Source organism: Rhizobacter sp. P5_A1, from assembly GCF_056400745.1.
In genome coordinates, this window is sequence record NZ_JBFUKR010000001.1 from 279,364 (window position 1) to 334,511 (window position 55,148).

53 protein-coding genes and 1 pseudogene (1 of these 54 running past the window's edge) are annotated in these 55,148 nt (G+C 69.9%); 13 read left to right on the plus strand and 41 right to left on the minus strand.

Features of this window, described 5'->3' with window-relative positions; all coding sequences use genetic code 11:
- Positions 1 to 520, minus strand: the 5' portion of a protein-coding gene (locus AC1DTW_RS01345; RefSeq protein ID WP_477978320.1) for a PhoH family protein. It extends 443 nt beyond the left edge of the window; only the first 520 of its 963 coding nucleotides appear in the window; the start codon lies at positions 518 to 520; its stop codon lies off the left edge, out of view.
- 138 nt (positions 521 to 658) lie between these two features.
- Between AC1DTW_RS01345 and AC1DTW_RS01350 the strand changes: the two genes are divergently transcribed.
- The 3 genes from AC1DTW_RS01350 (at position 659) to ruvA (ending at position 3,937) form a co-directional block, all read left to right on the plus strand.
- Positions 659 to 2,542, plus strand: a complete 1,884-nt coding sequence (locus tag AC1DTW_RS01350; RefSeq protein ID WP_477978322.1) for a sensor histidine kinase — start codon at positions 659 to 661, stop codon at positions 2,540 to 2,542.
- 96 nt (positions 2,543 to 2,638) lie between these two features.
- Positions 2,639 to 3,295, plus strand: a complete 657-nt coding sequence (locus AC1DTW_RS01355; protein ID WP_477978324.1) for a response regulator — start codon at positions 2,639 to 2,641, stop codon at positions 3,293 to 3,295.
- 69 nt (positions 3,296 to 3,364) lie between these two features.
- Positions 3,365 to 3,937 (plus strand): Holliday junction branch migration protein RuvA, encoded by a 573-nt coding sequence (gene ruvA / locus AC1DTW_RS01360; protein WP_477978326.1) that lies wholly within the window; start codon positions 3,365 to 3,367, stop codon positions 3,935 to 3,937.
- A 23-nt stretch (positions 3,938 to 3,960) separates the two neighbouring features.
- Here ruvA and AC1DTW_RS01365 read toward each other — a convergent pair whose 3' ends face one another.
- The 3 genes from AC1DTW_RS01365 to AC1DTW_RS01375 all read right to left on the minus strand — a co-directional run bounded on the left by AC1DTW_RS01365 (position 3,961) and on the right by AC1DTW_RS01375 (position 7,376).
- Positions 3,961 to 4,464 carry a copper chaperone PCu(A)C gene (locus AC1DTW_RS01365; RefSeq protein ID WP_477978328.1) on the minus strand — a complete coding sequence of 168 codons (504 nt, stop codon included), beginning with the start codon at positions 4,462 to 4,464 and terminating at the stop codon, positions 3,961 to 3,963.
- Between the two features lie 38 nt (positions 4,465 to 4,502).
- Positions 4,503 to 6,869 carry a TonB-dependent receptor gene (locus AC1DTW_RS01370; protein WP_477978330.1) on the minus strand — a complete coding sequence of 789 codons (2,367 nt, stop codon included), beginning with the start codon at positions 6,867 to 6,869 and terminating at the stop codon, positions 4,503 to 4,505.
- Positions 6,870 to 6,983: 114 nt separating this feature from the next.
- A complete protein-coding gene (locus tag AC1DTW_RS01375) occupies positions 6,984 to 7,376 on the minus strand; it encodes a hypothetical protein (protein WP_477978332.1) in 393 nt (130 codons plus the stop codon).
- Positions 7,377 to 7,483: 107 nt separating this feature from the next.
- On the opposite strand from AC1DTW_RS01375, the gene ruvB reads away from it, so the two are divergent.
- Positions 7,484 to 8,542 carry a Holliday junction branch migration DNA helicase RuvB gene (ruvB, locus tag AC1DTW_RS01380; protein ID WP_477978334.1) on the plus strand — a complete coding sequence of 353 codons (1,059 nt, stop codon included), beginning with the start codon at positions 7,484 to 7,486 and terminating at the stop codon, positions 8,540 to 8,542.
- Between the two features lie 19 nt (positions 8,543 to 8,561).
- Here the strand turns inward: ruvB and AC1DTW_RS01385 are convergent, their stop codons facing one another.
- From AC1DTW_RS01385 to AC1DTW_RS01465, 17 genes and pseudogenes are all read right to left on the minus strand, one after another.
- The gene (locus tag AC1DTW_RS01385; protein ID WP_477978336.1) at positions 8,562 to 9,533 is read right to left on the minus strand and encodes a branched-chain amino acid ABC transporter permease; all 972 of its coding nucleotides are present in this window, start codon (positions 9,531 to 9,533) and stop codon (positions 8,562 to 8,564) included.
- Entirely contained in the window at positions 9,533 to 10,417 is an 885-nt protein-coding gene (locus AC1DTW_RS01390; protein WP_477978338.1) for a branched-chain amino acid ABC transporter permease, read from the minus strand. Before AC1DTW_RS01390 ends, AC1DTW_RS01385 begins: the two co-directional genes overlap by 1 nt.
- A gap of 139 nt (positions 10,418 to 10,556) precedes the next feature.
- The gene (locus AC1DTW_RS01395; RefSeq protein ID WP_477978340.1) at positions 10,557 to 11,771 is read right to left on the minus strand and encodes an ABC transporter substrate-binding protein; all 1,215 of its coding nucleotides are present in this window, start codon (positions 11,769 to 11,771) and stop codon (positions 10,557 to 10,559) included.
- A gap of 48 nt (positions 11,772 to 11,819) precedes the next feature.
- Positions 11,820 to 12,521, minus strand: a complete 702-nt coding sequence (locus AC1DTW_RS01400; RefSeq protein WP_477978342.1) for an ABC transporter ATP-binding protein — start codon at positions 12,519 to 12,521, stop codon at positions 11,820 to 11,822.
- A gap of 88 nt (positions 12,522 to 12,609) precedes the next feature.
- Positions 12,610 to 13,386: an ABC transporter ATP-binding protein gene (locus AC1DTW_RS01405; RefSeq protein WP_477978344.1), complete on the minus strand. Its 777-nt coding sequence runs from the start codon at positions 13,384 to 13,386 to the stop codon at positions 12,610 to 12,612.
- Positions 13,383 to 14,171, minus strand: coding sequence for an IclR family transcriptional regulator (locus AC1DTW_RS01410; protein ID WP_477978347.1), 789 nt, complete (start codon positions 14,169 to 14,171; stop codon positions 13,383 to 13,385). The genes AC1DTW_RS01405 and AC1DTW_RS01410 overlap by 4 nt, the downstream gene beginning before the upstream one ends.
- Before the next feature lie 201 nt (positions 14,172 to 14,372).
- A pseudogene (locus AC1DTW_RS01415) lies at positions 14,373 to 15,440 on the minus strand (sterol desaturase family protein); the annotation flags it as partial.
- Positions 15,441 to 15,464: 24 nt separating this feature from the next.
- The gene (locus tag AC1DTW_RS01420) at positions 15,465 to 16,592 is read right to left on the minus strand and encodes a DSD1 family PLP-dependent enzyme (protein WP_477978348.1); all 1,128 of its coding nucleotides are present in this window, start codon (positions 16,590 to 16,592) and stop codon (positions 15,465 to 15,467) included.
- Positions 16,589 to 17,284, minus strand: coding sequence for a histidine phosphatase family protein (locus AC1DTW_RS01425; protein ID WP_477978350.1), 696 nt, complete (start codon positions 17,282 to 17,284; stop codon positions 16,589 to 16,591). Before AC1DTW_RS01425 ends, AC1DTW_RS01420 begins: the two co-directional genes overlap by 4 nt.
- A gap of 106 nt (positions 17,285 to 17,390) precedes the next feature.
- A complete protein-coding gene (locus AC1DTW_RS01430; protein ID WP_477978352.1) occupies positions 17,391 to 18,023 on the minus strand; it encodes a YbhB/YbcL family Raf kinase inhibitor-like protein in 633 nt (210 codons plus the stop codon).
- A gap of 25 nt (positions 18,024 to 18,048) precedes the next feature.
- Positions 18,049 to 18,372 (minus strand): DUF1840 domain-containing protein, encoded by a 324-nt coding sequence (locus AC1DTW_RS01435; RefSeq protein WP_477978354.1) that lies wholly within the window; start codon positions 18,370 to 18,372, stop codon positions 18,049 to 18,051.
- A gap of 22 nt (positions 18,373 to 18,394) precedes the next feature.
- A complete protein-coding gene (locus tag AC1DTW_RS01440; protein ID WP_477978356.1) occupies positions 18,395 to 19,666 on the minus strand; it encodes a class I SAM-dependent methyltransferase in 1,272 nt (423 codons plus the stop codon).
- Positions 19,667 to 19,725: 59 nt separating this feature from the next.
- Positions 19,726 to 21,831 (minus strand): putative bifunctional diguanylate cyclase/phosphodiesterase, encoded by a 2,106-nt coding sequence (locus AC1DTW_RS01445; RefSeq protein ID WP_477978358.1) that lies wholly within the window; start codon positions 21,829 to 21,831, stop codon positions 19,726 to 19,728.
- Between the two features lie 8 nt (positions 21,832 to 21,839).
- Positions 21,840 to 23,210, minus strand: coding sequence for a cyclic di-GMP phosphodiesterase (locus AC1DTW_RS01450; RefSeq protein WP_477978360.1), 1,371 nt, complete (start codon positions 23,208 to 23,210; stop codon positions 21,840 to 21,842).
- Positions 23,211 to 23,311: 101 nt separating this feature from the next.
- Positions 23,312 to 23,731, minus strand: a complete 420-nt coding sequence (locus AC1DTW_RS01455) for a DsrE family protein (protein ID WP_477978361.1) — start codon at positions 23,729 to 23,731, stop codon at positions 23,312 to 23,314.
- A gap of 48 nt (positions 23,732 to 23,779) precedes the next feature.
- On the minus strand, positions 23,780 to 24,421 hold the full coding sequence (locus AC1DTW_RS01460; protein ID WP_477978363.1) for a dioxygenase family protein: 642 nt from the start codon (positions 24,419 to 24,421) through the stop codon (positions 23,780 to 23,782).
- A gap of 35 nt (positions 24,422 to 24,456) precedes the next feature.
- The gene (locus AC1DTW_RS01465) at positions 24,457 to 24,897 is read right to left on the minus strand and encodes an Lrp/AsnC family transcriptional regulator (RefSeq protein ID WP_477978365.1); all 441 of its coding nucleotides are present in this window, start codon (positions 24,895 to 24,897) and stop codon (positions 24,457 to 24,459) included.
- A gap of 122 nt (positions 24,898 to 25,019) precedes the next feature.
- Here AC1DTW_RS01465 and AC1DTW_RS01470 point away from each other — a divergent pair, with 122 nt between their 5' ends.
- Positions 25,020 to 26,138 (plus strand): saccharopine dehydrogenase family protein, encoded by a 1,119-nt coding sequence (locus AC1DTW_RS01470; RefSeq protein WP_477978367.1) that lies wholly within the window; start codon positions 25,020 to 25,022, stop codon positions 26,136 to 26,138.
- 23 nt (positions 26,139 to 26,161) lie between these two features.
- On the opposite strand, the gene AC1DTW_RS01475 is transcribed toward AC1DTW_RS01470, so the two are convergent.
- On the minus strand, positions 26,162 to 27,322 hold the full coding sequence (locus AC1DTW_RS01475; protein ID WP_477978369.1) for an ABC transporter substrate-binding protein: 1,161 nt from the start codon (positions 27,320 to 27,322) through the stop codon (positions 26,162 to 26,164).
- Between the two features lie 44 nt (positions 27,323 to 27,366).
- Positions 27,367 to 28,197: a phytanoyl-CoA dioxygenase family protein gene (locus tag AC1DTW_RS01480; RefSeq protein ID WP_477978371.1), complete on the minus strand. Its 831-nt coding sequence runs from the start codon at positions 28,195 to 28,197 to the stop codon at positions 27,367 to 27,369.
- A gap of 151 nt (positions 28,198 to 28,348) precedes the next feature.
- Here AC1DTW_RS01480 and AC1DTW_RS01485 point away from each other — a divergent pair, with 151 nt between their 5' ends.
- The 3 genes from AC1DTW_RS01485 to AC1DTW_RS01495 all read left to right on the plus strand — a co-directional run bounded on the left by AC1DTW_RS01485 (position 28,349) and on the right by AC1DTW_RS01495 (position 33,934).
- The gene (locus tag AC1DTW_RS01485) at positions 28,349 to 29,149 is read left to right on the plus strand and encodes a helix-turn-helix transcriptional regulator (RefSeq protein ID WP_477978373.1); all 801 of its coding nucleotides are present in this window, start codon (positions 28,349 to 28,351) and stop codon (positions 29,147 to 29,149) included.
- A 62-nt stretch (positions 29,150 to 29,211) separates the two neighbouring features.
- On the plus strand, positions 29,212 to 31,005 hold the full coding sequence (locus AC1DTW_RS01490) for a zinc ribbon domain-containing protein (protein WP_477978375.1): 1,794 nt from the start codon (positions 29,212 to 29,214) through the stop codon (positions 31,003 to 31,005).
- A 28-nt stretch (positions 31,006 to 31,033) separates the two neighbouring features.
- On the plus strand, positions 31,034 to 33,934 hold the full coding sequence (locus tag AC1DTW_RS01495) for an ATP-binding protein (RefSeq protein WP_477978377.1): 2,901 nt from the start codon (positions 31,034 to 31,036) through the stop codon (positions 33,932 to 33,934).
- A 15-nt stretch (positions 33,935 to 33,949) separates the two neighbouring features.
- Here the strand turns inward: AC1DTW_RS01495 and AC1DTW_RS01500 are convergent, their stop codons facing one another.
- From AC1DTW_RS01500 to gnd, 4 genes are all read right to left on the minus strand, one after another.
- Positions 33,950 to 34,483, minus strand: a complete 534-nt coding sequence (locus AC1DTW_RS01500) for a hypothetical protein (RefSeq protein WP_477978379.1) — start codon at positions 34,481 to 34,483, stop codon at positions 33,950 to 33,952.
- A gap of 156 nt (positions 34,484 to 34,639) precedes the next feature.
- Entirely contained in the window at positions 34,640 to 35,098 is a 459-nt protein-coding gene (locus AC1DTW_RS01505) for a TA system VapC family ribonuclease toxin (protein ID WP_477978381.1), read from the minus strand.
- A 2-nt stretch (positions 35,099 to 35,100) separates the two neighbouring features.
- Complete coding sequence (locus AC1DTW_RS01510) at positions 35,101 to 35,265, minus strand: hypothetical protein (protein WP_477978383.1); 165 nt, start codon at positions 35,263 to 35,265, stop codon at positions 35,101 to 35,103.
- Between the two features lie 6 nt (positions 35,266 to 35,271).
- On the minus strand, positions 35,272 to 36,288 hold the full coding sequence (gene gnd / locus AC1DTW_RS01515; RefSeq protein WP_477978385.1) for a phosphogluconate dehydrogenase (NAD(+)-dependent, decarboxylating): 1,017 nt from the start codon (positions 36,286 to 36,288) through the stop codon (positions 35,272 to 35,274).
- Between the two features lie 92 nt (positions 36,289 to 36,380).
- Between gnd and AC1DTW_RS01520 the strand changes: the two genes are divergently transcribed.
- From AC1DTW_RS01520 to AC1DTW_RS01530, 3 genes are read left to right on the plus strand one after another with little or no spacing between them, the layout of a single operon-like run.
- A complete protein-coding gene (locus AC1DTW_RS01520; RefSeq protein WP_477978387.1) occupies positions 36,381 to 37,346 on the plus strand; it encodes a threonine/serine dehydratase in 966 nt (321 codons plus the stop codon).
- A 19-nt stretch (positions 37,347 to 37,365) separates the two neighbouring features.
- Positions 37,366 to 38,409 carry an NAD-dependent epimerase/dehydratase family protein gene (locus AC1DTW_RS01525; protein ID WP_477978389.1) on the plus strand — a complete coding sequence of 348 codons (1,044 nt, stop codon included), beginning with the start codon at positions 37,366 to 37,368 and terminating at the stop codon, positions 38,407 to 38,409.
- Entirely contained in the window at positions 38,406 to 38,666 is a 261-nt protein-coding gene (locus tag AC1DTW_RS01530) for a DUF2164 domain-containing protein (RefSeq protein WP_477978391.1), read from the plus strand. The genes AC1DTW_RS01525 and AC1DTW_RS01530 overlap by 4 nt, the downstream gene beginning before the upstream one ends.
- Before the next feature lie 25 nt (positions 38,667 to 38,691).
- Here the strand turns inward: AC1DTW_RS01530 and AC1DTW_RS01535 are convergent, their stop codons facing one another.
- Complete coding sequence (locus AC1DTW_RS01535) at positions 38,692 to 39,312, minus strand: hypothetical protein (protein ID WP_477978393.1); 621 nt, start codon at positions 39,310 to 39,312, stop codon at positions 38,692 to 38,694.
- Positions 39,313 to 39,355: 43 nt separating this feature from the next.
- Positions 39,356 to 41,617 carry a glycosyltransferase gene (locus AC1DTW_RS01540; protein ID WP_477978394.1) on the minus strand — a complete coding sequence of 754 codons (2,262 nt, stop codon included), beginning with the start codon at positions 41,615 to 41,617 and terminating at the stop codon, positions 39,356 to 39,358.
- Positions 41,618 to 41,817: 200 nt separating this feature from the next.
- On the opposite strand from AC1DTW_RS01540, the gene AC1DTW_RS01545 reads away from it, so the two are divergent.
- The gene (locus AC1DTW_RS01545; protein ID WP_477978395.1) at positions 41,818 to 42,021 is read left to right on the plus strand and encodes a hypothetical protein; all 204 of its coding nucleotides are present in this window, start codon (positions 41,818 to 41,820) and stop codon (positions 42,019 to 42,021) included.
- Positions 42,022 to 42,066: 45 nt separating this feature from the next.
- Here AC1DTW_RS01545 and AC1DTW_RS01550 read toward each other — a convergent pair whose 3' ends face one another.
- The 9 genes from AC1DTW_RS01550 to AC1DTW_RS01590 all read right to left on the minus strand — a co-directional run bounded on the left by AC1DTW_RS01550 (position 42,067) and on the right by AC1DTW_RS01590 (position 51,327).
- Complete coding sequence (locus AC1DTW_RS01550; protein ID WP_477978397.1) at positions 42,067 to 43,842, minus strand: hypothetical protein; 1,776 nt, start codon at positions 43,840 to 43,842, stop codon at positions 42,067 to 42,069.
- An 82-nt stretch (positions 43,843 to 43,924) separates the two neighbouring features.
- Positions 43,925 to 44,632: an ABC transporter ATP-binding protein gene (locus AC1DTW_RS01555; RefSeq protein ID WP_477978399.1), complete on the minus strand. Its 708-nt coding sequence runs from the start codon at positions 44,630 to 44,632 to the stop codon at positions 43,925 to 43,927.
- Complete coding sequence (locus AC1DTW_RS01560; protein ID WP_477978401.1) at positions 44,625 to 45,395, minus strand: ABC transporter ATP-binding protein; 771 nt, start codon at positions 45,393 to 45,395, stop codon at positions 44,625 to 44,627. The genes AC1DTW_RS01555 and AC1DTW_RS01560 overlap by 8 nt, the downstream gene beginning before the upstream one ends.
- On the minus strand, positions 45,392 to 46,357 hold the full coding sequence (locus tag AC1DTW_RS01565; protein WP_477978403.1) for a branched-chain amino acid ABC transporter permease: 966 nt from the start codon (positions 46,355 to 46,357) through the stop codon (positions 45,392 to 45,394). Before AC1DTW_RS01565 ends, AC1DTW_RS01560 begins: the two co-directional genes overlap by 4 nt.
- Positions 46,354 to 47,217, minus strand: a complete 864-nt coding sequence (locus AC1DTW_RS01570; RefSeq protein ID WP_477978405.1) for a branched-chain amino acid ABC transporter permease — start codon at positions 47,215 to 47,217, stop codon at positions 46,354 to 46,356. Before AC1DTW_RS01570 ends, AC1DTW_RS01565 begins: the two co-directional genes overlap by 4 nt.
- Before the next feature lie 14 nt (positions 47,218 to 47,231).
- Complete coding sequence (locus AC1DTW_RS01575) at positions 47,232 to 48,422, minus strand: ABC transporter substrate-binding protein (RefSeq protein WP_477978407.1); 1,191 nt, start codon at positions 48,420 to 48,422, stop codon at positions 47,232 to 47,234.
- A 59-nt stretch (positions 48,423 to 48,481) separates the two neighbouring features.
- On the minus strand, positions 48,482 to 49,468 hold the full coding sequence (locus AC1DTW_RS01580; RefSeq protein ID WP_477978409.1) for a PDR/VanB family oxidoreductase: 987 nt from the start codon (positions 49,466 to 49,468) through the stop codon (positions 48,482 to 48,484).
- Positions 49,469 to 49,471: 3 nt separating this feature from the next.
- Positions 49,472 to 50,248, minus strand: coding sequence for a GntR family transcriptional regulator (locus AC1DTW_RS01585; RefSeq protein WP_477978411.1), 777 nt, complete (start codon positions 50,246 to 50,248; stop codon positions 49,472 to 49,474).
- A complete protein-coding gene (locus tag AC1DTW_RS01590; RefSeq protein WP_477978413.1) occupies positions 50,245 to 51,327 on the minus strand; it encodes an aromatic ring-hydroxylating dioxygenase subunit alpha in 1,083 nt (360 codons plus the stop codon). The genes AC1DTW_RS01585 and AC1DTW_RS01590 overlap by 4 nt, the downstream gene beginning before the upstream one ends.
- A gap of 151 nt (positions 51,328 to 51,478) precedes the next feature.
- Between AC1DTW_RS01590 and AC1DTW_RS01595 the strand changes: the two genes are divergently transcribed.
- Positions 51,479 to 52,606, plus strand: a complete 1,128-nt coding sequence (locus AC1DTW_RS01595) for a 5-methyltetrahydropteroyltriglutamate--homocysteine S-methyltransferase (protein WP_477978415.1) — start codon at positions 51,479 to 51,481, stop codon at positions 52,604 to 52,606.
- 8 nt (positions 52,607 to 52,614) lie between these two features.
- On the opposite strand, the gene AC1DTW_RS01600 is transcribed toward AC1DTW_RS01595, so the two are convergent.
- The 3 genes from AC1DTW_RS01600 to AC1DTW_RS01610 form a co-directional block, all read right to left on the minus strand.
- Positions 52,615 to 53,661: a hypothetical protein gene (locus AC1DTW_RS01600; protein ID WP_477978417.1), complete on the minus strand. Its 1,047-nt coding sequence runs from the start codon at positions 53,659 to 53,661 to the stop codon at positions 52,615 to 52,617.
- Positions 53,662 to 53,676: 15 nt separating this feature from the next.
- On the minus strand, positions 53,677 to 54,048 hold the full coding sequence (locus AC1DTW_RS01605) for a hypothetical protein (protein ID WP_477978419.1): 372 nt from the start codon (positions 54,046 to 54,048) through the stop codon (positions 53,677 to 53,679).
- Positions 54,049 to 54,408: 360 nt separating this feature from the next.
- The gene (locus tag AC1DTW_RS01610; RefSeq protein ID WP_477978421.1) at positions 54,409 to 55,026 is read right to left on the minus strand and encodes a Crp/Fnr family transcriptional regulator; all 618 of its coding nucleotides are present in this window, start codon (positions 55,024 to 55,026) and stop codon (positions 54,409 to 54,411) included.
- Positions 55,027 to 55,148: the final 122 nt, after the last annotated feature.

The window sequence follows — 55,148 nt, forward strand, 5'->3', positions numbered from 1 at the left end:
CGAGCCGCTCGCCGGCCTCGACCGCGGGCCGCGTCAAGATGACGCGCTGCACCGCGCTGCGCTCGAGCGCGTCGACCGCGCAGGCGACCGCGAGGAAGGTCTTGCCGGTGCCGGCCGGGCCGATGCCGAAGGTGATGTCGTGCGCGAGGATGTTGCGCAGGTAGGTGAGCTGGTTCGGCGTGCGCCCGGTCAGGTCGGCGCGCCGGGTGCGCAGCGTCGGCGCGCCGGCGCCATCGTCGTGGTCCGCCTTGGGCGCGGCGTCGCGGGCGCCGACCTGCACCAGCGCGAGCTGCAGCGCCTCGGCGCTGATCGGCCGCTGCGACTGCTCGTACAGCGCCAGCAGCAGGTTCATCGCGTGCTCGGCGTTCGCCTTGCGGCCTTCGATGCGGAAGAACTCGTTGCGCCGCGAGACGCTCACGTCGAGCAGGCGCTCGATGCTGCGCAGGTGCTCGTCGACGCTGCCGCACAGGTGAGCGAGCCGGGTGTTGTCGCGCGGTTCGAAAGAGTGGCGAAGGATCAAGGCGAGCGGGGCGTCGGGTCGGAGCTCCGGATTGTCGCCGCAGCGGGGCCGGCCAGCGTGGCGTTGTCGGCATCGCGGGCCGATTCGGCGTTGCCGGCGGTGCTGCGGCGCGGGGCCCATCCGTCACAATCCGCCTCGATGTTCAAGCCCCTCGATCTCCACGCCGCGGCCGGGTCCATCGCCCGATGCACTGTCGTCGTGGGGTTCGCGTGGCTCGTCGGGCTGGCGCTCGCCGGGGCGGCTCGCGCCGCCGACGAGCCGGGCGTGCTGCGCGTCGACAAGGCGCTGGCAGTGCAGTCGGTCACGCGGCCGGGTGGGGTCGCGCAGATCGCGCAGCCGGTACGGCTGCCCGACGACTGGGCCGTCACGCGGCCGCGCTTCGAGGGCAGCGTCTGGTACCGCACCGGCTTCGACCGGCCGGCCGGTGTCGACTCGCACGAACTGATGGCGCTGTACATCGAGCGCGTCTGCAGCAACCTCGAGCTGTACCTGAACGGCCAGCGCATCTTCAGCGGCGGCCGCATGGGCGAGCCGGTGACGCGCAACTGCCACTATCCGCAGCTGGTCGCGCTGCCGGCGGCTCTGCTGCAAGAGCGCGGCAACACGCTCGACGTGCAGGTGCAGGGCCACGCGCTGCAACGCGTGGCGTCGCGCCAGCGCGCCGGCGGGCTGTCGGCGATCCTGGTCGGGCCGCAGGCGGTGCTCGCACGCGCCTACGACGAGCGGATGTTCTGGAACGTCACCTCGGTCCAGATCGCGAACCTCGCGCTCGCGGTGCTCGGCTGCGTGATGATCGGCCTGGGCTGGATGAACCGGCGCGAGGCCTACCTCGGCTACTTCGGGTGGCTGTGTCTTGCGTGGGGGCTGCTGTCGGCGCGCGTCTGGTGGCGCGAGATGCCGTGGGACACCGGCGTGATGGAGTTCCTGTTCTGCACCGGCTTCGCACCGGTGGTCGCGCTGGCGGTGCAGTTCCTGCTCAGCTACGCCGGACTGCGCTCGCGCTGGATCGAAAACGCGCTGGCCGCACAGTGGGTGCTGCTGCCGGCGACGCTGTTGCTGGCCGGCCCGGGCCGGCTCTTCATGCTGGCCAGCGTCTGGTACGGCGTGCTCGCCTCCGAGCTCGCGGCCGCGGTCACGCTGTACCTGTTCCTGACCTGGCGCGGCAAGCGCCACGAGTTCTGGTCGATGACCGCGCTGCTCGGCGGGATCACGGTGCTGCTCGGCGTGCAGCTCGCGAGCGAGTACGGGCTGCTGCCGCAGCCGGCCGTACCGCTGCTGCAGTTCGCGGTGCCGGTGCTGTTCGTCGCGTTGGCGGTGCGGCTGCTGCAGGTCTTCGCGCGCGCGCTGCGCGCCGCCGAGGACGGCCGCGACAACCTCGAAAGCCGCGTCCAGGAGATCACCGCCGAGATCGAGCGCAACTTCGCGCAGCTCGCCGAACTGCGCGTCGAGCAGGTCACCGAGAAGGAGCGCAAGCGCATCGCCGGCGACCTGCACGACGACCTCGGCGCGAAGCTGCTGACGATCGTGCACACCAGTGAATCCGAACGCATCTCGACGCTCGCACGCGAGGCGCTCGAGGAGATGCGGCTCTCGGTGCGCGGCCTGACCGGCAAGCCGATGCGCCTGGCCGATGCGCTCGCCGACTGGCGCGCCGAGACCGTCTCGCGCCTCGGGCAGGCCAACATCGAGGCCGATTGGCGCGGCCCGACCGAAGAGATCGAGGAGCTGCTGCCGGCACGCGGCTTCGTGCAGACCACGCGCATCCTGCGCGAGGCGGTCAGCAACATCATCAAGCACAGCGGCGCGTCGCACTGCAAGGTGCGCTGCGCGATCAGCGACCGCCAGTTCGGGCTGACGGTGCAGGACAACGGCAAGGGCATCCCGATGGAGCTCGACGGCAAGCTCGACCGCGGCCATGGCATGTCCAGCATGAAGAACCGCGCGAAGCAGATGCAGGGGCAGTGTCTGGTCGAGTCCGGCCCCGGCTATGGCACTGTGATAAGGCTCACGGTTCCGCTGTGAGCGAGGCGGCCCGGCGGCACCGCCGGCTGGTAGCATGAAAACAGGCCCCGTCCGCCTGCCCGCCGTCGGGCCCCGACGACCCACCGAGGCGCCACCATGACCAACATCCTGCTGCTCGAAGACCTGCCCGAGATCCGCTCCTGGCTCAAGGTGCTGGTCAAGGGCGTGTTCCCCGATGCGCAGATCCACGAGTCCGCACGCGTGCACGACGCGCTCGGCCTCGTCAGCGCGGTCAAATTCAACCTTGCGCTGTGCGACCTCGGCTTGCCCGACGGCTCGGGCGTCGACGTGGTCGCGGCGCTGCGCGAGGCGCAGCCCGAGTGCCAGTCGGTCGTCGTGACGATCCACGACGACGACGACCACCTGTTTCCTGCGCTGCAGGCGGGCGCGTTCGGCTACCTGCTGAAGGAGCAGGCCCGCGAGCTGATCGCCGAGCAGCTGAAGCGCATGAGCCAGGGCGAGCCGCCGCTGTCACCGTCGATCGCGCGCCGCGTGATCTCGCACTTCGCGGCGCAGACGCGCCCGCAGGAGCGGCCGCAGAACATGCCGCATGTCGCGCTGACCGATCGCGAGAACGAAGTGCTGCTGCGCGTCGCAAAGGGCTACACGCTGCCCGAGATCGGCGTGCAACTGAACCTGTCGCGCCACACGATCGCCGACTACGTGAAGCAGATCTACCGCAAGCTGAACGTCAGCTCGCGTGCCGAAGCGGCGCTCGAAGCGCAACGCCTCGGGCTGTTCCGCCGGGCCTGATGTCATGGCGCCCCCCACGGGGGCCCGGGCCGGCTTGGGGCGGCCCGGCGCGCCGCCCATAATCGGGCGATGATCGGAAGACTCACCGGCACGCTCGCGGAAAAATCGCCCCCGCAACTGCTCATCGATGTGAACGGCGTCGGCTACGAGGTCGATGTGCCGATGAGCAGCTTCTACAACCTGCCCGGCCTCGGCGAGCGCGTCACGCTGCTGACCCACTTCGTCGTGCGCGAAGACGCGCAGGTGCTGTTCGGTTTCCTGACCCACGACGAGCGCGCGACCTTCCGGCTGCTCGTCAAGATCTCCGGCGTCGGCCCGCGCACCGCGCTGTCGATCCTGTCGGGCCTGAGCGTCAACGAACTGGCGCAGGCCGTCAGCCTGCAGGAAAGCGCGCGCCTCGTGAAGGTGCCCGGCATCGGCAAGAAGACCGCCGAACGGCTGCTGCTCGAGCTGAAGGGCAAGCTCGGCGACGCGATCGCCGCGCCGACGAGCGTCGCGAGCCACGCGCAGGGCGACATCCTGCAGGCGCTGCTCGCGCTCGGCTACAGCGATCGCGAGGCCGCCGCGGCGCTGAAGGCGCTGCCGGCGGACGTGGGCGTCAGCGACGGCATCAAGCTCGCGCTGCGCGCGCTCGCCAAATAGACCTCGGGCCCAGGGGTTGTCATTCAGTGCTTGTGCTCGGTCGCCATGCCGGCACCGGCCTTCGGCACCTGCACAACGACCTTCACCTCGGTCTTGCCGCCACGCTCGAACTCCAGCGTCAGCGGGAAGCTGTCGCCGGCCTTCAGCGGCTGCTTCAGCCCGATCAGCATGAAGTGCAGGCCCTCGCCGGGGCGCATCTTGATCGACGCGCCGGGCGCCAGCGGCATCTCGGGGAGCTCGCGCATGCGCATCACGCCGCCGGCATCGACCGTCATCGAGTGCAGTTCGGCGCGCTGCGCGATCGGCGTGTCGACGCGCAGCAGCTTGTCCGCCTGCTGGCCGGTGTTCGTCAGCGTCGCGATGTAGGCGGCGCCGTTGACGGCACCGGGCGGGGTCGGCACCGCGTACGGGTGCGTGATCTCGATGTCGCCGGCGCGGCCGCCATGGGCTTGCGCGGCGGACAGCGCGGCCAGCGTGAACAGCGCGGCGCAGGCCGCGCGCTTGATGATCGTTTGCAGGGGGGTCATGTCGGATCTCCGGGTTGCGGTGTGGATGAGGCTCGTGCTCACAGATCGAACTTCAGCTCGGCGTTGTAGCTGCGTTGCGGGTACGGATGGAAGTTCCAGTAGCGGTCGTTGTTCAGGTTGTCGATACCCAGCGCCGCCGACCACTGGCGGGTGATCTGCCAACGCAGCCGCAGGTCGGTCGTGAAGTAGCGGCTGACGCCCATGTAGGTGAAGCCGTTGACGTCGGCGTTGTTCAGCGTGCGGTACTGCGTTCCGCTGTAGCGCGCGCCGAGTGCAGCGCTCCATCGTGCGTCGAATCGGTAGCCGGCGAGCGCGGTCGCGCGCCACTTCGGAATGTTCGGCTGGCGCTTGCCAAGCGTATCGCCGGGCGTCGCGACGAAGCCCGCGTTCTCCTCGATCACCGACTCGGCATAGGTCACGCTGCCGCTCAGGTCCAGGCCCTTCATCAGCACGTCGCTGCCGTTGTAAACGAACTCCAGGCCCCGGGTACGGATGCGCCCGACGTTCTGCACCCGGCTGATGTTCTTGTCGGCGAGCGCATCGAAGGTCGTCTGCGCGTACAGCGCGTCGTGCGTGCGCTCGGTGAAAGCGGTCAGGCGCAGCAGCGCGTTGCTCAGCTCCTTCTCCACCGTCAGCTCGCTCGTCCACGAGCGTTCCGGCTTCAGGTTCGGGTCGTTGATGTATTGCGCGTTCGTGGTCGAGGTCGCGCCGTACAACTCGCCGACCGTGGGCATGCGCACGGCCCGGCCGGCAGAAGCCTTCAGCACCAGGTCGGGCAGCGCCTGGAACGACAGCGCGGCCTTCGGCGACAGGTGGCGCTCATGGCGCACCCCGTAGGGAGGCAGGTTCGCGCCGGCGATCTGGGTGATGCCGTCGTGGGCATGCCAGTCTTCGGCGCGCAGGCCGAGCACGGTCTTCCAGCGCGGCGCGAAGGTCCAGGCATCCTGCCCAAACACGCTGCGCAGCTGCGTCTTGCCGGCAACGTTGCTGGCGAGCGTGCCGGCGCCGTCGGCGAGCCAGCTGCCGGCGAGGTTCGTCGTCAGGTAGTGCAGCACGTAGCGGTCGTGCTGCACGCCGAAGTCGACGATGTGCTCGCTCGGGGTGCCGCCGGGGCGCCAGGTGGCCTTCAGCGCGAGGTTGCTCCAGCCGGTGCCGCCGCCATCGGCGAGCGTGCCGGCGCCGCCCGAGAGCGCGCCCGGCAGCGGGTTCGACGCGGCGTTCTGGCGCTTGTCGTCACGGCGATAGTCGTAGCGGCTCGCGGCCGCTTCCCAGTCCCAGAGGCCCTGCGTGTCGCTCTTGAGCACCAGGCCGTGCATCACGTGGGTCAGGCGCTCCCGCGTCGTCGCGAAGTCGGCGCCGGTCAGCGCGGCGAACGACCGGCCGTCGATGTTGATGGTGCCGCCGTAGACCGGCTGGCCGGCCCCATCGCGCAGGTACGACACCGGCACGCTGCCGGCCGTGTTCTGCCAGACGCCGAGCACGTAGTTCGCGCGGATCGTCGGCGTGATGTCGTAGGCCAGCCGGGCCCTGAAGTGATCCTGCTTCGTGCGGTACTCGGTGCCGCTGCCGAGCAGGTACCAGGGCTGATTCGCGTTGTTCGCATCGAGCACGGCCCCGGTCACCGCGGTGCCCGCGGTGCCGCGGGTGCCGCTGCTCGACAGCCGTGTCGCGAAGGTCAGCGGCTGGCCGTGGCTGTCGGCGTGGCTGAAGTTCAGCAGCCACGAGAACGCCCCGTCGGCGTTGCCGACCGACGCGTTCGCCTCCCAGGTGCGCAGGCTCGTGTCGGTCCCGTACAGGCTGAACGGCTGCAGCGTATAGCCCGCCTTCGCGTGCACTTCGAGGGCCTTCGGCATGCGCGTCGTGAACACCACGACCGCGCCGACCGAGTTGCCCGGGTACGCGGCCGAGAACGGCCCGTACATCACGTCGACCCGCTCGATCTCTTCGGGCGTGACCATGCCCCAGCGCGGCGGGAAGCTCAAGCCCCCGACGCCGTTGCCGAGGTAGTTCGACAGCAGCAGGCCGTCGGCATACACGGCCGAACGCGCGCTGTTGCCGGTGCCCGACGCGCGGCTCGACAGGATCGCGTGGTTGTAGTCGCCGGCGTAGCGCTTGCGCACCAGCAGGCTGGGCAGGTACTTCAGCGCGTCTTCGCTGTCGCTGGCGTTGATGGTGCGCGCGATCTGTTCGCGCGTGACGCTTTCCATCGTCGCCGGAATCTGGGTCGGCAGCGAGGTCGGCTGGCCACCGGTGACGGTGACGACGCCGAGCGACTTGACCGGCGCAGCGTCGGGCGCGGGGGCCTCTTGCGCGCGCGCGCCGAACGACGCGAGCAGCGCGGCCGCCGGAATCAGCGCGCGGCTGGCCCGGACGCGGCCAGGCGCAGCGGTGAAAGGTTTGAACATGAGGACGATCGATCCTGAACGGGCTGCGCGGCAGACCTCGCAAGCCATCACACAGGCCGGCAGCGCGTACGCCCGATCAGCGGGGCATCCGCGACGTGCGGCGGCGGGGGCAGTTCAGGCGAGCGCCGGAGGCCCGTGCTGGAGACGCGCGACCCAGCTTGCACAGGCATCGGGCGCCTGCAGCGCCGGTCGCACGCGCGCGGCGACCCGATCGCGCAGCGGCACCGGCATGACCGCGAGCGCAGGCGGCCCCGCGTTCGCCAGCGCCGTCAACGCGCTCAGCGCGCAATGCTCGCTGCCGTGCGCCGGCGCATGATCCGGCGCCGGCTCGTGATGCGCACCGCCGGCCGGCAGCAGCGACACGCCGTAGACCGTGCAGACTTCGACCAGCGCCTTGCCCTGCCTCTGTGCCGAGGCGCTCGCAAGCCAGGGCATCGCCGACTTCAGCAGCAACGCGGCGGCGAAGGCCCACAGGGCCCAGCGCGACGACGGCTTGCGGAAGATCATGGGCGCGATTGTCTCAGACGCGTCGCGGCGCGCACCGCCCGATCAGCCGGCGTTTCACGCGCATCTCGCCGCCTGCCGAGAACGGCAGGCGCGGCCGATAATCAGGCATGGCGATCCAGACCGATGATTTCGAGCCCGCGCGCAGCCGCGTCGTCAGCGCGGCGGCCACGTCCCCGAACGAAGAGGCGATCGAGCGCGCACTGCGGCCGAAAGGCCTGGCCGAGTACGTCGGCCAGGCCAAGGCGCGCGAGCAGCTCGAGATCTTCATCGGCGCCGCGAAGATGCGCAGCGAGGCGATGGACCACGTGCTGCTGTTCGGCCCGCCGGGCCTGGGCAAGACGACGCTGTCGCACATCATCGCCAACGAGCTCGGCGTGAACCTGCGCCAGACCTCCGGCCCGGTGCTCGAGAAACCGAAGGACCTGGCGGCGATCCTGACCAACCTCGAGCGCAACGACGTTCTCTTCATCGACGAGATCCACCGCCTGAGCCCGGTCGTCGAGGAGATCCTGTACCCCGCGCTCGAGGATTACCAGATCGACATCATGATCGGCGAAGGCCCCGCCGCGCGCTCGATCAAGCTCGATCTCCAGCCGTTCACGCTGATCGGCGCGACCACGCGCGCCGGCATGCTGACGAACCCGCTGCGCGACCGCTTCGGCATCGTGGCCCGGCTCGAGTTCTACACGCCCGAGGAACTCGCGCGCATCGTGCGCCGCTCGGCCGGGCTGCTGAACGTGCCGACCGACGACGAAGGCGCCTTCGAGATTGCGCGCCGCTCGCGCGGCACGCCGCGGATCGCGAACCGGCTGCTGCGCCGCGTGCGCGACTATGCCGACGTGAAGTCCGACGGCCGCATCGTCAAGGCGCTCGCCGACAAGGCGCTGAAGATGCTCGATGTCGACGCGCACGGCCTGGACGTGATGGACCGCAAGCTGCTCGAGGCCGTCGTGCATCGCTTCGACGGCGGCCCGGTCGGCCTGGACAACGTCGCCGCGGCGATCGGCGAGGAGCGCGACACGATCGAGGACGTGATCGAGCCCTACCTGATCCAGCAAGGCTACCTGCAGCGCACGCCGCGCGGGCGGGTCGCGACGCCGGCGGCGTACCGGCACCTGGGCGTCACGCCGCCGCGCGTTTCGGGCGGCGACCTGTTCGAGGCTTGAATGCCGCGCGGCCGCTCGCCTACCTGAGTTTGCGTCGCTGCTGCCACGCCAGCAACTCGCCGACGAAGCCCTTGCGGAACGCGACCACGCAGACGACGAAGATCGCGCCGATGATCACGTTGATCCACGAGCCGACCTGATCGGCAAGAAAATTCTGCAGGCCGATGATCGTGAACGCCCCGATCACCGGGCCGGCGAAGGTGCCCATGCCGCCGAGCAGCGTCATCAGCACGACCTCGCCGGACAGCGACCAGTGCGCATCGGTCAGCGTCGCGAAGCCCAGCACCATCGTCTTCATCGAGCCGGCCAGCCCGGCGATCGCGGTCGAGAGCACGAACGCGAGCAGCTTGTAGCGGTCGACGTCGTAGCCGAGCGAGATCGCGCGCGGCTCGTTCTCGCGGATCGCCTTGAGCACCTGGCCGTACGGCGAGTGCACGATGCGGATGATGAGCAGGAACACGGCGACGAACACCGCCAGCACGACGTAGTACAGCACCCGGTCGTCCGCCAGCGACAGCAGGCCGAAGAGCTTGCCGCGCGGCACGCCCTGCAGGCCGTCTTCGCCGCCGGTGAATGGCGCCTGCAGGAACACGAAGTAGATCATCTGCGCCATCGCCAGCGTGACCATCGCGAAGTAGATGCCCTGGCGGCGGATCGCGATCAGCCCGACCACCAGCCCGCACAGGCCGGCGATCACCGTGCCCGCCAGCACGCCGAGCTCCGGCGACCAGCCCGCAGAGCGCACCAGCCAGCCGGTGGCGTAGGCCGCCGCGCCCAGGTACGCGGCGTGGCCGAACGAGAGCAGCCCGGTGTAGCCGAGCAGCAGGTTGAAGGCGCACGCGAAGATCGCGTAGCACAGCGCCTTCATCATGAAGACCGGGTACAGGCCGATGAACGGCGCCGCAGCGAGGACCGCGAGGCCGACCCACAGCCCGATGCGGCTGAGCCTCGAAGCGTCCGTACCGCGATCGGAGGCAAGCACTGCGCTCATCACTTCTCCTTACCGAACAGCCCGGCCGGGCGGATCATCAGCACGATCGCCATGATCACGAACACGACGATGCTCGAGGCTTCGGGGTAGAACACCTTGGTCAGGCCCTCGATCAACCCGAGCGCCAGGCCGGTCAGGATCGAGCCGAGGATCGAGCCCATGCCGCCGATCACGACGACCGCGAAGACGACGATGATCAGGTTGCTGCCCATCAGCGGCGTGATCTGGATCACCGGTGCCGCGAGCACCCCGGCCAGCGCCGCCAGGCCGGCGCCGGCGCCGTAGGTCAGCATCACCATCACCGGCACGTTGATGCCGAAGGCCTGCACCAGCGCCGGGTTCTCGGTGCCGGCGCGCAGGTAGGCACCGAGCCGCGTGCGTTCGATCGTGAACCAGGTGCCCAGGCAGATCGCGAGCGACGCGAACACGACCCAGGCGCGGTAGTTCGGCAGCACCATGAAACCCAGGTTGGTTGCGCCCTGCAGCAGTTCGGGCACCGGGTACTGCTGGCCCGAGACACCGAAGCGATCACGGAACACGCCTTCGGCGATCAGCGCCAGGCCGAAGGTCAGCAGCAAGCCGTAGATCGGGTCGATCTTGTACAGGTGCTTGAGCAAGCTGCGCTCGATCGCGACGCCGACGGCCCCGACGACCAGCGGCGCGACGATCAGCGCATACCAGTAACCCAGCCCGAAGCTGTCGAGCAGCACGAACGCGACGTACGCGCCGATCATGTACAGCGCGCCGTGCGCGAAGTTCACGATGCCGAGCAGGCCGAAGATCACCGCCAGACCGAGGCTCAGCATCGCGTAGAACGAGCCGTTCACGAGGCCGAGCAGCAGCTGGCCGAGGAAGGCCTGGATCGGGATGCCGAAGATGTCCATCTGTTTCTACCGTGATTGGCGAGACGAGCCCGGCGCCGGGCCGCCAAGGGTCACGAAGAGGCCCCTCGTGGCCCAAGGCGGGCGAGACCCCCTCGGGGGGTCAGGTGTGGTACGCCGCGCCTGGGGGGCTGTCATCAGATCACTTCCAGAGGGCGCACTTCGATTCGGCCTTGGTCGTCCAGGCCGCTTCGCCCTTGAAGGTCTCGGCGACCTTGTAGTAGTCCCAGGGTTCGGTCGATTCGGCCGGCGTCTTGACCTGCATCAGGTACATGTCGTGCACCATGCGGCCGTCTTCGCGCACATAGCCGCCCTTCGCGAAAATGTCGTTGACCTTCGACTTGTGCAGCTGCGCCAGCACCTTGTCGGCGTCGTCGGTGCCGGTGGCCTTGACGGCGTTCAGGTAGTTCAGCACGGCCGAGTAGTCGCCCGCCTGGATCGACGACGGCATGCGCTTGATCTTCTCGAAGAAGCTGCGGCTCCAGGCACGCGAGTCGGGGTCGCGGTTCCAGTACCAGCTGTCGGTCAGGTACATGCCCTGCGTCGCCTTCAGGCCGAGCGAGTGGATGTCGTTGATGAACATCAGCAGGCCGGCCAGCTTCATCGTCTTCGTGATGCCGAACTCGTTCGCTGCCTTGATCGCGTTGATCGTGTCGCCACCGGCGTTCGCCAGGCCGAGGATCTGCGCCTTGCTCGACTGCGCCTGCAGCAGGAAGGACGAAAAATCGCTCGCCGACAGCGGGTGCTTCACCGACCCGACGATCGTCCCGCCGGCCGCCTTGACGACCGCCGAGGTGTCGTTCTGCAGCTGCGCGCCGAACGCGTAGTCGGCCGTCAGGAAGTACCAGCTCTTGCCGCCGGCCTTCACGACCGCGTTGCCGGTGCCCTTGGCGAGCGCGACGGTGTCGTAGGCCCAATGCACGGTGTACGGCGAGCACTGCTCGTTGGTCAGTGCCGAGCTCGCGGCGCCGACCGAGATGAAGACCTTCTTCTTCTCGGCCGCGATCTTCGCCATCGCCAGACTGGTTCCCGAGCTGGTGCCGCCGACGAGCATGTCCAGGCCCTGCGTGTCGAACCACTCGCGCGCCTTCGCGGCGGCGACGTCGGGCTTGTTCTGGTGATCGGCGACCAGCAGTTCGATCTTCTTGCCGGCGACGGCGCCGCCCATCGCGGCCATCGCCATGCGGATCGCCTCGGCGCCGGCCGGGCCGTCGATGTCGGCATACAGACCGGAGAGATCGGTGATGAAGCCGATCTTGATCACGTCGCCGGAGATCTGCGCCTGGGCCGAGGTGGTGCACAAGGTGGCGGCGGCGATCGCACAGGCCGCAGACAGCTTCTTCAGTTTCAGTTTCATCTTCGGTCTCCTAATGAGGGGAAAGGTGTGTGGCAACGGCTCGGCGCGTCAGACGCCGAGGTACTCGTGCAGCCGCTCCATGCGCGACGGCAACTCGGCCTGCGTGAACTCCTGGATCACCTGGCCGTGCTCCATCACCATGAAGCGGTCGGCCAGCGGCGCTGCGAACATGAAGTTCTGCTCGACCATCAGGATCGTGTAGCCCTGCGCACGCAGCGCGACGACCATCTCGGCGAGCTTTTGCACGATCACCGGCGCGAGGCCTTCGGATATCTCGTCGAGCAGCAGGAACTTCGCGCCGGTGCGCAGGATGCGCCCGACCGCGAGCATCTGCTGCTCGCCGCCCGAGAGCCGCGTGCCCTGGCTGCTGGCGCGCTCCTTCAGGTTCGGGAACATCGCGTAGATCTGCTCGACACTCATCCCGCCCGCGGCGAGCCGCGGCGGCAGCATCAGATTCTCTTCGGCCGACAGGCTCGAGAAGATGCCGCGCTCCTCGGGGCAGTAGCCCAGGCCGAGGCGCGCGATCCGGTGTGTCGCGAGGCTCAGCGTCTCGGCGCCGCGCACCTTGATCGAGCCCTGACGCCGACCGATCAGGCCCATGATCGCGCGCATCGTGCTCGTGCGCCCGGCGCCGTTGCGCCCGAGCAGGGTCACGACCTCGCCTTCGTTGACGTGGAAGTTCACGCCGTGCAGCACGTGCGATTCGCCGTACCAGCCGTGCAGATTCTTGACCTCGAGAAACGCAGTCATGACAGCCCCTCGCCCGACGAGTACGTCGATCGATCCCCCGAGGGGATGCTCGCTTGCTTGGGGCGGCCCGGCGCGGCGCTCGCTCTCATCAGTGGGCCCCCTTCAGCTCGACCTTCGCGCTGCCCATGTAGGCCTCGACGACGAGTGGATTCTTCGAGACCTCGGCATACGGGCCCTCGGCCAGCGTGGCGCCGCGGGCCAGCACCGTGATCATGTCGGCAATGCTCGAGACGACGCTCATGTTGTGCTCGACCATCAGCACGGTGCGGCTCGCCGCGACCTTCTTGATCAGCTGGCGGATGCGGTCGACGTCTTCGAGGCCCATGCCCTGCGTCGGCTCGTCGAGCAGCATCAGCTTCGGCTCCATCGCCAGCGTCGTCGCGATCTCGAGCGCGCGTTTGCGCCCGTAGCTGAGCTCGACCGCCGGGATACGCGCGTAGCTCTCGAGATCGACCTCGCGCAGCAGTTCGAGCGCGCGCGCATCGAGCGAGTGCAGCGTGCGCTCGGGCTTCCAGAAATGGAACGAGGTGCCGAGCTTGCGCTGCAGCGCCACGCGCACGTTCTCGAGCACGCTCAGGTGCGGGAACACCGCCGAAATCTGGAACGAGCGGATCACGCCGCGGCGCGCGATCGCGGCCGGGTGCTCGGGCGTGATGTCGGTGCCGTCGAACAGGATCTGGCCGGTGGTCGGCGTCAGGAACTTGGTCAGCAGGTTGAAGCAGGTCGTCTTGCCGGCGCCGTTCGGGCCGATCAGCGCATGGATGCTGCCGCGCCGGACCCGCAGATTGACCTTGCTGACCGCCACGAAGCCCTTGAACTCCTTGGTCAGTTCGCGGGTCTCGAGGATGAACTCACCACCACTCATGACTGGCCTCCGGGCTTGCGTTGCCGCGTCGCGGCCTGCGTCGACTTCTTGACCTCGCCGCCGAGCCGTTGCGACAGCGTGCGCGCGACCCTGAGCGCCGCGTCGCGATGGCGCTCGCCGCGGTCGGCGCCGAGCAGCGCCTTGTTGATGCAGACCGCCACGCCGGCCACGACACGCCCGGTCGCATCGAACACCGGTGCGCCGAACGAGTAGACGCCCTCGCGCACGCTTTCGTCGTCGACGCTGTAGCCGCGCTTGCGGTTCAGCGCGAGCTCCTTCAGCAGCGCCTCGATGTCGCGCGGGCCCTTGCGGGTCAGGTGTGTGGTCAGGCCGCCCGCGAACAGCTTGCGCACGTCGTCGGGCTCGCGGTAGGCCAGCATCGCGCGGCCGCTGCCCGACAGGTAGGCCGGCAGCCGCATGCCGACGTTGAACGCCAGCCCGAGCGGGCGCGCGCTGTTGCGCACCGCAACGTACAGCGCATCGGTGCCGCTGAGCACCGACAGCACGACGGTCTCCTCCGGCGCCGAGCCGGCATCGGCCCACAGCGCGTTGAACTCCTGTGCGACATCGGTACCCGAGACGAAGGCCTCGGCCAGGCTCATCACGCGCGGTCCGATCAGGAAGGCGCCGTCGGGCTGGCGGCGCAGGTAGCCGAACGACATCAGCGTGTTGCACAGGCCATGCACGCTGCTCTTCGGCAGCGCGAGCTCGTTCGTCAGCTGCGCCAGGCTCATCGGCTCGCGCTGCCGGGCCAGGCGGTCGAGCAGCGTCAGCGCGCGTGTCACGGCCGGCACCAGCGGTGCGGAGGAAGCGGTCGCGGGAGGCATCGGAGGCGGGCGCGGCATCGGGATGGGGTTTCGGCTTCACCTCGGCGTTCAACAGGCTGAACGGGGTTCAGTGGAGCAGGCGCGCAGTCTCTTGCAGTCCGGCCGCCGCTGCAAGCCCCCAACGACCCTTTACCGGGAAAACACCGAGACGTCGACGTGGCTCGCTCGTGGCTCGCTCAGCCAGCCCACCGCCCACAGCAGCGCGAGCAAGCCTGCGACCGCCGCGAGCTGCTGCAACCCGGTCAGCCGATGCGCGTTCCACAGGAACAGCGTCGTCGCGGCCAGCAGCAGCCCGAAGATCGCGACCGCGGCGACCCGCGCGGCGCGCGTCATCGGTGGGTCGTAGCGTTGCACCTCGCGAATGTCGAACGCGGGCTTCGGCCACTTCGCCGCGACATCGGCCGGGCGCCAGCCCGGCGGCATGAACCACACGCGCAGCTTGTCGGCCCAGCGGGCGGCGCGCCACGAATCGCGGGCCAGTTCGGCGTAGACCTGCAGGTTGGCCCAGACCGGGTTCCAGCTGCGCAGCGGCCCCCGCGTGCCGTAGACGATCGACTCGGCATCGTCCTCCTCGGTGAAGCTGCCGAACAGGCGATCCCAGACGATCAGGATGCCGCCGTAGTTCCGGTCCAGATAGCGGTCGTTGACGGCGTGGTGCACGCGGTGGTTGCTCGGCGCGCAGAACCAGCGATCGAACCCGCCGAGCTTCCCGATCTGCTGCGTGTGGACCCAGTACTGGTAGAGCAGATCGATCAGCGCAACGACGCCGAACACCAGCGGCGGAAAGCCGAGCAGCGCCATCGGCAGGTAGAACAGCCAGCCGGCGACCCAGCCGCTGCTCGTCTGGCGCAGTGCAGTCGAGAGGTTGTAGTCCTCGCTCTGGTGGTGCACGACGTGTGCGGCCCAGAACAGCGCGACGGTGTGGCCGAAGCGGTGATGCCAGTAGTAGCACAGGTCGTAGAACACGAGCCCGACGATCCAGACCCACGCGGCATCCGCCGGCAGGCGCCACGGCGCGGTGCTCTCGAACGCCAGCGTGTACAAGCCCAGCGTGACCAGCGCGCCGAACACGCCGGTGAGCTGGCTCATCACGCCCAGGCCGATGCTGTTCAACGCGTCGTTCAGCCGATAGGTGTTGCGCCCGCGCCGGCGGCCGACCGCGCATTCGATGCCGATCAGCAGGAAGAACAGCGGCGTCGCCAGGACGATGATCTGCGGGCCCGTCATGGCGCGGATTCTGCCGCGGCGAAGTCAGCTCAGACAGCCGCGCGCGTCAATCGGCCACACCGCCTCGACCACGCCGTGCGCGAGGCCGCCGCGCAGCGCGATGTAGTGATCGTGCAGGTTCACGGTCGGGTCGCAGTGGCCGGGCACGAGCCACACCGTTTCGCCGAGCGCCGGCAGCGTGGCGTGCGGGCCGGTGGCGTGCGGCATCAGGATGCCGTGCTCGTCGCCGCCGTTGCTGAACGCCAGATCGCGCTGCCAGACCTGCGGCAGGCCCGAGTCGACCGCGTGCGACTTGTGCCCGGCATCGACGACCGCGTGCGAGGCGCCGCGGCTCATCACCTGCGACTTGACGAACAGCGCGTGCTCGAAGTGCGGCGCACCGGGGGTGGCCTGGTTCTCGGCGTAGTCGCGGTCCATGAACAGGTAGCTGCCGCACTGCAGCTCGCCGTAGACGCGGCTCGCGGCCTCGAACATGAAGCTGCCGGTGCCGGCACCGGTCACGAGCGGACACTGCATGCCGGCCGACGTGATGCTCGCCTGGGCACTGCGCACCGCCGTCACCGCGTGGCGGATCGCCGCGTCGCGCTCGGCGAACGCGCGCAGGTGCTGCGCGCGGCCGTGGTAGGCCTGCAAGCCGGCGAAGCGCAGCCCGTGCGCGACGACCTGGTGCGCGAGCGCGCCGGCCGCCGTCGGCGCGACGCCGCAGCGGCCCTGGCCGACATCGATCTCGACGAAGACGTCCAGGCTCGTTGCAGCTCGCTTCAGCGCGGCCGCGAGGCGTTCGATGCCGAGCGCCGAATCGACCGCGACGGCGAGCTTCACGCGGCCCGCGAGCGCCGCGAGGCGTACCAGCTTCGCGGCATCGACGATCTCGTTGCTGACATAGAGGTCGGTGACGCCGGCAGCGGCCAGCGCCTCGGCCTCGCCGACCTTCTGCACGCACACGCCGACGGCGCCGGCGCGCATCTGCAGCTGCGCGATCTGCGCGCTCTTGTGCATCTTCGCGTGCGGCCGCAGCCGCAGCTGGCGCTCGCGTGCGAACGCGGCCATCGTCGCGAGGTTGCGCTCCATCGCGTCCAGGTCGATGACCAGCGCCGGCGTGTCGATGGCATCGACCGGATCGCCGACCTTCGCGGCCGGCAACCTGATCATGCGACCGCCTTCGTCGCCGTCGGCGGCTTCACCGGTGCATCGACATCGGCACACTCGCCCTGCGCGTCGTCGTCGAGGTGGTAGGTGTCGCTCCAGCCGACCAGCGTGAACCCTTGCGGCGTGTACAGCAGCCGGTTGATCGCGGCATTGCCGAGCTGCCACGAGCGTGGCGCGTCGAGCGCGATGCGCGATGCGGCGCGGTACAGGCAGTCCATCACGCCGCCGTGCGAGACCAGCGCGATCGTCTGGCCCGGGTGGCGCGCCGCGAGACGTGTCGCGGTCGCGACGCTGCGCTCGTAGAACTGGTTCAGCGTCTCGCCGCCCGGCGCGCCGAATTCCGGGTCGCGCTTGCGCCAGCGCTCGCCCATCTCGGGCCAGCGCGCGTTGATCTCGGCGTAGCTCAGCCCCTCGAAGACACCGAAGCCACGTTCGCGCAGGCCGGTGTCGGTGACGATCGGGTCACCGCTGCCGCGCCCGACCGCTTGCGCGGTCTGGTAGGCGCGCAGCAGGTCGCTCGAGTAGACCGCGGCGATGTCCTCGTCGGCCACCGCCAGCGCGAGCCGGTGCACCTGCCAGCGGCCCATCTCGTTGAGCGGCACGTCGAGCTGACCCTGGATGCGCCCGTCGACGTTCCACGCCGTCTCGCCGTGGCGGATCGCGAGGACCCGCGTCAGCTGCTGGTCGCCGGACATCAGACTCGGCCCAGCGCCGGGCCGCGCCAAGCAGGGCCGGCGCCCCAGGGGCCACGAGGGGGCCCTGCGTGGCCCGCGGGGGCAGGAGCGCAGCGACGTGGGGGCATCAAATCAACCGGCGATTCAATGTGTAGGTTCCCGAGTGCGTGGCCTCGGCGAGGATGTGCGGGTAGATCGCCTCGCGCACCTGCGGCCCGGTGAAGTTGCCCTCGACCGGCGCGCGCGCGATCGACAGCGCGTAGACGGTGAACACGTAGTGATGGATCAGCGAATCGTTGAACGGCGGGAACGGGCCGTCGTAGCCGAAGTAGTCGCCGCCCATCTCTGCATTCCCGGCGAACCACCCGGTGTAATCGTTCAGGCCGTGCCGCGCGACGGGGAGCGCGGCGACCGCGGGGCCGGGCTTGCCATGCGTCGTGAAGCCGCGGCTGAACTGGCCTTCGGTGATCTCGAACAAGGTCGCCGGCAGGTCGACCATGACCCAGTGGAAGAAGTCGACCCGCGGCAGATCGGCCGGGATCTCGCGGTCGGTCTTGTTGACATCGTCGCCCTTGCTCGGCACATCGAAGTCGTGGCAGATCAGCGCGAACGAGCGCGTGCCGGCCGGCACCTCGCCCCACGCGAGGTGCGGGCTGATGTTGTCGGAGAAGGTCGCGGCACCGGCCCCGTCGGGCTTGCCCGCGGCGTACTTCGTCGGGATGCGCTCCCCGTTGATCCAGCTGTCGCTCCACAGTTTCATGGCCCCGCCCCTCCTTCTCAGGCTCTCAGACACCCCAGACGATGTCGGCACGCTCGGCGATCGAGCGCTTCATCATCTCGACCAGCGGCCACGCGCGCTGGCGCAGGTTCACGCCGTCGCGCGGCGCCAGTTTCGTGCCCTCGGCCACGGCCTCGCGCTCGGCCTGCGCGCGCGCCGCTTCGTCGGCCGCCACGGCTTGCTCGAGTGCGGCGATCGCCGCGCGCATCGCGTCGACCTCGATGATGCCTTTCGCCGCGGGCACCTTGCCGATCAGGCGCAGCACGTCGTCACCGACGGGCCCAGTCATGATGACGTCGCCGGCGGCCTTGGATTTGAACTTGTAGATCATCGTGATCGGGCTCGAGGGAAGCTCAATGGCTGCGGCCGTGTGCCCCGTACATGTAGCCGCGGTTGAACGGGAACTGCGATTGTGCCCCCGGCATCGGTCCGCCCTCGACCCGCCCGCTCGGCCGCGCCGCGAGCATCTGGAACAGCGACAGCCAGCCCTGCTCGAAGCCCATCGCACTGCCCGCGAGGTACAGCCGGTACGCACGCACGACGCTGTCGCGCGTCAGTGCGCGCGCCTGCTCGAGCCGCGTTTCGAGCGCATCGCTCCAGGCCCACAGGGTGCGCGCGTAATGCGGGCGCAGGTTCTCGAGATCGAGCGGCTCGAGCTGCGCCTCGCTCATCAGCTCGGCGACTTTCGAGACGTGCAGCAGCTCGCCGCCGGGGAAGATGTAGCGCTCGATGAACTCGCCCATGCCGGCGCCGAGCTGGTGGTTGCGCGTGCCGCCCGCGGTGATGCCGTGGTTCATCAGCAGGCCGCCGGGCTTGAGCAGGCGATGGATCTTCGCGAAGTAGGCCGGCATCAGCGCACGGCCGACATGCTCGAACATCCCGACCGACGCGATCTTGTCGTAGGGCTCGCCTTCGGGCAGCTCGCGGTAGTCGAGCAACTCCATCGTCACCCGGCCCTGCAGCCCGCGCGCCGCGATCAGCTGGTTCACGTGCGCGTGCTGATTGCGCGACAGCGTGATGCCGTGGCCGCGCACGCCGTAGTGCTCGGCGGCCCACATCAGCAGCCCGCCCCAGCCGGCGCCGATATCGAGAAAGCGCTCGCCGGGACGCAGCATCAGCTTGCGGCAGATGTGGTCGAGCTTGGCCTGCTGGGCCTGCGCGAGCGTGATGCCGGGCGCGTTGAAATAGGCGCACGAGTACAGCCGCATCGGGTCGAGCCAGAGGTCGTAGAAGTCGTCCGAGACGTCGTAATGGAACTGGACCTGCTGCGCATCGGTGTGCACCTGGTGGCGGGCTCGCGAGCGCGCATTCAGGCGGATCTCGCGCCACCAGTTCAGCGTCGCGTTGGCGCCGTGGTCGCGCGTCGGGTCGGTGCCGACCATCTGCGCGGCGATCACCATCAGGTCGCGCACGCTGCCGTCGAAATCGAGCTTGCCCTCGACGTAGTCCTGTGCGACCTTGCCTACCTCGCCCGCCGCGACGTGCGCCAGCGGCGACAACTGCCTGAGCCGGATCGTCACCGCCGCATCCGACGCACCGATGCGATGCCCGTCGGGCAACACCAGCGCGAGTGGCAGGGTCAGGGCTTCAAGCTTGCGCTCCAGCAACGAATCCATCACCTTCATCGTCGAACCTCCTGTCGCATTCGACTGTACGAAAAATGAGCGATGGTTGCTTGACTCCCTCAGAGGCTGCCGGTTCCACCGACGCGGGCCTCGAACGCCGCGGCATCGAGCGCCGGCGCGTACAGGTAGCCCTGGAACAGGTCGCAGCCGGCCGCTTGCAGGAACTGCCGCTGCGCGTCGGTCTCGACACCCTCGGCCACGATCTGCAGCCGCAGCGCGCGCCCCATCTGGATGATCGCCTGCACGATCGCGACGTCGCTTTCTTCCGCCGGCAGCCCGCTGACGAAGCTGCGGTCGATCTTCAGCCGCCCGACCGGCACGCGCTTCAGGTACGCGAGGCTCGAATAGCCGGTGCCGAAGTCGTCGATCGCGAGGCTGACGCCGAGCTGCGCCAGCGCGTTCAGGCGCAGCATCGCGTCCTGCGCGTCCTGGATCAGGATCGATTCGGTCAGTTCGAGCTCGAGCCATTGGGGCGCGAGCTGCGCCTCGTGCAGCACCGCGGCAACGCCGTCGACGAAGCCCGGCTGCTGGAACTGCAGTGCCGAGACGTTCACCGACACCGTCACGCCGAGGCCCCGCGCGACCCAATCCGCCGCCTGCGCGACCGCGCGCTTCAGCACCCAGTCGCCGATCTCGACGATGAAGCCGCTCTCCTCGGCGACCGGGATGAATTCGCCCGGCGCGATCTCGCCGAGCTCCGGGTCGCGCCAGCGGATCAGCGCCTCGGCGCCCGTCACCGCGCCGCTGCGCAGATCGACCTGCGGCTGATAGTGCAGCCGGAACCGCTCCTGCGCGAGCGCGAGGCGCATCGCGTGGTCGAGCTTCATGCGCGAGCGCGAGTGGTCGTCGTCGCTCTCGGGGCGCGGCCGGTGGAAGCGAAAGCCGGCACGCCCGGCGAGCTTGACATCGCGCATCGCCGCATCGGCGCGGCGCACGAGTTCGTCGATGCCGGTGCCGTCGTTCGGGTACAGCGAGATGCCAATGCTGGCGGTCACCGTGAAGCTCATGCCGCCTTGCGTGAACGGCTGCTTCAGCGCGTCGATCACGCGCCATGCGGCCGTCTCGGCGCCGTGATCGTCGGCCTGGTTCGCCAACACGACGAACTCGTCGCCGCCGAGCCGCGCGACGGTGTCGACCTGGCGCACGCAGCCCTTGATGCGGTCGGCCACGTCGAGCAGCACCCGATCGCCGAAGATGCGGCCGAGGGTCTCGTTGATGTGGTTGAAGCGATCCAGGTTCAGGAACAGCAGCGCGAACGGCGTGCCGTCGCGCTTGGCCTGCGCGAGCGCGACCTCGATCCGGTCGGTCAGCAGGCGCCGGTTCGGCAGGCCGGTCAGCGCGTCGGTGTACGAGAGCGTCTCGATGCGCCGACTCGCCTCGAGCTTCTCGGTGATGTCGCGGAACGAGTAGACACGCCCGATCGGCCGGCCGCGCATGCACTGCGGCATCGTCACGCGCTCGATCACGGTGCCCGAGTGCAGGCGCAGCACATCGCTCGCCTGCAGCATCGTCGCGTCGTCGATCGCGGCGAGGCGTCGCATGTAGGCCGAGGGGTCGGTGACGCTGCGGCGCATCCACTCGAGCACCGCGTCGTCTTCGTGCCGGCCGAGCAGTTCGGGCGGGATCTGCCACAGGCCCGCGAAGCGCTGGTTGAAGTTGCGGATGCGGCCGGAGAGATCGGTGACGAGGATGCCGTCCTGCGTCGATTCGAGCGTCGCGCGCAGGTCGGCAACCGCGGCTTCGAGCTCGCGCTCGGTGCGCACCTGTGCGCTGCGATCATGCAACACGACGACGAAGAACGCGGCCTTGCCTGCGCCCGCCCCGTGGTCGATGCGGCTGACGCGGCGCGTCACCGCGCGCGTCACGCCGGCGGCGCTCGTCACCAGCGTGTCGGATTCGATCTGGTCGACCAGTCCTTGCGAGACCTCGCCCCAGAAGCACAGGTCTTCCGGCGTCGCGGCGAGCTCGAGCACGTCCTTGCCGATCAACTCGGCCGGCGTCATCGCCATCAGCTCACCGGCCGCGTGATTCGCGGCGACGACGCGCAGCTCGCGCGCATCGACGAGCCAGACCGCGTCGAGCATCGCCTCGATCAGGCGCGCCCAGGTCGCGAGCGCCTCGCTCGCAGGCGCAGGCGGCGCGCTCAGCAACGGATCGCGGTTCACGTCGCTGCTCAGGCCGCCAGCGCCGCATCGCGTGCGGGTTCCAGCGACTCGAAGAAGTAGGCCACGCGCGGGCGTGGCGCGAGGTATTCGAGCGAAGTCACCGGCAGTTGTGCCGGCTTGATGCTGCGCCGGATGCCGATGCCCTGCGTCGCCTCGAGGTCGACGATCAGCGCTTCGTCGCGCGGCACCTTCGGCTCGTGCACCAGCACGCGCGGCTTCAGCGGCCGACTCGAGTTGACGGCGACGACCATCGCATAGCGGTCGTCGGTCAGCTGCACCGTCGAGCCGGCCGGGTACACGCCCATCATGCGGATGAAGGCGCCGAGGATCGCGGTGTCGAACTTGGTCTTGCCCTGCGCGAACAGCAGCGAGAGCGATTCGTGCGGCGTCAGCGCCCGGGCCGCGATGTTCGGATTGCACAGGTTGTCGTAGCGGTTCACCAGCGAGACGATGCGCGCCGCCGCGGTCATGCGGTCGGTGTTCAGGCGCAGCGGAAAGCCGCTGCCGTCGGCATGCTCGTGGTGCTGCGCGATCACCAGCGTCGCGCCGGCCGCGAGGCCCATCTTGCGCGCGTGGCTGACGCCGTGCGCAACGTGCTCCTCGTAGAAGCGCATCTCGGAGCCGCTGAAATGATCTTCGCGGTGGCGCACGCGATCGGGCAGGTCGAGCTTGCCGATGTCGTGCAGCATCGCGCCGACGCCGAGGTCGAGCATGTCGGCCTCCGACAGGTTGAACGTGCGGCCCATCAGCAGCGAGATGATCGTCACGTTCAGCGCGTGCATCGAGGCCTTGTCGCCGGCGGCATCCGACAGCAGCCGGATGCACAGCTCCTGCTCGCCGAGCATCTTGCCGACCAGCGCGCGCGACAGCTGCTCGGCCTGCAGGCGCGCCTCGACCGGCTTGTTCGGCACCAGGTCGGTCAGCTGCTTGCAATCGTGCGCGGCCTCGGCGAACTGCCGCTCGCACAGCTGCAGCGCGGCGCGTTGGCCGGCGAGTGCGCGCTTGTGGGCGTGGCGCGCCGCCGCCTCGGGCGATTCGTGCAGCGCGCCGGGGAAGGTCTCGGTCGGCGTGATCGTGCTGGCGGGCGCGTCGGCGCCGGCCGCGGCAGCGACCTCGGCCGCATCGGCCGGATCGGGGTCGAGCGCGCCGGGCCGGGTCCAGCCGGTCGGCTCGACCGGCGGCAGCGCGTCGCTTTGCGTCGGGCTCCAGCGCACGCGCTGCACGCCGAGCGAGCGGATCGTCGCGACCTGCTCGTCGCTGGCGATCTTGAAGCTGCCGAGCGGGAACGGATGCGACATCCAGCCCATGTCGAGGTGCACGAACATGCCGACGCGCAGGTCGTCGACTTCGATCAGTTCCTTCGCAGTGACTGTTTTCATCGGAAAGGCGCGTGCGCAATGGGCACACGGGGCCTGCCGGGATATCGGCGGGGCGCGGGCCGACTTGAGTTCGGCGGGCCGGGCGGCTGCCGCCGGCGTCGTCAGGGCCGCAGGTAGGCCCAGCCTTCCTGCTGGCGCCTGACGATCTGCACGACGCCGGCGGGCACGTAGCCGATGCCCGGGTGCATGTCGGCACGCACCAGCTTCTGGTTGCGCATCGTGTTCTCGCAGGCATCGATCGTCACGCCGGCCTGGATCGCCTCGGAGATGCGCGAATTCGTCGGCGCATCGAACTTCAGCATGCCGATGCCGGGGCCATAGGCGACGATCTCGACGCTGACCTTGCCGGCGCCCAGGTCCTCCTGCAGGTTCTTGACGTTGTTCAGCGCCAGGTTCCAGCGCGCCGGGTCGGCCTCGCTGACCTGCACGACGACGCGCATCGGCTTCGCCGCGTCCTGCGCGGTCGCGCACAGCGGCCAGATCGAAACGGCGACGGCAAGGGCGAGGAACGAGCGGCGCATGGCGGGCCTTTCGGTGGCGGTCGGTGAAGCGATGAGTCTCGCGCCCGCTCAGGCCGCGACGACGATCTCGAACTGCGCCCGCAGCCCATCGGCCGAGGGCTCGAACGGCAGTGTCAGCGCGGCCTGATCGAGCGGGTCGCGCAGGCTGCGCCAGAGGGCATCGCGCGCGTTGCCGGGATCGCCCGCGACGTAGACCTGCGTCGTCAGCAGCGTGCGCTGCGCCAACCTGACCTTCAGGTGGATGTGCGGCGTGCGGCCGCTGTAGGCCACCGGACGGATCGTGTGGAAGCGATAGCGCCCCTGCGCATCGACCGCGACGCGCCCGAAGGACTGGAACGCCGGGTCGGAGTGCCCGCCGTCGCGCGGATGGCGATAGTGCCCGTCGGCATCGCACTGCCAGATCTCGACGCTCGCACCGGCGACCGGCCGGCCGTCGGGATCGACGACCGTCCCTTCGAGCCAGCTCGCCTGGCCGCGCGCGTAGCGCAAGTCGCCCTGGCGCAGCAGGTCGAAATCGGTGTCCGCCGGCAGGTCGACCGGGTAGAACGGGCCTTCGGTCTGCGCCGGCGTCAACCGCCGGGCTTCGGCCGCGCGCGCCGCCCTGCCGGTCAGCAGCGCCGGCAGCGCGACCAGCGCGATGCAGCCCAGGGCTTCGCGGCGGGTCGCAGCCAGTGACGAAAGCGCCTTCATCCTCGGAGGATTCTGCGCCGATCGCCCCCCGACGGCTACCGCTGGATCCGCGTCGACAGCACGATCGCCGAGGTCGTGCGCTCGACGCCGTCGAGCCCGCCGATGCGGTCGATCAGCCCATCGAGTTCACCGATCGACGCGGCCGCGACGATCGCGATCAGGTCGAACGGGCCGCTGACCGAATGCAGCACGCGCACCTCCGGGATCTTGCGCAGCGCGACCTCGATCGCGCCGCTGCGCTTCGGTGCGAGCGTGATCAGCACATGGGCGCGCACGAGGCCGGCTTCGAGCGCGTCGGGCACGACGACCGTGTAGCCGGCGATCACGAGCCGGCGCTCGAGCCGCTCGATGCGGCTTTGCACGGTCGTGCGCGAGAGCTGCAGCTTGCGCGCGAGCTCGGCGACCGGCGTGCGGGCGTCGTCGCGCAGCAGCGCGAGCAGCGCGACGTCGGTGGCATCGAGCGCGTCGTTCGTCATTTAGCCCAGTATAAGTCGTCGAATCGCCGATCTATGCACGCTCTATCGTCGCGTTGGTCGATGCAATCTGCAATCTCGGGGCCGAAAATTCATCCATTCGCGGATCCAGCCAAGGAACAGCCATGCACAACATCCTCGTCATCGGTGGCGGCAAGATCGGTTCGGTGGTCGCCGACCTGCTCGTCGACACGCCCGAAGAGCGCGGCTACCGCGTCACGATCGCCGACCGCTCGGCCGCGCTGCTCGCGCAGATCGAGGCCGACCCGCACAAGTCGGCGCGCCTGTCGACGCTGGTGCTCGACGTCAACGACCCCGCGCAGTTGCGCGCGGCACTGGCCGGCCGCTTCGCAGTGCTCAGCGCGGCGCCCTTCCACCTGACCCTGCAGGTCGCCCGCGCCGCGCGCGAGGCCGGCGTGCACTACCTCGACCTGACCGAGGACGTGGCCAGCACCCACGCGATCCGCGCGCTGGCGCAGGGCGCCGGCACCACGTTCATCCCGCAGTGCGGGCTGGCGCCGGGCTTCATCTCGATCGTTGCCGCCGACCTGGCACGCCAGTTCGACGCACTCGATTCGGTGCGCATGCGCGTCGGCGCGCTGCCCGCCTACCCGAGCAACGCGCTGAACTACAACCTGACCTGGAGCACCGAGGGCGTCATCAACGAGTACTGCGAGCCCTGCGAGGCGATCGTCGACGGCCGCCCCTGCGCGGTGCCCGCGCTCGAGGAGCGCGAGGAGTTCTCGCTCGACGGCGTGCTGTACGAGGCCTTCAACACCAGCGGCGGCCTCGGCACGCTGTGCGAGACGCTGGCCGGCAAGGTGCGCACGCTGAACTACCGCACGATCCGCTACCCCGGCCACGCCGCGATCATGAAGGCGCTGCTGCACGACCTGCGCTTGAAGGACCGGCGCGACGTGCTGAAAGACATCCTCGAGCGGGCCCTGCCCACCACGATGCAGGACGTCGTGATCGTCTTCGTCACGGTCGCCGGCCAGCGCGAGGGCCGGCTGCAGCAGGAGACCTACGCGCGCAAGATCTACAGCCACGTGCTCGCCGGCAAGATGCGCAGTGCGATCCAGATCACGACCGCGTCGAGCCTGTGCGCGATGCTCGACATGCTGGTGGCCGGTGCGCTGCCGCAGGCCGGCTTCGTGCGCCAGGAGGACGTGTCCCTGGCGGCCTTCCTCGGCAACCGCTTCGGTCGCGTCTACGCGATGGACGAGCTCGCGCACGCGGCCTGAAGCCGCGCTTCAGCGGCCGGTGCTCAGCGCACCAGCTTCCACTGGCCGCCCTCGACCTTCACCATCACCTGGCTGCGCGCGTCGACGCCGTTGTGGTCGGTGGCGCTGAGGTTGAACACGCCCTGCGCGCCGACGAACTCCTTCAGGCCCTCGAGCGCGTCGCGCAACGCCAGGCGAAACTCCGCGCTGCCCGGCGCGCCCTTCTTCAGCGCGACCGGGATCGCCGCGCCGAGCCAGAGTTGCGCGTCCCACGCGGTCGCGCCGAACAGCGAGCGTGAACCGGCGCCGTACTTGGCCTCGTAGCGCTTCACGTAGTCGACGCCGGGCGCCTTCACCGGATTGACGTCGGGCAGCTGGTCTGCCACGAGCACCGGCGCGACCGTCATGAAGCTGCCATCCAGCTCCTTGCCGCCGATGCGCAGGAAGTCGGCGTTCGCGACACCCTGGGTTTGGTAGACCAGCCCCTTGTAGCCGCGCCGGGCCAGCTCGACCTGCGGCAGCGCGCCCGGCGTACCGGACGCGAAGATGTAGACCGCGTCGGGGTTCGCGGCCATCAGCTTGAGCACCTGAGAGGTTGCGCTGGTGTCGGTCTGCGCGTACTTCTCGCTCGCGACGATCTTCACGCCGCGGGCCGGCGCGAGGCGCTCGATCGCCTTCAGGAACCCTTCGCCGTAGCTCGTCGCGAAGCCGATCGTCGCCAGGCTGGTGGCCTTGTGGCGCGCCATGTGATCGAGCACCGCGTTGATCGAGATCGTCTCGGTCGGCGCCATCTTGAAGGCCCAGCGGCGCGGCCCGTCCTGCGGTTCGACGATCGCGCCGCCGCCGGCGAGCGAGATCACCGGCACACCGGAGCGCGCCGCGACGTCGATCACCGCCAGCGAGGTCGGCGTGATCGACGGCCCGACGATGACATCGACCTTCTCCTCGGTGATCAGCTTGGTCGCGTTCTTCGTGGCGATCGTCGTGTCGGTCGCGTCGTTCAGCACGAACAGGTTGATCTTCTGCCCGCCGAGCTCGGTGGGCCAGAGCTTGATCGTGTTCTCCGCCGGGATGCCGAGCGAGGCGCCCGGGCCGGTCAGCGAGAGGATCACGCCGATGTTGACGTCGGCCTGCGCGGCGGCGGCCAGGCCCAGGCCGGCCGCGAGCGCCAGCACACGCCGGGCGAGTGGGTTGATGCGGGTCATCGGTTGTCTCCGGGTCGTTGTGTTGGCGTCGTTCGAAGGCCGCGTCAGCGCGGCCAGAGGCGCGGAAACACCGCGCAGTCGATCGGCTCTCCGGGCTGGATCGTCGGCGGCTCGATCGTGATCGCGGCCTGCCCGTCGCGCGGCGCGTAGACCACGTCGTCGCCGGTCCAGCGCGTCGCGTAGGCGCGGCGGCGGCGCGTCGAGCTCGCGTTGCCCGGCGCCCCGTGCACCGTCATGCTGTGGTGCAGCAGGCAGTCGCCGGCCCGCATGTCCCAGTTGACGATCTCGAGGCCGCTGTCGGGGCGATGGCGCAGCGCGTCGATGTCGGGCAGCGTCTCGCCCGGCAGCATCCGGTAGGCCTCGGTATCGCCGCCGAAATGGATCGGGCGGAATTCGCGCCCCCAGCGGTGCGAGCCCTTGACATACTCGACGCCACTGGACTCGACGGTCACATCGTCGAGCGCGAGCCAGATCGACAGGATCTGCTCGCCGCGCACCGGCCAGTACGGCCCGTCCTGGTGCCAGGGCGTGATCGCCGCGGTGCCGGGTTCCTTGACGAACAGCTGGTCGTACAGGAAGTTGACCTTGCCGCTCTTCAGCATGCGCGCGGCGATCTCGGCCGCCGGCGATTCCTCGACGTAGCGGCGCAGCCCCGGCTTGACCGCCCACGCGCCGATGTCGCCGAGAAAGCGCTGGCCTTCGCGCGTCGCATATTCGCGCGCCAGCGGGCCGGGGTGCGCGAGATCGTCTTCGACGGCGTCGCGCATGTGGGCGATCCAATCGGCATCGAACAGGCCGCGCAGGCAGATCACGCCGTCGCGCCAGAAGGCGTCGACTTCGGCGTCGGTGATGGGCGCGAGCGGGTGGGCGTTCATCGGCGAGTCTCCGGTCGTGGTGTGGCTGCAGCGTAGGTTGCGGACGGGCGGGTGTCTGTCCTCCGCGAAGACGACAGCGGCTGCGCGTTCCCCCGGGTTGCCGCGGCGCCGGCGCCGACGGACGATCGGCAGCCTCCCAGGAAAACACACCATGCAGGTCTGGTCCGTCCCGCCCGCCATCGCCCGCAGCACGCCGCACGACACGGCCGCTGCGCTGATCGGCTGCATCGCCCGCGACGACTTCGCGACGCGCGCGCTCGGCACGCTGAACCGCGCGCTGCCGGTGGCCTGGTGGACGATCTATCGCCTGGATGGCCTCGGCGCCGATCGGCCGCCGCGCCTGTGCGCGCAGGCCAGCCACGCGGTGCCCGACATCGCGCTCGACTGCTGGCGCATCTACCGCAACGGCGTGTACCGGGGCGACACGCATTTCGCGCAGGCCTGCGACCAGGCCGATCGCGCGGCGGGCGGCGCGGTGATGACGCACTGCGTGGCCGATGATTTCGGCAGCGTGCACCGCGAGCAGATCTACACCGCGCACTCGCTGAGCGAGCGGCTCTCGATCGTCAGCGCCGAGCGCGGCAGCGTCGGCGACCGCGCGCTGCTCGCGGTGAACCTGTACCGCCACCGCGCCCAGCCGCGCTTCGATGCGGCCGAGCTCGACACCATGCTCGAACTGGCCGGCGCGCTGCTCGCGGTCGTGCAGCGCCACCTCGAACTGGACCGGCCGCTCGCCCCCGCGCTGCGGCTGCAGCAGCGCTGCCCGGCGCTGACGCGGCGCGAGCGCGAGGTCTGCGAGCGTCTGCTGCGCGGCTGGACCTTCGAAGGCATCGCAGCCGACCTTCGGCTCTCGACCACCACCGTCAAGACCTATCGCAACCGCGCCTTCGAGCGGCTCGGCATTCAGCATCGCAACCAGCTGTTCGGACTCGCGTTACACGACGCGGCGTGAAACGCCGGTGAGCGACCACTAAACTGCGCAACAGAACCAAACAAGGCGCAGGGGGTGGGTCGATGTCGTACGACTACAGCTCGGAGTCGAAACTCCTCGAGTTGCCGAACCCGTACCAGCTGCAGAACCGCCTGCTGTGGCTGTGCGCCGCGGTGCTGGCGCTCGGCGGCGTCACCGCGCTGTTCTGGGCCCGCAACGCGATGCAGGACAACGCGTTGCGACTGGCCGCCGCGCCGCTGATCGCGGGCCTCGCGATGATCGCCGCCGGCCTCGTCTGCGCCGCGACCTCGGCGCGCCGGATGCGCTTCTTCTTCGGCCGCGGCCGCCCGGCCTCGCTCGCACCCGATCTGCCGGTCGGCGCGAGCGGCAGCTCGAAGGCCTCCGACGCCGTCAAGGAACTGCTGCGCCAGGGCGGTCTGACCTACCCCGAGCCGCAGGGCGCCGTCGAAGGCATGCTCTACCACTGGGTGCCGAAGCTGATCACCGCGCCGCGCGAGGTGCAGCTGCAGGCGCAGCGCTACGTGTTCAACCTCGCGGCGATCGTCGCGACGCTGGCGAGCTTTCTGGTTTCGTGGCTGCTGTTCGGCAACGCGGTCACGCGGCCGTGGATCGGCCTGCTGTACTTCGGGTTCGGCATCTTCGTGCTGCTCAAGCCGGTCGTCTCGGGCGATCGCGCGAAATTCTCGCGCGTCACGCTGCTCGGGCTGATCGCCGCGGCGATCCTGGCGCCGGTCGCAATCGGGCTCGTCGGCGGCCGGCTGCCGTCGCTGCACGGTTTCGAGACCACGGTGCAGACCTTCGTGATGCTGATCGGCGCGCTGATCGCCTGCGGCGGCGCGGTCGTCGCGATCCTCGCGCAGGTCGACAGCGCGCCGCAGACGCGCGCCAGCGTCGAGCAAAGCCGCCTCTCGATGAACGCGCCGCCGGGCAGCCTGATGGACGAGCTCGACCGGCTGATGCAATCGTCGTGGACCGAGGCGATCCCGAACCGGCGCTACGCGCGCATCGAACCGGCGACGAACGCCGCGACACCGAGCGGCAGCTTCGCCGGCGAGCTGTTCGAGGAGAGCCAGCCGCTGCCGGCCGCCGGCACCAAGCCACCGAGCGTGCAGGCCGCGCTCGCCGAACCGCGCCATCGCGCGCTGCTGCTGCTCGACCTGTACGCCACGCTGCTCGTGGTCGCCGCGGTCGCGATGGCGCTCGTGTTCGTGCGCCAGTTCGACGTCACCGCGCCATGGCTCGACAACCGCTTCTCGCTGATCGGCACCTCGGCGATCCTCGCGGTCGTCGCCGCGTTCTGCTTCCAGGCCGCCGCGCGGCTGTGGGGCCGGTTCAACTTCGAATCGGTGCTGACCTGGGTCGAGATGGTCGGCACCTACCAGACCTCGCGCATCGGCACCGGCAACAACTTCTCGAGCCGGATGAACACCGAGAACGATGTGATCCGCACCGAATCGATGACGCTGCGCATCTGGCGCGCGCGCATCGAGTCGGTCGTGTTCGGCAAGGACGCCGCGCGCCAGGTCACCGCGATGTTCTCGACCGACCAGGAGGCGCGCGCTCTCGCCGCCGACCTGAGCGCGTTCGCGCGCGGCCAGAGCGTGCTGGTCGCGCCGTTCAGCCATGAAGACCAGGCGCGCATCGCCGCGTTGAACGCCGGCGAACGTGCGATGCAGCCGGCGATCGAGGGCGCGGGCGCGGCCGCGCAGGTGCAGCAGCACCTGCACGCGGCGGCGGCGATCGCGTCGGTCGCCGGCGTCTCACCGACCGCGAAGCGCTTCTGCAGCGCCTGCGGCACCGAGGCGCCGCCCGGCGCGCGCTTCTGCGCGAACTGCGCGGCACCGCTCGGGCATTGAAGCCTTCCCGCCACGTTCGGGCGATGCCATGCCGACCCTGCAAGCGCTGCTGCTGACCGACGTCGTCGACAGCACCCGCCTGACCGAGGAACTCGGCGATGCCGCGATGGCCGCGCTGTGGACCGCGCACGACCGGATCGCCCGCGACCTGCTGCCGGTCTGGCGCGGCCGCGAGATCGACAAGACCGACGGCATGCTGCTGCTGTTCGACAGCGTCGCCGACGCGGCCGGCTACGCGCTCGCCTACCACCGCGCGCTCGCGGCGCGCGATCTGCCGATCAAGGCGCGCGCCGGCATCCACGTCGGCCCGGTGACGCTGCGCCCGAACCCGGCCGCCGACGTCGCGCGTGGCGCCAAGCCGGTCGAGGTCGACGGGCTCGCGCTGCCGATCGCGGCGCGCGTGATGTCGGTCGCGCTCGGCGGGCAGACGCTGCTGAGCGCCGATGCGCGAGTCGCGCTCGGGCTCGTCGCCGCAGGGTCGGCGCGCGTGCAGTCGCACGGCCACTGGCGCATGCAGGGCGTGGCCGAGCCGGTCGAGCTGTTCGAGATCGGCGAAGGCGGTGCACCGTTCGTCACGCCGCCCGACGGCGCGAAGGTCTACCGCGTGATGCGCCAGGGGGAGCTGTGGCAGCCGATGCGCGAGGTCCGGCACAGCGTGCCGGCCGAGCGCGACTCCTTCGTCGGCCGCCAGGAGCCGCTGCAGCTGCTCGCGCGCAAGTTCGAAGACGGCGCGCGGCTCGTCTCGGTGCTCGGCATGGGCGGCACCGGCAAGACGCGGCTCGTGACGCGCTTCGCGTGGACCTGGCTCGGCGACTATCCCGGCGGCGTGTGGTTCTGCGATCTGTCGCAGGCGCGCACGCTCGACGGCATCCACTTCGCGGTCGCGCAGGGGCTGGACGTGCCGCTCGGCAAGACCGACCCGGTCGTGCAGCTCGCCCACGCGATCGCGGGGCGCGGCAGGTGCCTGGTGATCCTCGACAACTTCGAGCAGGTCGCGCGTCACGCCGAAGAGACGCTCGGCCGCTGGCTCGATCGCGCGCCGCGGGCGCAGTTCATCGTGACGACGCGCGAGGTGCTGGGCGTGGTCGGCGAGCAGACGCTGGCGCTGGCGCCGCTGCCCGGCGCCGATGCGGCCGCGCTGTTCCTGCGCCGTGCCGAATCGGCGAGCCAGGGCTACGCGCCGAACGCCGACGACCGCGCGGCGATCGAGCAGCTCGTCAAGGTGCTCGACGGGCTGCCGCTCGCGATCGAACTCGCCGCCGCGCGCGTGCGCGTGATGCGGCCGCGCGCCCTGCTCGAACGCATGCACGAGCGCTTCAGCGTGCTGTGGTCGCGAGCCGGCCGGCACGACCGACAGGCCACCTTGCGCGCGGCCTTCGACTGGTCCTGGGAGCTGCTCAGCGAACCGGAGAAGTCCGCGCTCGCGCAGCTTTCTGTGTTCAAGGGTGGGTTCACGCTCGAAGCCGCCGAAGCGGTGCTCGACCTCTCGGCCCACGATCGCGCGCCGTGGGCCGTCGATGCGGTGAACTGGCTCGTCGACAAGAGCTTCGTGCGGCGGGTCGCCGAAGATCGCTTCGACCTGCTCGAAAGCGTTCGCGAGTACGCGGCCGAGCACCTCCAGACCGAGGGCCGGTACGCCGGCAGCGGGCCGGCCGCGCGCGCGCAGGCCGAACAGCGGCACGGCACGTACTTCGCGGCGCTGGGGCCGCAGCGCGCAATGGCAAACGCCTGCGTCGAGCTCGACAACCTCGTCGTCGCATGCCGACGTGCGGTGGCTCGCGGCGATCCCGACATCGCTGCGAGCGCGTTGCTCGGCACCTGGGGCCCGCTGCGCATGCGCGGGCCGTTTCGCCTCGGTGCAACGCTCGCCGAGGCCGTTCGGCAAGTGCCGGGCTTGCACGGCGCGCACCGGGTAGAGGTGGACCTCGTCGCCGGCCTGTCACTGCACCTGTGCGGGATGGCCGTCGAAGCACAGCGCCACCTGGCTACCGCCGAAGCGGGCGCGCGGGCGATCGCAAACCCCGACCTCCAGGGGCGGGCTCTGCTAGCGCTGGCGATGCTGCAGGCAGGTGCCGGGCAAATCGAGCTTGCGACCGAGTCTTACGCGAACGCGCTGACGGCGGCTCGCGCCGCAGGCAATCCGTCGCAGGAGTGTGCGGCCCTGAACGGCATCGCATCGTTCTGCGAATCGCTGGGTCGGATTCCCGAGGCGCGCGCGCACTACGAGGCGGCGCTGCAGCTCGCTCAGCGCGCAGGCGATCGTCGCTGGGAGGGCGGCTCGGCCGGCAATCTCGCGCAGTTTCATGCGACCCAAGGCCGGCGCGCCGAAGCGTGGCCGCTGTATGCCAAAGCGATACTGATCGCTCGGGAACTCGGCGATCGACAGTGGGAGGCGAACGCCCGCTGCAACCTGGGGCTGCTGCACTTCGACCAAGGGCGCACGAGCGAAGCGCAAATCGAGCTCGGCGCGGCGCTCGACACCGCGCGCGAGCTGGGCCATGCCCGCCTGCTGTGGGTTGTGCAATGCAACCTCGGGCTGGTCGCCGAGGCGCTCGATCAGCCGATGGCGGCCGCCGAGCACCACGAAGCCGCGCTGGCCATCGCCCGCGAGCTCGGCGACCGCCGCTCCGAGGGCCAGGTTCTGACTTATCTGGGCCTGCTCCATGCTCGACAGGAACGTTTCGAGCCAGCTCGCGCCTGCCTGGACCTGGGGGAGGCGCTGTTGCGCGCGGCATCCGACCGGGTCAGCCTCGGCATCCTGCTGTGCAACCGCGCCGAGTTGGAGCACCGTGCCGCGAATATCCCGGGCGCTGAAACGGCGCTGGCGCAGGCCACGGCGCTCTCGGCCGAACTGGCGGAAGTCGACCCCGAATCCGAGTTCGGCCAGGCCTTGTGCCGCACGCGGGAGTTGTTCCGCGCGCTCGCGTGAAGGCGAAGGCGCCGGTCAACGCGTTGGCTTCAGCGGCGTGCAGGCCAACGGGTCATCGTCCAGCGGCGACACGACGATAGAGTCGAAGTTGACGATCGTCGGATCGCAGTACCAAATCACCGAGTCGCCGATCTTCTTGAAGAGGACCGAGTACTTCCACTCCGCGTGGGCGGTGGTGGACTCGAAGCACAGGCCGTATTGATCGCTCCCGTTCGAAAACGACGCAGTCGGGGGCGACCCGGATTCGATGACCACGCCGGTCGGCACGAAGACATAGCCAGAGGTTTCCAATGTCCAGTTGGCACCGGCCTTGCTCCCGCCGATCTGGACCTTGCGTGGGACCTTGATCGTGATGCCGCCGGCCGACGTGGCGGTGATGTCCTTGATCTTGACCTGCAGCACGTGGCCATCGCACGCGGCAGGCACCGGCGCCGGCGCGCTCGCACTCGGCATCTCGCGTCGCCCGGGCTTGCCCGGCTCGGTCGTCGCACACCCCGCGGCCGCTGCACTCGCCGCCACGATGACCCACAGCTGCGTCAGTCGGCTCATCTCGCATCTCCCTGGTGACGGCCACGTCGCGACGATTCGGGTCGAACCGACATGTCAACGGGCTCGCCCGATGATGCGCAGGCCCGTCAAACCTGTCGAGCCCCACGGATCGCGGCGGTCATCTCGATTGAGGATTCCGCCGTGGGGCCCGAACGCTCAAAGCACGACCACATGCTCCGCCGCCAAGCCGCGCACGACCCGCCGCGGGACACCGCCATCGAAGGTCACGAACCGCAGGCCGTGCCGGACGGCCAGGCCGAGCAGGTAGGCGTCGGTCACCTGGCGATGGCCGAGCAGCTGCGTCGCATCGAAGTACTCGGCGTCGAGCAGGCTCAGGTCGCCGGGCACGAAATGATGAAAAGCCGTGTCGGTCGCGTCGCGCAGCCGCTGCGCGACCTGCGCGGTCGGCAGCGCGTTCGGGTAGCCGGGCTGCGACATGATGCGCACGCAGCCGTTCTGTGTGATCGCGCACGAGGCCCAGCCGGCGGCGATGTTCTCGCTCAACCATGCGCTGGCGCGCGCGTGATGCAGGTGGTCGGCGTCGAGCAGCGCGATCAGCACGTTGACGCCGAGCAGCGCCCGACGCTCGGCGGGCCTGGCGGCGCGCGCGGCCATGGTCAGTATTCGCCCTCGTCGCGCAGCTTCTCGATCAGCGCGTTGGTGACGACCGCACCGCGCGATGCGAACGGCCGGAAGCCGTGCACCGCCTTCGGCTCACGCGCGACCGCACCGGCCGGCGCCGGGGCCTGCGTCAGCGCACGGCGCGCCAACTCGGAAAGCACCTGACCTCAACTCCCATGCGGCTTCTCGACATGCCCGCCGAACTGGAACCGCATCGCGCTGAGCAGGCGGTTCTGAAACTCCGCCTCGCCGCGCGAACTGAAGCGCGCGTAGAGCGCCGCGGTCAGCACCGGCGCCGGCACGGCCTCGTCGATCGCGGCCTGGATGGTCCAGCGGCCCTCGCCCGAATCGGAGACGCGGCCGCCGAACTTCGCGAGCTGCGGGTCTTCGTTCAGCGCGTTCGCGGTCAGGTCGAGCAGCCACGACGCGATCACGCTGCCGCGGCGCCAGACCTCGGCGATCTCGGGCAGCGGCATGTCGTAGCGGTAGTGCGCCGGGTCGCGCATCGGCGTGGTCTCGGCATCGACCGCGTGCGTATCGCTGCCGACGTTCGCGCCGCGCAGGATCGCGAGGCCCTCGGCGTACGCGGCCATCATCCCGTACTCGATGCCGTTGTGGACCATCTTGACGAAGTGCCCCGCGCCGTTCGCGCCGCAATGCAGGTAACCGTGGTCGGCGCTGCCACTGCCGTCGCGTCCTGGCGTGCGCGCGATCTCGCCGATGCCGGGCGCGAGCGTCGCGAAGATCGGGTCGAGGCGCTTCACGACGGCCGCCTCGCCGCCGATCATCATGCAGTAGCCGCGCTCGGCGCCCCAGACGCCGCCGCTGGTACCGACGTCGACATAGTGCAGCTGCTTCGCGCCGAGCGCCTGGGCGCGGCGGATGTCGTCGACGTAGTACGAGTTGCCGCCGTCGATCAGGATGTCGCCTGCATCGAGCAGCGGCAGCAGCTCGGCGATCGTCGCGTCGACGACCGCGGCGGGCACCATCAGCCAGAGCACGCGCGGCTTCGCGAGCCGGGCCAGCTGGTCCGCATACGAAGCAGCGCCGGTCGCGCCTTCCTGCACCAGCGCCTGCACCGCCGCCGGCGCCCGATCGAACACCACGCACTCGTGACCGCCCTTCATCAGGCGGCGCACCATGTTCGCGCCCATGCGGCCGAGGCCGATCATCCCGAGTTGCATGCATCGCTCCAGAGACGCGCCCGCGGCGCGGATCACGCATCGTAGTGCGCTCGCGCGATACTCGCGCGAGCCCCTCCACACCACGCCGAACCATGAGCATCACCGCCGACGACATCGAAGCCGCCGCGCTGCGCATCGCACCGCATGTCCGCGAGACCCCGCTGTGGCGATTGCCGAGCACTGCGCTCGGATTGCCGGCCGACACGCCTGCGTTCGAGGTCTGGTTGAAGCTCGAGCAGCTGCAGCGCTCGGGCACTTTCAAGGCACGCGGGATGTTCAACCGGCTGCTGTCGAACACGCTTCCCGCGACCGGCGTGATCGTCGCATCGGGCGGCAACGCCGGCATCGCGACCGCGCTCGCGGCGCGCGCGCTCGGCGTGCCGGCCGAGGTGTTCGTGCCGAGCGTGATTTCGCCGGCGAAGCGCGCGCGGCTCAGCGCGCTCGGCGCCGAGGTCGTGATCGCCGGCGAGGTCTACGCCGAGGCGCTGCAGGCCTGCGAGGCACGCCAGCGCGAGACCGGCGCGCTGATGACGCATGCCTACGATCAGCCCGAGGTCGTCGCCGGCGCCGGCACGCTGGCGCGCGAGTTCGAAGCCCAGCTCGCGGCGCAGGGCCAGGCGCCTGATTCGGTGCTGGTCAGCGTCGGCGGCGGCGGGCTGGTCGCCGGCATCGCGGCCTGGTTCGCCGGCCGCAGCCGTGTCATCGCGCTCGAACCCGAGCTCGCACCGACGCTGTACCGCGCCCGGGCGGCCGGTGCGCCGGTCGACGTGCAGGTCGGCGGCATCGCGGCCGATTCGCTCGGCGCACGGCGCGTCGGCGCCATCGCCTGGACGATCGCGCAGCAGCACGTCGCGCAAGCCGAGCTGCTGCGCGACGATGCGATTCGCGCGGCGCAGCGCTTCCTGTGGGACGAGCTGAAGCTCGCGGTCGAGCCGGCCGCGGCGCTGCCGCTCGCAGCGCTGCAGAGCGGTGTCGTGCGGCCGCGGGCCGGCGAGCGCGTCGTGCTGGTCATCTGCGGCGCGAACGTCGATCCGACGACGCTGGCCGACGCGGCTTGAACGCGAGGGCGACCACACGATGGACATCCTGATCCTCGGCGGCGGCGTCTTTCTCGGCGCCGCGAGTCTGCAGGCCGCGCTCGAACGAAACCACCGCATCACGGTCTTCAACCGCGGCCGGGCACGCGGCGCGTGGCCCGATGGTGTCGAGGCGCTGACCGGCGATCGCGTCGCCGACCTGCACCGGCTGGCCGGTCGCCGCTGGGATGCGGTGATCGACACCTGCGGCTACGTGCCCGCCGACGTGCAGGTCAGCGCCGAGGCGCTGCGCGACGCTTGCGAGCGCTACCTGTTCGTCTCGAGCGTCTCGGCCTACGCCGACACGAGCGACCCGATGACCGAGGAGGATCACCCGCTCGCGCCGTTCGACGCCATCGCGCGCGACGACCGCGACCTGCGCCACTACGGTCCGCAGAAGGCCGCCTGCGAGGCCGAGGTGATGCGCGTGTTCGGGCCGCGCGCACTGATCGTGCGGCCGGGCCTGATCGTCGGCCCGGGCGACCGCAGCGGCCGCTTCAGCCACTGGGTCTGGCGCGCTGCGGACGGCGGCGCGATGCTGGTGCCCGATGTGCCGAGCGCCAACGCGCTGCAGTTCATCGACGTGCGCGACCTGGCCGGGTGGATGCTGCGCCTGCTCGAAGCCGGCGCGCGCGGCGCCTTCAACGGCAGCGGGCCGGTCGGCGGCACGCCCATCGGCTGGGACACGCTGACCGCCGCGTGCCAGACCGAAGCCGCTGCGCGCGGGCTCGCGCCGGCGACGGCCGTGCGTGTCGGCGAAGCCTTTCTGCTGGAGCAAGGCGTGCAGCCGTGGAGCGAGCTGCCGCTGTGGCTGCCATCGATCGACCCCGAGTACGCCGGCTTCAACCGCGATCTGACACGGGCCGCCGCGGCCGGCCTGCGCACGCGCCCGCTGCGCGCGACCATCGCCGCGGTGCTCGACGAAGGCATCCCGCCGCCCGACGACAGGCGCCGCGCCGGCAAGCTCACGCGCGAGCGCGAGGCCGCGCTGCTGGCCGCGTGGTCGGCGCTCGCGCGTGAACCCCACGGAGACCACACGCGATGACCATCGAACTCGCCAAGGAAGCGCGCAGCGCCGCGGTCGCGTCAATCGAACGCTACTACCTCGAGAACTTCGGCGAGAAGATCGGCAACATCCAGGCCGCCGCGCTGCTGCACTTCTTTCTCGACGAGATCGCGCCCAGCGTCTACAACCAGGCCGTCGCCGCGGTGCAGGAGCGGCTGATCGCGCGCGTGACCGAGGTCGACATCGAGTGCCACGAAGACGAGTTCGGCTACTGGCCGAAGCAGCGCAAGCGCTGACCGCGCGGCGCGTGCCGCGGCGCCTTCAGAACCCGTTGTACGCGATGCCGATGTAGGGCCGCGACTCGCCGTCGGCGTGGTTGTTGCCGACGCGCAGGAACCAGCGCGGCGAGCCCAGTGCGATGCGCACGCCGACGTTCGTCGCCTGGTAGCCGCGCTCGTGGTAGCGGCTCCATTCCAGCGCCACCGGCACGCTGGACGGCGCGTACTGCGCCGTCGCGAGCCAGCTGCCGCGAAAGCTCGAGGCCTGCGCCAGCGCGTAGTAGGTGCCGCCCGGCGCCGGTCCCTGCCACTCCGACTGCAGGCGCGCCGAGGGCCGCGTGTCGTGGCCCGCATCTGCACCGCGGTCGTGGAAGTCGTTGATGCCGGCACCGGCGCCGACGATCCATTGGTACGCAGTGCCGGCCAGCGCCCAGCGATAGGTGTAGCCCACCGCGGTCGCATCGCCAGTGGACCAGCGCACGTGGCTCGCCGACAGCAGCGCCGCGGGCGCCTGCGCGGTCGACGGGCCGAGCGCGTGCACGAGCACCGCGGTCGTTGCGCTCGAGGAGGTGTCGAGCTGCGCGTACTCGATCGCGCGCGCATTCGCCGCACCGAGCAGCATGAGCGCGGCGAGTGCAGGAGCGCGGAGGTTGTTTGGGTTCAAGGTGTCGGTTCCAGGATGACGTGGTGGCGGCAGCGCCTCGATCTCAGTAAGTGGAGGGCTCTGCCTCGCGCCGCGGCATTTGCCACGCGTCATCGTTGACGGCCGGCGCAGCCGGCGCGACCCGTGCGAGCGGCGGCAGTTCGACCGAGCTGACGATCCGGTAGGCGAACACCGCGACATCGCCGCCGCCCGGGCCGTCCAGCGCGAGCCGCTCGAGGCGCACGCTGCACGACGGCGCGTCGGTGCGCCGGCTCACGTCGAGGATCAGTTCGCGCCCCAGCGGCAGCGCGTTGTGGCTGACGACGAACGAGCTTTCGGCATCGACCGACGGGGCCGAGATCAGCACCGATTCGGCCGGTCCCAGCCGATCGACCCGCGCCGTGCCGGCGTTCCAGCGCGCCTGCGCGAGCGGGTTCGGCCCCGGTCCCGTGACCCGCTGCGGCAGCACGCGGCTCAACGGCGTGTGGACCTGGTCGGTGTAGCCGTTCAACACCCACTGCAGATCCGAGCCGAACAGGAAACTTTCGAGTTGCTCGCGGCCTTCCTGGCTGGTCGAGAAGTGCAGCCCGAGCGCCTTCAGGCCATGCTCGGCGTGCTCGAACGGCACCGCCCCACGGACCTCGCCCCAGAACGCGACGGGCCCGTCCGGCAGTGTCAGGTGGCCGGTCAGCATGTCGCCGATCGCGAGGCTGGCCGGGAGCTTGCCGTAGAAGCGCAGGCCGTTCTCGGACACGTCGTCGACGGTGCCGGGCAAGCGCGTGCCGTCGGCGACGACGATCTCTGCCGGCAGCGCGACCGGAAAGCGATACTGCTTGCGGCGGTTGCGCTGCGTCAGCGCGGTGAACGCGAGCACGCCGACCGCGAGCGCGCCGTTGACGACGGCCCAGAAGACGCTCGCGACGACCGCGCCCAGCGGCAGGTTTGGCGACACCAGGTACACGACGCCGCCGACCGCGATCGCCAGCGCATTCAGCGTCAGCACCGACCACTGCGGAAAGGTCAGCCGCATCGCGGCCCGCGCCGCCGGCGCGCCCTTCGCGGTGACGCGGAACTTCATCGTCGGCGCGATCCACGCCAACGTGGCCCACGCGAACGCCGCGAAGCGCGCCATGTTGTACTGCTCGATGAACACGCTGCGCCCGTAGCCGCGCGCCACCTCCTCGAAGATCCAGAAGGTCAGCACGCAGAACGGCACGAAGTGGATCAGGAAGTCGGTCATGCTCGCACGCATCGGCAGCACGCCCGACAACAGCACCACGACCGGCGCGAAATAGAAGATCGCCTTCTGCCAGCCGTCGAAATAGGTCAGCACCGAGGCCAGGTAGTTCAGCCGCTGCGCGAAGCTCAGGCCGCGGTGGGTCAGGATGCCCTCCTTGCGCCAGACGTGCATCGCGCCCTGGCCCCAGCGCACGCGCTGCGCCAGGAACGGCTGGATCGACTCGGGCGCCAGCCCGAAGGCCAGCGGCTCGGCGTGGTAGACCGACTCGTGGCCCTTCGCATGGATGCGCATCGAGGTGTGCAGGTCTTCGGTCACGGTGCCGGTCGCGAAGCCGCCGATCTCGTCGAGCGCGCTGCGCCGCACGACCGCGCAGCTGCCGCAGAAGAAGGCCGAGTTCCAGTAGTCCTTGCCGCGCTGGATCACGCGGAAGAACAGCGACTGCTCGGTCCACACCGCGCGGCCCGCGCCGCCGCGGTGCTGGTACGAGTCGAGGTTGTAGAAGTCCTGCGGCGTCTGCACGAACGCGACCTTCTGGTTCTCGAAGTAGCCCAGCGTCTTGGTGAGGAAGTCGTGGCGCGGCGCGTGGTCCGCATCGAAGATCGCGATCAGCTCGCCGGTGCTGTGCGCCAGCGCGTGGTTCAGGTTGCCGGCCTTGGCGTGCTGGTTGTCGCCGCGGGCCAGGTACTCGCAGCCCAGTTGCGCCGCGAGCGCGCGCATTTCGGGGCGCCGGCCGTCGTCGAGCAGCCAGGTCGTGTGCGGGTAGTCCATGCCGCGCGCGGCGAGCAGCGTCTTGCGCACCAGGTCGACCGATTCGTTGTAGGTCGGCACGAAAACATCGACGTTCAGGCCCATGCGCACCGGCGGCGCGCGGCGGATCGTCAGGCGCCAGCACATGAAGACATGCAGCAGCGCGGTCACGAAGCCGAACACCTCGGCGCCGTAGATCAGGCCCGAGAAGATCGGCGCGTCGGCATTGAGCGTGCCCAGGCGCCAGGTCAGGTACCAGGCGCTGGCGGCAAGAAAGGCGAATACCAGCAGGCGGCGCGGCCACTCGAGCGGCGCGTATGCGGTTCGGTTTGGATTCATCGGCGGCCCCTTGTGCATTCGCCCCTTATCGGGTCGCACCGGGGTCGGCTTGAACGCGGGCCGAGCCGCGCGCGGTGCATGGCGCACCGACTCGTGAATTGTGTCTCGAAGGTCAGCCCGCCGGGCAAGGGCCCATGGAGTCAGGGGGTCGATGCGCGCCGGGGCTTGCCTAGAATCGGTCGGTCTCCACAGAGGCTGAAATGCTCAAGCCAGCTACGAATCCCAAATCGCCCGCGACGGACCGACGCTCCGGCACCGACCGTCGAGGTGCCGACGCACCACCCCCGGGCAAGCGCGATCGTCGCCGCGGTCTCGAGGCGCGCAAGCCCGAGGTCGTTGAGCTCGACATGTCCGACTCCGAGTGGGCCGCGCTGAACCACGAGTCTTCGACGCCGGCGAAGTGACCGGCGTGGCGCCGCGAACGAACCGGCGGCGCCAGCGGGGCCGCGCTACGGAACGACCCGCCCGATGAAGGTACCCCAGTTCGCGAGCGTCGTGCGCGGCGCGTTCGGGATGTACTCGTTGGCGAACCAGATCGTGCCGTCGGCGTCGGCGACCGCCGCGGAGTAGTCACCCCAACGCCCGACGCGCCCGCCGAAGAACGCGTAGCCGCTGAAGCCGTCGTCGGGCGCTGCGCCCATCGCGACGAGGCTGATCGGCCCGGCGCCGTGGGTCGCATCGATGCGCGCGAAGCCGACGCTCGGGTAGTACGAATCGCCGACGACGCTGAACGAGACCACGCCCCTGCCCCAGCGGTTGACCCCGACCGACGGGTAGATCACGCTGTTGTTGCTGAGCGAGATGTAGCCCTGCTGCGCGATCGCGCCACTGACCTTGCCGCCACCCCAACTCGGCGCGACAACGAAGTAGGCCGACCCCGAGCGCACCACGCCGTTGGCCGGCTTGACCACGGTGTTCAGCGACGACCACAACTTGCCGTCGGCCCAGGTCACCTGCTGCATGCGATCGTCGTTGCCGTCGATCAGCGGCAGGGCCTGCGCCGGGGCCTTGCCGAACACCCCGGCCTTGATCTGATCGGACAAGGGCGTCGGACCGGGCTTCTGGGTGCTGCTCGGCGGCGCGCCGTAGGTCTGGACGTCGATCAGCGCGCTCTGCAGCGCGACGTTCGGCACCGCATTGTCGAGCGAGCTCGTGTTCGTCAGGGCCCAGATCGCGATGCGGTTGTCGAGGCTGTTGTTGAAGTCGAGCGCACTGAGGAAGTACTCGGTGCCGCCGTTCGCGCTCGCGTGCGCGCCGCCCTGCGCGGTGATCGCCGGCTGCAGCGTATAGGCCGGCCCTTCGGCCAGCGGCAGGCCGCTGAACGTGACGACGACCGGCGCAAGGCCCGCCGCGAGCTTGGACTTCGACATCGCATACACCTGCGCGCCGTTGAAGCCGCTCTCGAAAAGCGGGAACTCGTTGGTGCTGACGTAGAAGCCGTAGCGGTCCGCGCCGATCAGTGGCTGGTCGCCGAAGCACGGGCAGCCGGCATGCTCGGGCGTGCCGGTCGCGTTCGTCGTGTCGATGCTGAAGATGTTCCAGATGCCGACCGGGCTCGCGGTCTGGCTCACGGCGAGCAGCACCGCCGAGTGCGGCAGAAACACCCCGGTCACCGGGTCTTGGTCGATCGTCAGCAGCGAGACGAACCAGCGCTGCGTGTCGACATCGAAGTAGGCCTTCGGATCGGAGGTGAACGGGCCATACGGGGCGGCTGCGCCGGGGGTGCGATCGATGGAGACCGGCAGCTTGAAGAACTCGTTCAGGCCGACCGTCGGCACCACGACTGCGCCGCTGGTCGAGCGTACGCGGATCGCGGTGTTGACCGCCTCGACAATGTAGCCGTTGCCCACCGCGAGGCCCTGGTCCGGCGGCTCGCTGCTGAACTGGTTGCCACCGCTGGCCAGGCGCTCATCGCGGTGCGTCAGCCCGTCGAAGCCGGCGCCGGCGAGAAACCCGGCAATGGTGCTGTCGGCGGGCCTGGGCACATGGTCGGCCGGCACGCGCGCCAAGCTGACCTGGCCCTTCGCGAGGCGGTCGAACGCACTGTCGACATCCAGCGAGGGCCTGATCTCGAGCCCGACATCGAACGTGGCGCTCGGCGTTGCGGCGTTCAGCGAGGTCGTGCCCCGGTAGTTCAGGTGCTTGGTCGTCTGTGCGGCATGGGCCGTTGCGCCCAGGGCCAGAAGGGCCACAAAGGCGACCAGGCGCGTCGTGTTGGATTTCATCGGTTCCTCCCGAGGCTTCGCGTTGATGAACGCGCATCTTGCGGCGGCGCGTGCAGGCACGCAAGCGCGCCACCCCCCCGAATCAGTGCTTCGCGACCGCCAGCCAGCGATCCAGCCGCGCGCGGTCGGCGAGCAGCTCGGCGCTGGCCCCTTCATGCACCACGCTGCCGCGATCCAGCACGACCGCGCGCTGCGTGATCGGCAGGATCATGCGCGGGTTCTGCTCGACGATGATCGCGCTCATGCCTTCGTCGCGCACGACCCGCGCGATCGAGCGCAGCAGCTCCTCGACGATGATCGGCGCCAGGCCCTCGAGCGGCTCGTCGAGCAGCAGAAGCTTCGGGTTCAGCACCAGCGCGCGGGCCACCGCGAGCATCTGCTGCTCGCCGCCCGAGAGCTGGTTGCCCATGTTCGACTTGCGCTCGGCCAGCCGCGAGAACATCTCGTAGACCCGTGCCACCGTCCACGCACCCGGCCGCGCCACCGCCGTCAGGTTCTCGTCGACCGTCAGCGACTTGAAAATGTTGCGCTCCTGTGGCACCCAGCCGATGCCGGCCGCGGCGCGCCGGTGCGGCGCCAGCGCCGTGATGTCCTGCCCGGCCAGCGTGATGCGCCCGGCGTGGCGCCGCGTCACGCCCACGAGCGTGTTCAGCAGCGTCGTCTTGCCGGTGCCGTTGCGCCCCAGCAGCGCGAGCGACTGGCCCTGCTCGAGCGCCAGGCTCACGCCCTGCACGACGACCGCCTCGCCGTAGCCCGACTTCAGCCCTTCGACCCGCAGCAGCTCAGCCATGCGCGCGCGCCTCCATGCCGTCACCCTCGCCGAGGTAGACCGCCTTCACGCGCGGGTCGTTCGCGATCGTCTGCACGTCGCCCTCGGCGAACACCGCGCCGTTGACGAGCACCGTCACGCTCTGCGCGAAGTTGAAGACCAGGTCCATGTCGTGCTCGATCAGCAGCACCGACACGTCGGCCGGCAGCGCGTTGATGATGTCGAAGATCTCCTGGCGCTCGCCTTCCGGCACGCCGGCGACCGGCTCGTCGAGCAGCAGCACGCGCGGCCGGCAGGCCAGCGCGGTGGCGATCTCCAGCAAGCGGCGCTTGCCGTAGGCCAGGTGCCTGACCTGCTGGTTCATCACGTCGTCGAGGTGGAACTGCGCCAGCAGGGTGTCGCAGATCGGCGCGACGCGCGCATCGTGGCCGAGCGGCTGCCAGGCCTTGGCGCTGATGCCGAGTTGCGCCGAGACGGCGAGCGCGAGCGACTGCAGCGGCGTCAGCTCGTTGAACAGCTGGTTGATCTGGAAGGTACGCACGATGCCGCGCCGCACGCGGTGGTGCGGTGCGAGGCCGGTGATGTCGTCGCCATCGAGCCAGATCGTGCCGGAGGTGGGTTCGAGCACGCCGGTCAGCAGGTTGATCAGCGTCGTCTTGCCGGCGCCGTTCGGCCCGATCAGCGCACGCCGCGCACCGCGCTCGACCCGGATCGACACGTCGTTGGTCGGCACGATGCCGCCGAAGCGCTTCAGCAGGCCGCGGGTCTCCAGGACCGTGCTCATGGGCGCTTCCACCAGGTCCGTGGTCGGATCAGCCGCTCGCGCCCGACCATCACCAGCACGACCAGGAACAGGCCGAGCCAGAAGTTCCAGTACTGCGGCGTCCACGCCGAGACCAGGTCGTGCAGCAGCTTGAAGACGATCGCGCCGAAGATGCCGCCGTAGAGGTAGCCGGTGCCGCCGATCACGAGCACCAGCAGCACCTCGGCGCTGCGGTGGAAGTCGAACACGTCGAGCGACGCGAAGCCGCTGGTCTGCGCGAGCAGCGCGCCGGCCGCGCCGGCGATTCCCCCGGCGATCGTGCAGACCGCGACGAGCCGCGCGTTCACCGACAGGCCGATGCTCGCGGCGCGCAACCGGTTGTCGCGCAGCGCCTGCAGCGAGACGCCGAACGGCGAGTGCACGAGCGCTCGCCCGGCGAGCAGGCAGACGATCAGCACGAACAGCGTGTAGGCGTACGCGGTGCGGCCGGCGATGTCGAACTCGAAGCGGCCGAACGGCGTCAGCAGCGGCCCCATCACGACGCCTTGCAGCCCGTCGGCGCCGCCGGTGAGCCAGTCGAGCTTGTTCGCGAGTTCGTACAGGATCGACGCGACGCCGAGCGTGACCATCAGTCGCGTCAGGTCGGTGCCGCGCAGGATCAGCACGCTCGTGAGGGCACCGAGCAGCGCCGCGAACGTGATCGCAACCGCCATGCCGACCCACGGGTCCGGCATCACGAGCTTGGCGAACAGCGCCGCGGCATACGCGCCGAAGCCGAAGAACGCCGCGTGGCCGAGCGAGACGATGCCGGCGTAGCCCAGGATCAGGTCGAGCGACAGCGCGAACAGCGCCAGGATCGCGATCTCGTTCAGCAGCAGCGCGTGTCCGGGCAGCAGCAGCCACGACAGCACCAGCGCGAGCAGCAGCACGCCCTCCCACCAGCGCCAGCGCGCGCCCGCCTTCAGCCCGGCCGCGGCATTCACTTGCCGCCTCCGGCGCGCGCGAACAGCCCCTGCGGCCGCACCATCAGGATCACGATCATCAAGGTGTAGACGATGAACGCGCCGAGCTTGGGCACGTAGTACTTGCCGGCGACATCGGCGATGCCCAGCAGCAGCGCGGCGAGCAGCGGGCCGGTCAGCGTGGTCGTGCCGCCGACTGCGCAGACGATCAGGAAATAGATCATGAACTTGAGCGGGAAGGTCGGGTCCAGCCCGAGCACCTCGGCGCCGAGCGCGCCGCCCAGGCCCGCCAGGCCGGAGCCGACCGCGAAGGTCAGCAGGAAGATGCGGTTGACGTTCAGGCCCAGCCCGCCGGCCACGCGCGGATCGTCGACCGCGGCGCGCAGCTGCGCGCCGAAGCGGGTGCGCGTCAGCACGCCCTGCAGGACGAGCGTCAGCGCCGCGCAGACGGCGATGATGAACAAGCGGTACTTGCCGATGCCGATCCACTCGATGTCGAAGCGCCCCTGCAGCCAGGCCGGCACCTGGATGTTCTGCTGCACGCCGCCGACGAAGTAGTCGACCGCGGTCACCGCGATGAACACCAGCCCGATCGAGAACAGCACCTGGTCGAGGTGCGGCTTCGCGTACATGCGGCGGTACAGCAGCGGCTCGAGCGCCGCGCCGAGCAGCGCGGCGCCGACGAACGCGAGCGGCAGGCAGGCGAGGAACGGCACGCCGAGGCGGTTCATCGCCAGCACCGTGATGTAGCCGCCGGCCATCGCGAACGCGCCGTGCGCGAGGTTGATGAAGTTCATCAAGCCCAGCGTCACGGCCAGCCCGACCGCGAGCACGAACAGCAGCATGCCGTAGGCGATGCCGTCGAAGAGAAGGGTCAACATGCGAGCGGATCAGCTCACTTGGCCTTGCCGGGGTCCTTGACCGCCTTGATCACGTCGAACTCGACGTTGTACAAGCCGTTGTTCATCGCCGGCACGCGCTCGACCTTGCGGATGTAGACGTCCTGCACGATGTCGCGGGTCTGGCCGTCGATCAGCACCGGGCCGCGCGGGCTCTCGAAGATCTGGCCCTTCATCGCCGCGAGCAGCTTCTCGCCGCCCTCGCCCTTGGTCGCCTCGAGCGCCTTGTAGATCACGCGCATGCCATCAAAGCCGCCGACCGCCATGAAGTTCGGCCGCATGCCCTTGTTCGCGGCCTGGAACGCCTCGACGAACTTCTTGTTGGTCGCCGACGGGTGCGCGGCCGAGTAGTGGTGCGAGTTGACGACGCCGAGCGCGACGTCGCCGATGTCGGCGAGCTGGTCGTCGTCGGTCACGTCGCCGGTGGCGATCAGCCGGATGCCGCTCTTGTCGAGGCCGCGCTCGGCGAACTGCTTCATGAAGGTCGCGCCCTGGCCGGACGGCAGGAACACGAACAGCGCGTCGGGCTTGGCATCGATCACCTTCTGCAGCACCGGCGCGAAGTCGGGTGCCCTCAGCGGCGTGCGCAGCTTGTCGAGGATCTGCCCGCCGTCGAGGCGGAACTGGCTGTCGAAGAACTTCTCGGCGTCGAAGCCGGGCCCGTAGTCGGCGACCAGCGTCACGGCCTTCTTGACCTTGTTCTTCGCGGCCCAGTCGGCGATCGCGATCGTCACCTGCGGCAACGTGAAGCTGGTGCGCACGATGAACGGCGAGGCCTCGGTGATGCTCGAGGTGGCCGCGGCCATCACGACCAGCGGGGTCTTGCTCTGGGTGGCCAGCGGCGCGGTCGCCAGCGCCGTCGGCGTGATGCCGAAGCCGGCGATCACCGCGACCTTGTCGCTGACGATCAGCTCCTGCGCGAGGCGCTTGGTCGTGTCGGGCACCGCGGCGTCGTCCTTCAGGATGACCTCGACCTTGCGCCCGGCGATCGTGCTGCCGTTCTGCGCGATCCACAGCTTGACCGCGGCGTCGATCTGGCGACCGGTCGAGGCCTGCTGCCCGGTCATCGGCAGGATCAGCCCGATCTTGATCGGGCCGGTGTCGGCGGCGTGGACGGTGCCGGCGCCGGCGCCGAACGCAGCGGCCAGGCCGAGCGCAATCTTCAGGAGCTGGCGTTTCGAGGTCATGGTGTCTCCGTGTTGGTCTTGGTTCTTCGCGCGAAGCGAGCGCTCGTGACTGTAGCGGTTCAATCCGGCCGGTAGGCCGTGTCGAGCACCACCCCGCCGCCGGTCACGCGCGAGACGCAGGCGCACAGACGCCGGTTCGCGCGCTGCTCGTGCGCGCCGAGAAACACATCGCGGTGATCGATGTTGCCGTGAACCGAGACGATGTCCATCGCGCACAACCCGCACTCGCCGCGCCGGCAGTCGAACAGCGTCTCGACGCCCGCATCGTTGAGCACATCCAGAAGGCTGCGCTCGGCCGGCACCTGCAGCTTCAATCCATGGCGCGGCAGCTCGACCCAGAAGGGCTCGCTGGCTCGCGCGCCGGTATTGCCGAAGGTCTCGAAGCGCAGGTTCGCCGCCGGGCGCCCGGCAGCGGCCCACGCGCCGCGCGCGGCGTCGAGCATCGGCAGCGGCCCGCAGACCAGCAGCAGCGCCTGCGGGTGAAGGCCCGCGAGCTGCGCGGCGATCTCGAGGCGCTCGCCCGCCGCGTCGACGAAGGTTTGCAGCCGATCGCCGAGCGCGCCGCGCAAACGCTCGGCGAACGCGAGCTCGCCGGTCTCGCGCACCGCGTACAGCAGGCGCACGTCGGCGCTGCGCGCGGCCAGCGTCTGCGCCATGCCGAGGATCGGCGTGATGCCGATGCCGCCGGCGACCAGCAGGTACTGCGCTGCGCCCAGCGGCAGCTCGAAGTGGTTCGCCGGCTCGCCGACGAAGAGCTCGGCGCCCTGCGCCAGCGACCACATGTGGCGCGATCCGCCGCGGCCCGGCTGCGCGAGCTTCACCGCGATGCGATAGACCTCGTCGGCGCCTGGCTCATGAGGCGTGCCGGTCAGCGAGTACGAGCGCGTCTCGTCGCGGCCGTCGATCTGCACCCGCACGTTCAGGTGGCTGCCCACCGTCCACGGGCGCACGCCGTCCTCCGAGCGGATCTCGAACTCGCGCACCGTCGGCGTCAGGTCGCGGTGGCGGCGGATGTGGGCGTAGTGCCACTGCGTCGGGTTGCGCATGTTCTATCGCTCCGAGCGGCGCCGGATCAGCCGCGCGCCGGGCACGAGCTGCAGCGACTGGTGGTTGCGCAAGGCCTGCTGCAGGTTGCGTCGCGCGATGCGTGCGTGTTCGCGCATCAGCGCTTCGGCACGCGCGCCCTCGCGCTGCACGATCGCCTCGATCACCGTGCGGTGCTGTTCCTGCGCAACGACGAGCACGTCGCGGGCATGCGGGCCGACCGATTGCGCCATCACGAACCCGTTCGGCGACGCGAACGGCAAGGCCTTCGCCTTCTCCAGCTGACGTGCCAGCAGCGAGCTGCCGGCCATCTCGGCGAGCAGCGCGTGGAAGTGCGCGTTCTCCTGCACGTACAGCGTGAAGGTCTCGTCGGTGAGCGCCGGCCGAGCCAGCGCCGCGTCGATGCGGTCGAGGCACTCGCGCGCCTCGGTGACGAGCACCGGGCTGACCCCGCGCTCGGCCGCGAAGCGCGCGGCCAGGCCCTCGAGCGTGCCGCGCAGCTCGATGGCGTCGGCGATGTCGGATTCGGAGAACTCCTTCACCGCGTAGCCGCCGCCGGCCAGCGCATCGAGCAGCCCTTCTTCGGCCAGGCGCACCAGCGCGAGCCGCACCGGCGTGCGCGAGACGTGCAGCCGCTCGACCAGCCACAGCTCGGCGATGCGCGCGCCGGGCTTCAGCTCGCCGCTCAGGATCAGCTCGCGCAATGCGAGCTGGGCCTTCACCGCTTGGGAAGTCGCGCGCGGCGCCTCGTCGTCCGCCGTGGCGGCATGCGTGGCCGTCATGCCGCCGGCCGCAGCGGGATCGTGCGCGGGCCGCCCGATTCCTTCGCGATCATCTTGTCGATCAGCCGGCGCATCCACATCGAACCGGCGTCGATGTTGAGGTTGTAGAAGCTGTAGCCCGGGTGGTCGTCGATCGCCTGCTGCTGCGCCTCGAGGATCAGCTCGTCCTCGCGGAAGATCGTCGCGACGCCCTCGCGCAGCTCGTGCGTCAGGCGCTGGTCGTGCAGCGCGTAGTTGCGCGCGAAGGCCCAGAAGTACAGGCAGGTCTTGTCGGTCTCGGGCGTGATGGTGTTGAGCACGTAGCCGTTGACGCCGCGGCTGCGGTCGCCGGGCCGGCCGTCGCGCGGCGGCGCGCCGGTGCCGGCCTGCGCGACGCCGACATCGATGTTGATCGTCGCCGGCGCCTCGAAACGGATGATCTGCCAGCGATCGACCGGCCCCTCGTAGCCCAGGCCGTGGCGAATCTGCGCGGCCCAGAACGGCGGCGCCTCGATGCCTTCCATCCAGCGCGTGACGGTGGCCGTGCGATCGCCATGCGTCGCGACGAACGGCGCCTCGGCGACCGCGGCCTGGCCGATGCTCGAGCCGTGCACGAAGGTCTCGTGCGTCAGGTCCATCAGGTTGTCGAGCACCAGGCGGTAATCGCAATGGACACGGATCATCTTGCCGTCGCCGGCCCACTGCGGGTCGTCGTTCCAGTGCATGTCGGGCACCAGCGCCGGGTCGGCCAGCGCGGCCTCGCCCGGCCAGACCCAGACGAAGCGATGGCGCTCGACCACCGGGAAGGCGCGCACGCAGGCCGACGGGTTGATCGTCTCCTGCGACGGCATGCGCGTGCAGCGGCCATCGGCGTTGTAGACCAGGCCGTGGTAGCCGCAGGTCACCTCGTCGCCGTGCAGCCTGCCCTTCGACAGCGGCAGCAGGCGGTGCCAGCAGGCGTCCTCGAGGATCGCGACGCTGCCATCGAGCTTGCGGTACATCACCAGCTTCTGATTGCAGACGGTGCGCGCCAGCAGCGCATGCTTGAGCTCGACGTCGTAGGCGCAGGCGTACCAGGCGTTCAGTGGGAAAGTCGGCATACTGGATTCAAGCTGTATACATACATGGAGTTTGAAGCACGAGAACGTGGCAATTAACTAGGGAAACTACCGATGATTCGCAACGCTCTGTATTCACGTGACAGGCGCTGGTCGCCGATATGATGAATCTCATCACTGCCGGAGACACACGATGACGCACCGCGACCGACCCCCCTTCCGCGCCGACCACGTCGGCAGCTTCCTGCGCCCGAAATACCTGCTCGACGCGCGCGCGCAGCGCGCCAGCGGCGAGATCACGACCGAGCAGCTGCGCGCGGTCGAAGACCGGGCGATCACCGAGATCGTCCGGTTCCAGGAAGACGTGGGCCTGCAGTCGATCACCGACGGCGAGTTCCGCCGCACCTACTTCCACATCGACTTTCTCGAGCGGCTCGGCGGCGTGAAGACCGAGATCCCGGTCACGATCGTCAAGCCCGACGGCAGCGAGGAGCTCGCGCCGCCGGTGATGCGCGTGGTCGGCAAGGTCGAGCACAAGACCGACATCCAGCGCGCCGACTTCGAGTATTTGAAGTCGCAGGTCACGTCATCGGGCAAGAGCGGCCGGACGCCGAAGGTCACGATCCCGTCGCCGACGATGCTGCACTTTCGCGGCGGCCGCGCCGGCATCAGCCGCGAGCACTACCCCGAGCTCGAACCGGCCTTCTACGACGATGTCGCGAAGGCCTACGGCGACGAGCTGCGCTCGCTCGCCGAGGCAGGCTGCACGTACGTGCAGATGGACGACACCAACCTCGCCTACCTGTGCGACGAGAAGATGCGCGAGGCCGCGCGCGGCCGCGGCGACGACCCGAACGAGCTGCCGCACCGCTACGCGAAGTTCATCAACAAGGTCGTTGCGCAGAAGCCCGAGGGCATGACGCTCGCGATGCACCTGTGCCGCGGCAACTTCAAGAGCACGCACGCGGCGGCCGGCAACTACGAGCCGGTCGCCGAGGCGCTGCTCGCCGAGATGAACCTCGACGCCTACTTCATGGAGTACGACGACGAGCGCTCCGGCGACTTCCGCCCGCTGCGCTTCCTGCCGAAGGGCAAGATCGTCGTGCTCGGCCTGGTGACGACCAAGTTCGGCACGCTCGAATCGAAGGACGCGCTGAAGCGCCGCATCGACGAGGCCTCGACCTACGCGCCGATCGACCAGCTGTGCCTGAGCCCGCAGTGCGGCTTCAGCAGCACGGTGCACGGCAACAACATCGCGGTGCAGGCGCAGCGCGACAAGCTGAAACTCGTCGTCGAGGTGGCGCAGGAAGTCTGGGGTTGACGGGCTGGTCAGCAGGGAGGTTCGGGCCTGGGGATCGGGATCTGAACCGGGCACGGCGAAACGACGCGCCCTTCTTTCAACAATGTGACTTCAGGTAGCAAGGCCGGCACGGGCCACCGTGCCAGCAGCATCTTCGTCAACAGCGGCAGCATGAAGATGGGGAACACGCTGGCAGCGAGATAGGCCTCGAGCAGCGGCAGCCCTCCCAGCCACGGGGCAACCACGACCCACACCAGTGTGACGTTGCGGTTGCCGCTGACAAGACCGACCGTCAACGCGTCGGCCGCGCCCAGGCGCGAGAAGAGAATGAAGCCGACGATCTGGAACCCGACGTTCACGGCGAACGCGAGCCCGATCAGCTGCAGCGCCTGCACGCCGTGGCCGAGCACGTGCTGCGGCATGCCGTGCATGGCACCGATCGCGACCGCGAGCAGGCCCACCACCGAGACCCCCGTCATGGCGCTCGGGTTGCGCGCCACGACGGCCCCGGCGAATCGCCGCATCAGAACCGCGGCGCCGGCCGCCGTGCCGATCACCGCGACGATGCGCGCGAGCATGGCCGCCACATCGATGTGCGCCGCCGACCCACCGATCAGCGCCGCGACGGGCGGGAGGTAGAGCGGAGCGAGCAAACTGATCGCGATCGTCGCCGCCAGCGCGAGAGCGGCGTTGAGGCCGAGCATCGCCGCCATCGCCGCCGCGCTGCCAACCGGCGGGCCCAGCATGCACAGCATGATCGCCAGCCCGATTTCGGTCGGCAAGTCCAACACTTCCACGAGCGCCCAGGCCAGCGTCGGCACGCCGGCCAGTGTCCAGACGAGCACGGCAGCGGCCCGCAGCGGGCGGTGCAGCTCAACACGGAAGGCCTTGCGGTCGACCTTGAGAAAGGCGCCGAGCGTGAACACGAACACCGAGGCGCCCATCCACGGCTTGGCCGCCGCGGCCAGGGTGGGGAAGACGAAGCCGATCACGACCCCGAAGAAGAGCAGCAGCGGCCCGTGGCGGCCGGCGAACGCAAGTACCGAATTCGTGACTGCGGTGCTTCCTCGGAACATGAGACGTCCGTGCCGTCAGCGTTTGCGGCTCGCGACCGGAACGAGGGTCTGCGGATAGACGTGCGCAAGCATGGTCGGCACCGGCTGGTGGGCGAGTTGCGCCCAGGCCGTCAACTGGTCCTGGGTGCTGTCCCAGTCCCGGCCGAACAGCGCCGGGCCGTGCAGATACATCCACAGGGCCAGTTCGGCCGACGGTGCGTGCCCGTCATCTGCCAGCCTGATGAGGCGCGCGTAGGCCTCGGGGAACCGCGCCTGGCGGAACGACGCCACGGCATCGGCATGCAGGCGTTCGCTGACGCCCGGGGCCGACTGCGCGAACGCAGCGGGCGCATGGCAGCCCAGCACGAGCAAGACAACGGAAATGCACCTAAAGGCGATGGTCGACATGGTTTGATCTCATGAACGGGTGAGTCGCGGGTCGCGCTGGCATCGGCGGGGCCCTCCGCGGCGGCGAACGCATGTTCACGGACACAGCGCCCTGCAGGCACGGCGCGTTCAATAGTGAACAGACGGCACACGCGCCCCGCTACAGTCGCCACATGTCCCGGCCGAACCGGCGAAGCTGGGCCGCGCCTCGACCCTCTAGCCGTTGGTCAACGCGCGTTGCGTGCGAAGCACACCTGCTGCTTGGCGCCGGACCAGGCCATCGCGATCAGCGAGAGACGAGCGGCCTCGCTGCCGACATGTTTCACCAACTTTCATCCAGTTCGAACGCTAAGCACGTCGTTCGCGCAGTACCAGCCCGGGTCACCACCTCGGCGGCAGCTTCTTCAGCAGCACGATGTGCTCTCGCGAGACGGCGATGTAGCCGCCCCGCGCCAGATCCTGCAGCAGCCGGTTGACCATCGCGCGCGAGGCCCCGAGGCGCTCGGCAATGCGCGTCTGGCTGAGCGGGCCCGGCACGACGCGTTGGCCCCCGGACTCGACGGCCAGCGCGTCGAACAAGCCGACCAGTCGGCCGTAGACGTCGACCGATGCCAGGCGGCCGACCGTGTTCGTCAGCGTGCGGACGCGCTCAACCAGGCGCTGGATCAGGTGGAACGCCAGGTCGGGTTGTGAAGCCAGAGCTCGCTCGACTTCCGGCCGCGTCACGCGCGTGAGCCGCGCGCGGACGGTCACCTCGACCGTGGCCGCCCGCCGCTCGCCGCTCAGCATCAGCTCACCGAACAGCTCACCGGGGCGCAGCGTGTTCAACTCCACTGTGCGGCCGCCATCGCCGGCGATCACGGCGCGGAGCTCGCCGGAATGGACGATGTACATGCAGTCCGCCACATCGCCTTCCGTCACGACGGCGGTGCCGGGCTCCCAGGTGCGCGTTTCGCCCAGCTTCGCCAGCTCGGTAAGGATCTCCTCGGCTTGTCCCACCCCGGCTCCTGTAGTCCACGCGCACGGCGCGTCGTCCGGGTCGACTGTACCTAGGCCGCGCCACGACCCGTTCACTATTGAACCGGGCACACCCTTCGGCCGAGATCGACATGACCATGCGT

Bases quoted from the DNA above. Each gene is read 5' to 3' on its own strand.
- AC1DTW_RS01465 (WP_477978365.1), bottom strand. From the start codon at position 24,897: ATGACGAACGACGCGCTCGATGCCACCGACGTCGCGCTGCTCGCGCTG.
- AC1DTW_RS01585 (WP_477978411.1), bottom strand. From the start codon at position 50,248: ATGACGGCCACGCATGCCGCCACGGCGGACGACGAGGCGCCGCGCGCG.
- AC1DTW_RS01375 (WP_477978332.1), bottom strand. From the start codon at position 7,376: ATGATCTTCCGCAAGCCGTCGTCGCGCTGGGCCCTGTGGGCCTTCGCC.
- AC1DTW_RS01365 (WP_477978328.1), bottom strand. From the start codon at position 4,464: ATGACCCCCCTGCAAACGATCATCAAGCGCGCGGCCTGCGCCGCGCTG.
- AC1DTW_RS01560 (WP_477978401.1), bottom strand. From the start codon at position 45,395: ATGAGCACGGTCCTGGAGACCCGCGGCCTGCTGAAGCGCTTCGGCGGC.
- AC1DTW_RS01505 (WP_477978381.1), bottom strand. From the start codon at position 35,098: ATGGCCGCGCGCGCCGCCAGGCCCGCCGAGCGTCGGGCGCTGCTCGGC.
- AC1DTW_RS01570 (WP_477978405.1), bottom strand. From the start codon at position 47,217: ATGTTGACCCTTCTCTTCGACGGCATCGCCTACGGCATGCTGCTGTTC.
- AC1DTW_RS01460 (WP_477978363.1), bottom strand. From the start codon at position 24,421: ATGAAGGCGCTTTCGTCACTGGCTGCGACCCGCCGCGAAGCCCTGGGC.
- AC1DTW_RS01590 (WP_477978413.1), bottom strand. From the start codon at position 51,327: ATGCCGACTTTCCCACTGAACGCCTGGTACGCCTGCGCCTACGACGTC.
- AC1DTW_RS01390 (WP_477978338.1), bottom strand. From the start codon at position 10,417: ATGGACATCTTCGGCATCCCGATCCAGGCCTTCCTCGGCCAGCTGCTG.
- AC1DTW_RS01605 (WP_477978419.1), bottom strand. From the start codon at position 54,048: ATGTCGACCATCGCCTTTAGGTGCATTTCCGTTGTCTTGCTCGTGCTG.
- AC1DTW_RS01540 (WP_477978394.1), bottom strand. From the start codon at position 41,617: ATGAATCCAAACCGAACCGCATACGCGCCGCTCGAGTGGCCGCGCCGC.
- AC1DTW_RS01500 (WP_477978379.1), bottom strand. From the start codon at position 34,483: ATGAGCCGACTGACGCAGCTGTGGGTCATCGTGGCGGCGAGTGCAGCG.
- AC1DTW_RS01455 (WP_477978361.1), bottom strand. From the start codon at position 23,731: ATGCGCCGCTCGTTCCTCGCCCTTGCCGTCGCCGTTTCGATCTGGCCG.
- AC1DTW_RS01425 (WP_477978350.1), bottom strand. From the start codon at position 17,284: ATGTCCGGCGACCAGCAGCTGACGCGGGTCCTCGCGATCCGCCACGGC.
- AC1DTW_RS01435 (WP_477978354.1), bottom strand. From the start codon at position 18,372: ATGATCTACAAGTTCAAATCCAAGGCCGCCGGCGACGTCATCATGACT.
- AC1DTW_RS01580 (WP_477978409.1), bottom strand. From the start codon at position 49,468: ATGCGCAACCCGACGCAGTGGCACTACGCCCACATCCGCCGCCACCGC.
- AC1DTW_RS01490 (WP_477978375.1), top strand. From the start codon at position 29,212: ATGTCGTACGACTACAGCTCGGAGTCGAAACTCCTCGAGTTGCCGAAC.
- AC1DTW_RS01475 (WP_477978369.1), bottom strand. From the start codon at position 27,322: ATGACCCGCATCAACCCACTCGCCCGGCGTGTGCTGGCGCTCGCGGCC.
- AC1DTW_RS01530 (WP_477978391.1), top strand. From the start codon at position 38,406: ATGACCATCGAACTCGCCAAGGAAGCGCGCAGCGCCGCGGTCGCGTCA.
- AC1DTW_RS01450 (WP_477978360.1), bottom strand. From the start codon at position 23,210: ATGAAAACAGTCACTGCGAAGGAACTGATCGAAGTCGACGACCTGCGC.
- AC1DTW_RS01555 (WP_477978399.1), bottom strand. From the start codon at position 44,632: ATGGCTGAGCTGCTGCGGGTCGAAGGGCTGAAGTCGGGCTACGGCGAG.
- AC1DTW_RS01550 (WP_477978397.1), bottom strand. From the start codon at position 43,842: ATGAAATCCAACACGACGCGCCTGGTCGCCTTTGTGGCCCTTCTGGCC.
- AC1DTW_RS01350 (WP_477978322.1), top strand. From the start codon at position 659: ATGTTCAAGCCCCTCGATCTCCACGCCGCGGCCGGGTCCATCGCCCGA.
- AC1DTW_RS01355 (WP_477978324.1), top strand. From the start codon at position 2,639: ATGACCAACATCCTGCTGCTCGAAGACCTGCCCGAGATCCGCTCCTGG.
- AC1DTW_RS01405 (WP_477978344.1), bottom strand. From the start codon at position 13,386: ATGAGTGGTGGTGAGTTCATCCTCGAGACCCGCGAACTGACCAAGGAG.
- AC1DTW_RS01400 (WP_477978342.1), bottom strand. From the start codon at position 12,521: ATGACTGCGTTTCTCGAGGTCAAGAATCTGCACGGCTGGTACGGCGAA.
- AC1DTW_RS01440 (WP_477978356.1), bottom strand. From the start codon at position 19,666: ATGAAGGTGATGGATTCGTTGCTGGAGCGCAAGCTTGAAGCCCTGACC.
- AC1DTW_RS01525 (WP_477978389.1), top strand. From the start codon at position 37,366: ATGGACATCCTGATCCTCGGCGGCGGCGTCTTTCTCGGCGCCGCGAGT.
- AC1DTW_RS01420 (WP_477978348.1), bottom strand. From the start codon at position 16,592: ATGATCAGGTTGCCGGCCGCGAAGGTCGGCGATCCGGTCGATGCCATC.
- AC1DTW_RS01395 (WP_477978340.1), bottom strand. From the start codon at position 11,771: ATGAAACTGAAACTGAAGAAGCTGTCTGCGGCCTGTGCGATCGCCGCC.
- AC1DTW_RS01545 (WP_477978395.1), top strand. From the start codon at position 41,818: ATGCTCAAGCCAGCTACGAATCCCAAATCGCCCGCGACGGACCGACGC.
- AC1DTW_RS01385 (WP_477978336.1), bottom strand. From the start codon at position 9,533: ATGAGCGCAGTGCTTGCCTCCGATCGCGGTACGGACGCTTCGAGGCTC.
- AC1DTW_RS01495 (WP_477978377.1), top strand. From the start codon at position 31,034: ATGCCGACCCTGCAAGCGCTGCTGCTGACCGACGTCGTCGACAGCACC.
- AC1DTW_RS01370 (WP_477978330.1), bottom strand. From the start codon at position 6,869: ATGTTCAAACCTTTCACCGCTGCGCCTGGCCGCGTCCGGGCCAGCCGC.
- AC1DTW_RS01430 (WP_477978352.1), bottom strand. From the start codon at position 18,023: ATGAAACTGTGGAGCGACAGCTGGATCAACGGGGAGCGCATCCCGACG.
- AC1DTW_RS01600 (WP_477978417.1), bottom strand. From the start codon at position 53,661: ATGTTCCGAGGAAGCACCGCAGTCACGAATTCGGTACTTGCGTTCGCC.
- AC1DTW_RS01520 (WP_477978387.1), top strand. From the start codon at position 36,381: ATGAGCATCACCGCCGACGACATCGAAGCCGCCGCGCTGCGCATCGCA.
- gnd (WP_477978385.1), bottom strand. From the start codon at position 36,288: ATGCAACTCGGGATGATCGGCCTCGGCCGCATGGGCGCGAACATGGTG.
- AC1DTW_RS01470 (WP_477978367.1), top strand. From the start codon at position 25,020: ATGCACAACATCCTCGTCATCGGTGGCGGCAAGATCGGTTCGGTGGTC.
- ruvB (WP_477978334.1), top strand. From the start codon at position 7,484: ATGGCGATCCAGACCGATGATTTCGAGCCCGCGCGCAGCCGCGTCGTC.
- ruvA (WP_477978326.1), top strand. From the start codon at position 3,365: ATGATCGGAAGACTCACCGGCACGCTCGCGGAAAAATCGCCCCCGCAA.
- AC1DTW_RS01595 (WP_477978415.1), top strand. From the start codon at position 51,479: ATGACGCACCGCGACCGACCCCCCTTCCGCGCCGACCACGTCGGCAGC.
- AC1DTW_RS01485 (WP_477978373.1), top strand. From the start codon at position 28,349: ATGCAGGTCTGGTCCGTCCCGCCCGCCATCGCCCGCAGCACGCCGCAC.
- AC1DTW_RS01575 (WP_477978407.1), bottom strand. From the start codon at position 48,422: ATGACCTCGAAACGCCAGCTCCTGAAGATTGCGCTCGGCCTGGCCGCT.
- AC1DTW_RS01480 (WP_477978371.1), bottom strand. From the start codon at position 28,197: ATGAACGCCCACCCGCTCGCGCCCATCACCGACGCCGAAGTCGACGCC.